The sequence below is a fragment of the Caecibacter sp. AF58-12pH5A genome, assembly GCF_027681725.1.
GTDB lineage: Bacteria > Bacillota > Negativicutes > Veillonellales > Megasphaeraceae > Megasphaera > Megasphaera hominis.
Genome location: NZ_JAQDBC010000007.1, coordinates 58,083 through 103,323, shown reverse-complemented (window position 1 = coordinate 103,323; position 45,241 = coordinate 58,083). Strand labels below are relative to the sequence as shown.

47 protein-coding genes and 3 tRNA genes (1 of these 50 running past the window's edge) are annotated in these 45,241 nt (G+C 52.1%); 6 read left to right on the top strand and 44 right to left on the bottom strand.

From position 1 onward, the window contains the following. Positions 1 to 186: 186 nt before the first annotated feature. From PGX44_RS05470 to PGX44_RS05455, 4 genes are all read right to left on the bottom strand, one after another. The gene (locus PGX44_RS05470; protein WP_498854548.1) at positions 187 to 387 is read right to left on the bottom strand and encodes a helix-turn-helix domain-containing protein; all 201 of its coding nucleotides are present in this window, start codon (positions 385 to 387) and stop codon (positions 187 to 189) included. Between the two features lie 13 nt (positions 388 to 400). Beyond that, positions 401 to 1,201: a phage antirepressor KilAC domain-containing protein gene (locus tag PGX44_RS05465; protein WP_498854547.1), complete on the bottom strand. Its 801-nt coding sequence runs from the start codon at positions 1,199 to 1,201 to the stop codon at positions 401 to 403. A 226-nt stretch (positions 1,202 to 1,427) separates the two neighbouring features. Continuing rightward, positions 1,428 to 1,751: a hypothetical protein gene (locus PGX44_RS05460; protein ID WP_498854546.1), complete on the bottom strand. Its 324-nt coding sequence runs from the start codon at positions 1,749 to 1,751 to the stop codon at positions 1,428 to 1,430. 19 nt (positions 1,752 to 1,770) lie between these two features. After that, on the bottom strand, positions 1,771 to 2,037 hold the full coding sequence (locus tag PGX44_RS05455; RefSeq protein ID WP_498854545.1) for a hypothetical protein: 267 nt from the start codon (positions 2,035 to 2,037) through the stop codon (positions 1,771 to 1,773). A gap of 61 nt (positions 2,038 to 2,098) precedes the next feature. Between PGX44_RS05455 and PGX44_RS05450 the strand changes: the two genes are divergently transcribed. After that, positions 2,099 to 2,308: a hypothetical protein gene (locus PGX44_RS05450; RefSeq protein WP_498854544.1), complete on the top strand. Its 210-nt coding sequence runs from the start codon at positions 2,099 to 2,101 to the stop codon at positions 2,306 to 2,308. Here the strand turns inward: PGX44_RS05450 and PGX44_RS05445 are convergent. Further along, the gene (locus PGX44_RS05445; protein WP_498854543.1) at positions 2,298 to 2,522 is read right to left on the bottom strand and encodes a hypothetical protein; all 225 of its coding nucleotides are present in this window, start codon (positions 2,520 to 2,522) and stop codon (positions 2,298 to 2,300) included. The two genes, PGX44_RS05450 and PGX44_RS05445, sit on opposite strands and share 11 nt — an antisense overlap. Further along, entirely contained in the window at positions 2,519 to 2,761 is a 243-nt protein-coding gene (locus PGX44_RS05440) for a helix-turn-helix transcriptional regulator (RefSeq protein WP_498854542.1), read from the bottom strand. Before PGX44_RS05440 ends, PGX44_RS05445 begins: the two co-directional genes overlap by 4 nt. 188 nt (positions 2,762 to 2,949) lie before the next feature. Here PGX44_RS05440 and PGX44_RS05435 point away from each other — a divergent pair, with 188 nt between their 5' ends. The 4 genes from PGX44_RS05435 (at position 2,950) to PGX44_RS05420 (ending at position 5,927) form a co-directional block, all read left to right on the top strand. Continuing rightward, the gene (locus tag PGX44_RS05435; protein ID WP_498854541.1) at positions 2,950 to 3,318 is read left to right on the top strand and encodes a helix-turn-helix domain-containing protein; all 369 of its coding nucleotides are present in this window, start codon (positions 2,950 to 2,952) and stop codon (positions 3,316 to 3,318) included. A 1-nt stretch (position 3,319) separates the two neighbouring features. Next, positions 3,320 to 3,580, top strand: coding sequence for a hypothetical protein (locus tag PGX44_RS05430; protein WP_498854540.1), 261 nt, complete (start codon positions 3,320 to 3,322; stop codon positions 3,578 to 3,580). Between the two features lie 16 nt (positions 3,581 to 3,596). Then, positions 3,597 to 4,754, top strand: a complete 1,158-nt coding sequence (locus PGX44_RS05425) for a site-specific integrase (protein WP_498854539.1) — start codon at positions 3,597 to 3,599, stop codon at positions 4,752 to 4,754. Between the two features lie 417 nt (positions 4,755 to 5,171). Continuing rightward, positions 5,172 to 5,927, top strand: coding sequence for a type I 3-dehydroquinate dehydratase (locus tag PGX44_RS05420; RefSeq protein ID WP_498854538.1), 756 nt, complete (start codon positions 5,172 to 5,174; stop codon positions 5,925 to 5,927). Between the two features lie 67 nt (positions 5,928 to 5,994). Here PGX44_RS05420 and htpX read toward each other — a convergent pair whose 3' ends face one another. From htpX to mfd, 27 genes are all read right to left on the bottom strand, one after another. After that, positions 5,995 to 6,846 (bottom strand): zinc metalloprotease HtpX, encoded by an 852-nt coding sequence (gene htpX / locus PGX44_RS05415; RefSeq protein WP_498854537.1) that lies wholly within the window; start codon positions 6,844 to 6,846, stop codon positions 5,995 to 5,997. Positions 6,847 to 6,953: 107 nt separating this feature from the next. Then, entirely contained in the window at positions 6,954 to 7,502 is a 549-nt protein-coding gene (locus PGX44_RS05410; RefSeq protein WP_186502731.1) for a hypothetical protein, read from the bottom strand. 14 nt (positions 7,503 to 7,516) lie between these two features. Beyond that, complete coding sequence (locus tag PGX44_RS05405) at positions 7,517 to 8,143, bottom strand: site-2 protease family protein (RefSeq protein ID WP_186502732.1); 627 nt, start codon at positions 8,141 to 8,143, stop codon at positions 7,517 to 7,519. 167 nt (positions 8,144 to 8,310) lie between these two features. Further along, positions 8,311 to 9,723 (bottom strand): decarboxylating NADP(+)-dependent phosphogluconate dehydrogenase, encoded by a 1,413-nt coding sequence (gene gnd, locus PGX44_RS05400; protein WP_498854536.1) that lies wholly within the window; start codon positions 9,721 to 9,723, stop codon positions 8,311 to 8,313. A gap of 33 nt (positions 9,724 to 9,756) precedes the next feature. Next, on the bottom strand, positions 9,757 to 11,298 hold the full coding sequence (locus PGX44_RS05395) for a gluconokinase (RefSeq protein ID WP_498854535.1): 1,542 nt from the start codon (positions 11,296 to 11,298) through the stop codon (positions 9,757 to 9,759). 28 nt (positions 11,299 to 11,326) lie between these two features. Continuing rightward, positions 11,327 to 12,241, bottom strand: coding sequence for a dihydroorotate dehydrogenase (locus PGX44_RS05390; RefSeq protein WP_498854534.1), 915 nt, complete (start codon positions 12,239 to 12,241; stop codon positions 11,327 to 11,329). After that, positions 12,242 to 13,003, bottom strand: coding sequence for a dihydroorotate dehydrogenase electron transfer subunit (locus tag PGX44_RS05385; protein WP_498854533.1), 762 nt, complete (start codon positions 13,001 to 13,003; stop codon positions 12,242 to 12,244). Between the two features lie 164 nt (positions 13,004 to 13,167). Further along, on the bottom strand, positions 13,168 to 14,619 hold the full coding sequence (locus PGX44_RS05380) for an alanine/glycine:cation symporter family protein (RefSeq protein WP_222433581.1): 1,452 nt from the start codon (positions 14,617 to 14,619) through the stop codon (positions 13,168 to 13,170). A 491-nt stretch (positions 14,620 to 15,110) separates the two neighbouring features. Beyond that, positions 15,111 to 15,187 (bottom strand) — tRNA-Arg (locus tag PGX44_RS05375). 13 nt (positions 15,188 to 15,200) lie between these two features. Beyond that, a tRNA-Gly gene (locus tag PGX44_RS05370) sits at positions 15,201 to 15,274 on the bottom strand. Positions 15,275 to 15,281: 7 nt separating this feature from the next. After that, positions 15,282 to 15,358: transfer RNA gene (locus PGX44_RS05365), tRNA-Pro, on the bottom strand. Between the two features lie 94 nt (positions 15,359 to 15,452). Continuing rightward, complete coding sequence (locus PGX44_RS05360) at positions 15,453 to 15,947, bottom strand: metallophosphoesterase family protein (RefSeq protein WP_498854532.1); 495 nt, start codon at positions 15,945 to 15,947, stop codon at positions 15,453 to 15,455. Continuing rightward, entirely contained in the window at positions 15,940 to 16,536 is a 597-nt protein-coding gene (locus PGX44_RS05355) for an XTP/dITP diphosphatase (protein WP_498854531.1), read from the bottom strand. Before PGX44_RS05355 ends, PGX44_RS05360 begins: the two co-directional genes overlap by 8 nt. 10 nt (positions 16,537 to 16,546) lie before the next feature. Continuing rightward, positions 16,547 to 17,206: a coenzyme F420-0:L-glutamate ligase gene (locus PGX44_RS05350; protein WP_186502739.1), complete on the bottom strand. Its 660-nt coding sequence runs from the start codon at positions 17,204 to 17,206 to the stop codon at positions 16,547 to 16,549. Positions 17,207 to 17,223: 17 nt separating this feature from the next. After that, positions 17,224 to 17,766, bottom strand: coding sequence for a hypothetical protein (locus PGX44_RS05345; RefSeq protein WP_186502740.1), 543 nt, complete (start codon positions 17,764 to 17,766; stop codon positions 17,224 to 17,226). A 55-nt stretch (positions 17,767 to 17,821) separates the two neighbouring features. Further along, on the bottom strand, positions 17,822 to 18,244 hold the full coding sequence (locus tag PGX44_RS05340) for an acyl-CoA thioesterase (protein WP_498854530.1): 423 nt from the start codon (positions 18,242 to 18,244) through the stop codon (positions 17,822 to 17,824). Positions 18,245 to 18,374: 130 nt separating this feature from the next. Next, positions 18,375 to 18,719 (bottom strand): YkvA family protein, encoded by a 345-nt coding sequence (locus tag PGX44_RS05335; protein ID WP_186502742.1) that lies wholly within the window; start codon positions 18,717 to 18,719, stop codon positions 18,375 to 18,377. Positions 18,720 to 18,734: 15 nt separating this feature from the next. Then, complete coding sequence (locus PGX44_RS05330; protein WP_498854529.1) at positions 18,735 to 19,685, bottom strand: hypothetical protein; 951 nt, start codon at positions 19,683 to 19,685, stop codon at positions 18,735 to 18,737. 61 nt (positions 19,686 to 19,746) lie between these two features. Further along, the gene (locus tag PGX44_RS05325) at positions 19,747 to 20,499 is read right to left on the bottom strand and encodes an SDR family NAD(P)-dependent oxidoreductase (protein WP_498854550.1); all 753 of its coding nucleotides are present in this window, start codon (positions 20,497 to 20,499) and stop codon (positions 19,747 to 19,749) included. A gap of 19 nt (positions 20,500 to 20,518) precedes the next feature. Next, positions 20,519 to 21,070, bottom strand: coding sequence for a TSUP family transporter (locus PGX44_RS05320; RefSeq protein WP_498854528.1), 552 nt, complete (start codon positions 21,068 to 21,070; stop codon positions 20,519 to 20,521). 16 nt (positions 21,071 to 21,086) lie between these two features. Next, entirely contained in the window at positions 21,087 to 21,287 is a 201-nt protein-coding gene (locus tag PGX44_RS05315; RefSeq protein WP_498854527.1) for a TSUP family transporter, read from the bottom strand. 78 nt (positions 21,288 to 21,365) lie between these two features. Next, positions 21,366 to 22,715 carry a divergent polysaccharide deacetylase family protein gene (locus PGX44_RS05310; protein ID WP_498854526.1) on the bottom strand — a complete coding sequence of 450 codons (1,350 nt, stop codon included), beginning with the start codon at positions 22,713 to 22,715 and terminating at the stop codon, positions 21,366 to 21,368. A gap of 92 nt (positions 22,716 to 22,807) precedes the next feature. Further along, the gene (locus PGX44_RS05305; protein WP_498854525.1) at positions 22,808 to 23,965 is read right to left on the bottom strand and encodes an MGDG synthase family glycosyltransferase; all 1,158 of its coding nucleotides are present in this window, start codon (positions 23,963 to 23,965) and stop codon (positions 22,808 to 22,810) included. Positions 23,966 to 24,141: 176 nt separating this feature from the next. Then, on the bottom strand, positions 24,142 to 24,420 hold the full coding sequence (locus PGX44_RS05300; RefSeq protein WP_186502746.1) for a non-specific DNA-binding protein Hbs: 279 nt from the start codon (positions 24,418 to 24,420) through the stop codon (positions 24,142 to 24,144). A 45-nt stretch (positions 24,421 to 24,465) separates the two neighbouring features. After that, on the bottom strand, positions 24,466 to 25,986 hold the full coding sequence (gene yabN / locus PGX44_RS05295) for a bifunctional methyltransferase/pyrophosphohydrolase YabN (protein WP_498854524.1): 1,521 nt from the start codon (positions 25,984 to 25,986) through the stop codon (positions 24,466 to 24,468). A gap of 34 nt (positions 25,987 to 26,020) precedes the next feature. Beyond that, the gene (locus PGX44_RS05290; RefSeq protein ID WP_498854523.1) at positions 26,021 to 27,604 is read right to left on the bottom strand and encodes a putative polysaccharide biosynthesis protein; all 1,584 of its coding nucleotides are present in this window, start codon (positions 27,602 to 27,604) and stop codon (positions 26,021 to 26,023) included. Further along, positions 27,597 to 30,887: a transcription-repair coupling factor gene (mfd, locus tag PGX44_RS05285; protein WP_498854522.1), complete on the bottom strand. Its 3,291-nt coding sequence runs from the start codon at positions 30,885 to 30,887 to the stop codon at positions 27,597 to 27,599. The genes PGX44_RS05290 and mfd overlap by 8 nt, the downstream gene beginning before the upstream one ends. Positions 30,888 to 31,096: 209 nt before the next feature. On the opposite strand from mfd, the gene PGX44_RS05280 reads away from it, so the two are divergent. Next, positions 31,097 to 32,710: a peptide chain release factor 3 gene (locus tag PGX44_RS05280; protein WP_498854521.1), complete on the top strand. Its 1,614-nt coding sequence runs from the start codon at positions 31,097 to 31,099 to the stop codon at positions 32,708 to 32,710. A gap of 44 nt (positions 32,711 to 32,754) precedes the next feature. Here the strand turns inward: PGX44_RS05280 and PGX44_RS05275 are convergent, their stop codons facing one another. The 11 genes from PGX44_RS05275 to PGX44_RS05225 form a co-directional block, all read right to left on the bottom strand. After that, positions 32,755 to 33,492 carry a TVP38/TMEM64 family protein gene (locus PGX44_RS05275; protein ID WP_498854520.1) on the bottom strand — a complete coding sequence of 246 codons (738 nt, stop codon included), beginning with the start codon at positions 33,490 to 33,492 and terminating at the stop codon, positions 32,755 to 32,757. After that, complete coding sequence (locus PGX44_RS05270) at positions 33,489 to 34,388, bottom strand: DMT family transporter (RefSeq protein ID WP_289002282.1); 900 nt, start codon at positions 34,386 to 34,388, stop codon at positions 33,489 to 33,491. Before PGX44_RS05270 ends, PGX44_RS05275 begins: the two co-directional genes overlap by 4 nt. Before the next feature lie 18 nt (positions 34,389 to 34,406). Continuing rightward, on the bottom strand, positions 34,407 to 35,912 hold the full coding sequence (gene thrC, locus PGX44_RS05265) for a threonine synthase (protein WP_498854519.1): 1,506 nt from the start codon (positions 35,910 to 35,912) through the stop codon (positions 34,407 to 34,409). A 66-nt stretch (positions 35,913 to 35,978) separates the two neighbouring features. Beyond that, a complete protein-coding gene (locus tag PGX44_RS05260) occupies positions 35,979 to 37,202 on the bottom strand; it encodes a class I SAM-dependent rRNA methyltransferase (protein ID WP_498854518.1) in 1,224 nt (407 codons plus the stop codon). A gap of 8 nt (positions 37,203 to 37,210) precedes the next feature. Next, positions 37,211 to 38,623, bottom strand: coding sequence for an ATP-dependent protease ATPase subunit HslU (gene hslU, locus PGX44_RS05255; RefSeq protein WP_186504255.1), 1,413 nt, complete (start codon positions 38,621 to 38,623; stop codon positions 37,211 to 37,213). A gap of 15 nt (positions 38,624 to 38,638) precedes the next feature. Further along, positions 38,639 to 39,178, bottom strand: a complete 540-nt coding sequence (gene hslV / locus PGX44_RS05250; protein ID WP_498854517.1) for an ATP-dependent protease subunit HslV — start codon at positions 39,176 to 39,178, stop codon at positions 38,639 to 38,641. A 2-nt stretch (positions 39,179 to 39,180) separates the two neighbouring features. Continuing rightward, entirely contained in the window at positions 39,181 to 40,491 is a 1,311-nt protein-coding gene (gene trmFO, locus PGX44_RS05245) for a methylenetetrahydrofolate--tRNA-(uracil(54)-C(5))-methyltransferase (FADH(2)-oxidizing) TrmFO (RefSeq protein ID WP_498854516.1), read from the bottom strand. Then, positions 40,481 to 42,751, bottom strand: a complete 2,271-nt coding sequence (topA, locus tag PGX44_RS05240) for a type I DNA topoisomerase (protein WP_498854515.1) — start codon at positions 42,749 to 42,751, stop codon at positions 40,481 to 40,483. Before topA ends, trmFO begins: the two co-directional genes overlap by 11 nt. 225 nt (positions 42,752 to 42,976) lie before the next feature. Beyond that, positions 42,977 to 44,341: a radical SAM protein gene (locus PGX44_RS05235; RefSeq protein WP_498854514.1), complete on the bottom strand. Its 1,365-nt coding sequence runs from the start codon at positions 44,339 to 44,341 to the stop codon at positions 42,977 to 42,979. 57 nt (positions 44,342 to 44,398) lie between these two features. Beyond that, positions 44,399 to 45,046, bottom strand: coding sequence for a hypothetical protein (locus PGX44_RS05230; protein ID WP_498854513.1), 648 nt, complete (start codon positions 45,044 to 45,046; stop codon positions 44,399 to 44,401). Between the two features lie 11 nt (positions 45,047 to 45,057). Beyond that, on the bottom strand, positions 45,058 to 45,241 hold the final stretch of the coding sequence (locus PGX44_RS05225; RefSeq protein ID WP_498854512.1) for a hypothetical protein. The gene runs 1,205 nt beyond the window's last position; only the last 184 of its 1,389 coding nucleotides appear in the window; the start codon falls outside the window, past its right edge; it ends in the stop codon at positions 45,058 to 45,060.

The window sequence follows — 45,241 nt, the reverse complement described above, 5'->3', positions numbered from 1 at the left end:
CCCGCCGAGGAACAAGCATCCGGCTATAGCGGTATCCGCTTCATCCTGCAGGGAAACGACTTCCTGCCAGGCCCGTTCACTGATGTCGGGCTCTATTGGCTTGTGTACGTCCGGCCGATGCCGGGAATTGATCCACGGCTCAGGCTGTGGTAAATCATTCTTATTCATACCGTTTCCTCCTTCTCCTTATTCCGGAATAGGTAATTCATTTTGCTCAGCTATCCATTGATCCATCGCTTTATCACTGAACAAAACACGGCGCCCGATTTTCATGGACGGGATTTCCTTCCGCCGTGCCATGCGGTACACCATGTACCGCGAGAACATCGGCTTACCATCCGGCCCCGTGAAGTATCTTTTGATGACATCATCTACACAGAGAATCATGGTATCCGCCTCCTTATACTGCCTCTTCGTCGTCCTGCTCAATCATCGGCAGGACTTTTTTGCCTTTCAGGAATTCATACAGGAAGAGCCGACCTTTTTGTGTCCATTCCGTTTGCATCTTGGTGTCGGGACGCCCGTCGGAATGGTAGAAGTCGAACGTCTTGCTGTGCGTGTAACCTTTCGCCTGATACTTGGCGTACAGGAACCACTGCTTACCGATGCGGTAAATGACCCCATAGCCATGCAAGAGGCGGTTAAATGCCGCCGCACTCATGCCGTAATCCTTGGCAATCGCGGTGATGGGGACCGTGCCTTTACTGGCAAGGATGCGGTCTGTGTAATCGGCTTTCGGTTTCAGTTCGCCGATAACCTGTTTTGCACTGGCCGCTTCCAGTTCGGCGTGTTTCCGTGCTTCTCGTTCGACTTTCAGCTCCGTCGCCAGTTTGATGAGCGTGTCTGGATTCAGCAGGGCTTCTTCTATCTTTTCCGGCGTCATGTATGCACCGTGCCGGCGGATAGCCGGAAGTACTTCATCTGCCAGCACAGCCTGGAACTTCTGGGCCACTTCATTGCTGGCCTTAAAGCCCAGCCGGTAAACCATGTTTTCAGGGAGATAATCATCTTTCCCAACATGTTGGGAAAATCCGAATCCGCGAAGGTATCCATTTACGGTTTCCCATCTGACGTATTCAACACCATTCTTTTCTTGTGTGAATCCAAATCCTCGTGCCACGTCTTCGGCATTCAGATAGGCCGTCCCCGTTTCCCTGTCCAGGTATCCGCGGACGTTGTTGATATTCAAAACTTCATTCATATTTAGTCCCTCCTTGTAGTAAAAGCTGACTTAATTACATTTCGTATCTCCCGCCATGCTATAATGGTCAGGGAGGGAGGTGATTATCATGCCAAATCGTGTAGATTCAATTTATTGTGGATATTGCCCACAAATCTCATCAATGCGAACAATAAAAATCCGTTTTGCTGAAATGTCTTTCATCGGAAAACCATCTACTGAATACAAGAAAATACTTTTTGACTGTTCAGATGCCGAGGTGTGTCAGCACCTCGACGAATACGTTCTTGAAGAAGTTCCTGAAGTATGCCTTGGTTTTCTCATTGGAATTCTTCAGGAATTTTTTATATGGGAACTCCATAGGCTTCAGCGAGCCATATACCCCCGGTGTCAAATCTACGCCTGTCTCATCCATAAGTACCTTCATGGCATGTTCGTAATGGGTTGGAATCCCGTTAGAATCCCGGCAGTCATATTTACAAAACAGGCACCCGATAAACGGATTATCATTAAAAATGCACCCCTGTAACAGTCTAGCAATGCAATGTGCCTCACGTTTATTTAGTTCCATTTATACGGCCTCCTTGTCTTTAATACGCCAAAGCCTCTTCTTCTCGTTCTTCCACTTCTTCAGTCCATTTGAGGACTGTTTTATAAGATTTTGATGCGCCTTCTGATAATGCGATAAGGTCATCAATCGCATACACGTAACCGAGAGCAAGTCCTAATGCATACTTAGCATCAAGTTGGTCATACTTGCTTTTGTGGTTATGCTTAGAAATTCGTTGCAGGGTAATTGCTTGTAACCAGCGCTTCTGCGGGTTAACTTTTGCCACTTCGAGTTCTTCGTTTGTCATTTTTCCTCCTTTTTTGTCTCTCCCATCCATGCTATACTTATGCTGAAGGGAGGTGATTATCATGAAACATATTTATGCTTGCCTTTGTGGTGAATGGCATGATTTGACCATAGAAGAGTCAGCTTCTATTGGTGGGAATTATGCCAATCCTAATACTTGGTGGGAAGAAGAAGGGAAAGATTTGTTTGATTACAACTACATAAACATTAACTATAAAGATCAAACATACCGAATCCATCCTTCGTTCATCCAGGTTGTTACTAAGGCATAAGTTCCAACTTTAATTCATTTTTCACGGATTCAAGGTCAGCAAGCTTTGTCTTGTTGGCCTTGCTTTCGTATAGCCTGTTAATCGTGTTGCAAATTTTAATCCAACGGTAACGAGGCATGCCGTCAACCAGTTTTAAGACCATGTCTATCTGGTCACTTATAGTACTATCGTTATGATTCGGAATTTCATTTCTTAAAATCTCATTCTTATTCATACGCCTGCTCCTTTCTTACTTTGCTCAGTATCTTCTAAAGATACTTCATTGGTAAAAAAAATGTCCTCAATACTTTTTCCCAAGATAGCAGAGACTTTTTTCGCATCATCAAGAGAAAATTTTGTGTTCCCGTTCTCCTTTTTGCTATATGCGCTTTTGGTCTCTAACCCCAGTGCCTCGGCCATCTCTTCACACGTTAAGCCTTGTTCTTTGCGAAGCGCTCTTAATTGTTCAAACATCAAATCACCACCTTTCTAATGTTTCCTTTCAGGATACCTATAGTATATCACTAGTTGAGTATCTTGTAAAGATACAAATAAAATAAAATTTCCAGTTAGGAAACTATTATTGAGTATCTAAAATGGAAACTATATAATTTATATAGAATCGTTTTCGGATACTTTTATAAAAGGCTGGTGAATGATTTATGAATAGAGTAAAAGAATTACGTAAGCAAAGAAATATGACGCAAGAAGAATTAGGCAAAGTATTGGATATACAAAAAGCAGCTATATCAAAATATGAAAATGGCCGTGCTGAGCCAAGCACGGATGTATTAAAGAAGATGTCTGCTTTATTCGGCGTCTCCATCGACTACCTGCTCGGAAACTCACCATACCCCTCCCCGGAATCCGGCGGCTACTACACCGACCCGGACGTCGCCCAGATTACCGAAGAGCTGCGGACCGACCCCGATAAGCGCATTCTCTTCGACGCCACCAAGGACCTCAGCAAGGACGATATAAATACCGTTTTGAAGATCATCGAAGGACTCAAGGCACGAGAAAAAGAATAACATGAATATCATACTTATCTATCAGAAACTGCCCTATCACGTCAGGGCACTGACACGCGAAAATGAGGACGGCAGTTATACCATCCTCATCAACAAGAACATCAGTCTGGAACTCCAGAAGGACGCGGTTCTCCATGAGCTGATTCATATACATGGTAACGATTTCAGTCGGGATATCCAGGCGGATTTGCTGGAAAAACTGCTCCATGCACAACAACTGGCGCCGGATCTGAACGACTTGGAATTCTTTGTAGCTGGATAAATCGAGGTGATTCTATATGGCTACTATCCGGAAGCACGGTAAAAACTGGGAGGCTACGGCGTATCTTGGCTACGATGATTTGGGCCGTCAACGGAAACGGACCAAAACACTGCCTGGCTCATTGAGCAAAACAGCTGCTTTACGGGAAGCCATGGCCTTTGAACGGAAACTTCTAAAATCAGGAGTCCTGGCCACGAATGAACAGACGGTTTCCGATGTTATCCAATATTGGTGGAACAATTACGGATGCCAGCAGTCACCCACGACACAGGAACGGAATAAACAGCTCATTGCCAGAATCAACGGTCTGATTGGCCATATCAGAGCCAATAAACTCAAGCCGAAACATATTCATCTTTTCATAAAAGCATTACAGGCCCCCAATGCCAGAGCGGATGGCAAAGGTCCCTATTCCAGCCGGACGATTGCGATGCATTTTAAATTGGTATCAACTATCCTGAATAAAGCGGTCCGCTGGGAACTCATCGATGAAAACCCATGCCAGCGTGTCGATGCCCCGAAGCAGCGGACAAAGCCTCAGCCAATCCTGCAGGAAAAAGATTTGTCCCACTTCCTGTATTTACTGCTGACGGAAGCTCCTTTGAAATACCAGGCCTTTTTTATGCTGGCATTTACAGACGGCCTGCGCCGGTCCGAGATATGCGGTCTGGATGAAGAAAACATTGATTTTGAAAAAGGTACGTTGCGTATCGCTGTAACCGGTGTTTTCGTGGATGGTAAGGTAATCTATCGGGATGAGACAAAAACGGCGTCAAGCGCGCAGATCATGTATATCGCTCCTATGACGCTGGACATTCTGAAGCGATATAATGCAGAGCGGATTCAAAAAGAGCAATATTTCGGGATGCCGCATTGTACGAAGCTCTTCACTAACGTGGACGGAGCCCCTATCCTGCCATCTACATTTACACACTGGCTCCATGCGTTTCTTGATAAGCACGGTCTACCAAAAGTCAATACGCAGGGATTCCGTAAGATGGCCGTGACCTATGCGATGCAAAAGGTCAACCTGAAGGAAGCGTCCCAGTTCGCCCGTCACTCCAATATCGATACGACGGCTAAATATTATGCTGAAGTGCTGCAGTCCCGTATCGCTACGCCGACCATGTATCTCAATTCTCTGGTCGAGGATGCTGTCAAAAATAAGTCATAATCTGCCGCTTATTTTGCCGCTTATCTGTGTAAAAATGGATGGAGCTGCCTGCTATCCAAAATAGCAGAAATCAGCAAAAAAGCGCACAGTATCAACGATGGTATAACTTGTGAATATTGGCATTCCGTGGGCTCCGGAACCGGGTGCGAAGGTTCGAATCCTTCTAGGCGCACCACATATACGCAGTGTCACCACAGGTGATGCTGCGTATTTTTTTATCCTTCCCGGCACTACGGCGACAGTATATATAATAGTATTATAAGAAAAGGAAATTTTCGCTTTTCTACTTTGTTCCCAGCCCGGCAAAAAAGAATGCACAGTCGTCCATCTTGTGATAGACTATAACTGATACGCAAGGCAGGCTGCATCGTTACGACCTGCCTCCTACGCAAGCATCTGATTGGAGGTACAGTTTTTATGTCTAATTTAGCCAATATCCGTCTCAATAGAAAAAAGCCCCTCGTCTGCGTCCCCTGCGAAGGTGAAACCGTAGGCGATATTTGTTACCGCTGCCAGCAGATCATGGAAGAACCACATGACCTGATCGAATTTAATGCCGGCAAATTCAACGGCATGCCCAATTTATCCCAGCTCTGGAATGCCCTGCTCATGATCGCCCAGGTCACAAAGGAAGAACCCTTTATCTTCACGTGCCATATAAAGGATTTGCCCGAATATTACCAGACCGAACGGGACTACCGCGACATTCTCACCTTCGGTATCCGCAGCGGCCTGGCAGACATCATCGAAATGGATGAACACACCGATCTGGACACCCTCGCTGACCTGGCCGAACAGTGCAACGACACCGGCCTTATTCCCCTCATTGCGATTCATTTCGCTACGGCCCCGACGGCAGCTGCCGTGACAGAACGGCTCACGTCCCTGAGTGATCTGGAAACCCTGAACTTCCGCATCACCTTCCCGGCAGCTACGGCAGACGATATCCATACGGTTCAAGAAGGCGTACGCGATTTTCTCAGCGATAACTACGAATACAAGGTCGTCATCAATCCGACCGGTCCTGTAGCCAAAGCAGAACTGCTAGCAGGCAACACCTTCGACTCGCCGATTCTCTACACGGAAATTCACGGCGGCACAGATGACCTGCCGTCGAGCCAGGAAATAACAGCGATCCTAAAAGAAAAAGGCATGGCCGTCAAAAAAGACTAAAGACAAAGAAAAGCACGTTCATCCCGGAAAATACTTCCATGATGAGCGTGCTTTTATGTTTGACCTGTTACCCGTGCAGTTCACGATCCAGTTCCTGTAACCGTTCGATCCGCTTTTCTGTAGGCGGGTGAGTGCTGAAGAGGTTCATGAGGCCGGAGCTGATTCCTGCAAAGGGATTGATGATGCACATGTGCGCGTTGGTCTTCGTCGCGCCCGGTAAGACACGGTAATGGGCGTAGTTGTCAATTTTGGCGAGAGCCCGGGCCAGTGCCAGGGGATCATCGATCATGCGGCCCCCTTCTTCATCGGCCATGTATTCCCGCGTACGGCTGACACCCATCTGGATAATCGTCGCCGCCAAAGGGGCTACGATGATCGTCACCAACAGGCCGATGATACCGCCGTTGTCGTCATCGTCACCGCGGCCAAAGATAGCCGACCACTGGGCGATATTGGCAATCCAGGCAATGACGCTGGCAAAGGTCGCCACGATGGTGCTGATGAGAATATCCCGGTGCAACACATGGGACATTTCATGTGCTAAGACACCGCGGATTTCATCTTCGTCGAGCATATCCAGGATCCCTTCTGTCGCACAAACGGCTGCATGGGACGGGCTGCGGCCTGTAGCAAAGGCGTTGGGCACTTCCGTCGGCATGATATAGACCCGCGGCATAGGCAGGTCGGCCCGTTTGGCCAAATCGGCTACGATATGATAGAGCCTGTGTTCAGGTCCTACAGGCTGGCAATGGTAGGCCCGCAAGACCATGGAGTCACTGAACCAGTACGAGAAGAAGTTCATGCCAATTGCTAAAATAAGCATCATGGTCATGCCACGCGTACCGCCAAAGGCCCGGCCGATAAGCATCATCAAGACTGCCAACAAGGTCATCAAGAAAACGGTTTTTAAACGATTCATACAACCTCTCCTCTATTCCAAAAACATAATCAAAAGTCAAAAGGTAAAATATTGACTATCTACATTATAGCAAAACCTGGCATAATGTCAACTGATAGGACAGTAACCTATGCTTTTAAGACATGATTATTATAGCGCCGCAAGGTAACGGTGTAGTATCCATCTGCATCTTTCCGGCCATTAAAGCTGGTAACGATAGTCACGTCGTTCTGGACCCATGTGATTTCGTCATCACTCTGGCTATAGGGGAAATCTTCCATATTGGAGTAAATCGTCGCAGCCAGGCGGTCGTACATTTTACGGGCTATTTTGCGGTCGTTGCTCTTGAAATAGTTTTCAAAGGCAATGGTCTTGCCCTGAGGCGTACCGTTAGCCGTCGTAATAGACAGGCCTTCGATGATCGTCGCCTTACCGTCTGTCGTCGTCCGTTCAGCCTTTTCTGACGTGCCATCGCTGGCGTAGAACGTCCAGTCCGGCAAGACAGCAAAGTTGCGGGCAAAATCAGCTTTCGGCATGGCCAGATAGACCGTATTATAGGCTGTCAGGGGATGCTCACTGACTTCATCAACAGACATATTGTAATCAAAGGCTCCGGCTGCAGCCGGCACTAAAGACAAGGCCAGCACAGCCGCAGCTGCATAGTGTTTCCATTGCATATAAAGGAACCTCCTTACAGAATGATGGCCTGGAGGATGACATAAAACAGGCCGTAGATAAAGCGTCCCAGCGGTACGAGGATGTAGCTGAATACAGGCGTAGCCATGAGGACGATGAGGATTAAAAAGGTATACCGTTCCAGCTGGGCCAGCTTGTACGACCATTCGTAAGGCAAAAAGACCGTAAGCAAATGGGAGCCGTCCAAGGGCGGCAGCGGGATGAGGTTGAAAATACCAAAGTTAATGTTGTAGAGAACGATGAGATTGAGGACCAGAATGAGTCCTTGTGTACCTACATTCAGGCGGTACAGGACCAGCTCCAGCGCCAAGGCCGCAAAGGCAAGGATAAAGTTGGCCAGCGGGCCAGCCAGGGAAACGCAAATTTCACCGGTACGCCAGTTGCGGAAATTCGAGCTGTTGATCATGACCGGTTTAGCCCAGCCAAAGCGGGCGATGAGGAGCATGATCAGACCGAGCGGGTCAATATGAGCTACCGGATTCAGGGTCAGCCGGCCCATCATCCGCGGCGTATTATCCCCCATCTTATCGGCAATGAGGGCGTGGGCATATTCGTGAATGACCAGGGCCATGAGGAGACCGGGAATACCGGCTACCATTTCAAGCAGGTTAAAACCAAACATATCATACCTCCTATGTATAGGCACTGCAATTTCTTTGAGTTTTTGGCATGTGTAAACAAAGTGCCTATTCTTATCATAACAGAAAGGCCCCGTGTGGTAAAGTGTCCTGTTCTCAGGAAAAACAAAACTGCCACCCAAAGGGGCAGCAGTTTTTAGAGCATCTATCCTTATTTTTCGTAGTGTTCGTGCCAGTTGTGATGGAACGTGCCATCTTCATCGACGCGCTTGAACGTGTGGGCGCCGAAGTAATCGCGCAGGGCCTGAATGAGATTGGCTCCGACGCATTCGCTGCGGTACGCATCGAGGTATGCCAGGGCGTTAGAAAAGGCCGGAATCGGCGTACCTACCTGGACGGCCAGGCTGATGATGCGGCGCAGGCTGGCCTGGTTCGCATTGATCTTTTCCAGGAAGAACGGCGCAAAGATGAGGTTTTCCAAAGCCGGATCGGCTTCATAGGCTTCGGTAATTTTGTTGAGGAATTCTGCCTGAATGATGCAGCCGGCCCGGAAGATGGAAGCGATCTTGCCATAATCCAAGTGCCAGTCGTATGTGTCGGACGCACTGCGATAAAGGGAGAAGCCCTGGGCGTACGCAACGATCTTGCCCAAATAGAGACTCTGCCGTACGGCTTCGACGAATTCAGGATTGTGCAAGTCCTGGCCGGCCGGAGCCGTAATAACTGCCTGTGCTTTTTTGCGGGCTGGCGCGTTCGACGAAACGCGGGCGTTGCAGGCTGCCGTAATGAGGGAAATGTCGACGCCCTGGCGCATAGCTTCGATGCTCGTCCAGCGGCCCGTCCCCTTCTGTCCGGCAGCGTCGACAATCTTATCGAGCACCTGGCCGCCAGCCGGGTCGTCTTCGGCAAAGATGTCCGCAGCAATACCGATGAGGTAGCTGTGCAGTTCGCCCTGATTCCATTCATGGAAGATTTGGGAAATTTCAGCATTCGTATAGCCGCCTGTATATTTAAGGAGCAAATACGTTTCGGCAATGAGCTGCATGTCAGCGTATTCAATGCCGTTGTGTACCATTTTTACGTAATGTCCTGCCCCATCGGAGCCGATATATGTGCAGCACGGTTTACCATCGCCGGCCTTAGCGGCAATGGCTTCGTAAATCGGCTGGATTTCGGCGTACGTAGCTGCATTGCCGCCAGGCATAATGGATGGGCCGCGGCGGGCACCGGTTTCGCCGCCGGAAATACCCATGCCGTAAAAATGAAGACCATGGTCTTTGCAATAGTCATAACGGCGGCGCGTATCGCCAAAGTACGAGTTGCCCCCGTCGATGATGATATCCCCTGCTTCGAGAATAGGAATAAGCTGGTCGATCATGCTGTCTACAGGCTTGCCGGCCATGATCATGAACATGATCTTGCGCGGCCGCTTGAGGGAGCTGACGAATTCCTTCAGATCGTAGTAGCCCGTAATATTTTCATGGGGCCGTTCTTGAACGAATTTTTCCGTCAGGTCCGGCGTATAGTTATATACGCTTACCTTAAATCCGTGGTCTGCCATGTTGAGAGCCAGGTTGCTTCCCATGACGGCCATGCCAACGACACCGATATCTTGAGTAGCCATAATAAATACTTCCCCCTTCAACCGTTTCCGGTCTTATATTTTCTTCTGGTATGCCGTAATTTCGGCAAATTCATCTTGCAGTTTATTATACAGGCGGGCAAAAATGCCAAAGAGCTGTTCGTACGTAGCCACATTTTCTTCAATCGGCGCATAGAGCTTCTTCGCTTTGACCAGGTTTGCCGTATCGGCAATGCTCTGCATCTTGCCTTGGGAAATAAAGCCCAGGACAGCGGCACCGTAGGCCGCACCTTCACTGTTATCCGGCAGGGTCAGGGTCTTATTGAAGACGTCTGCCAGAATCTGGAGCCACAAATGGGATTTCGTAAAGCTGCCGCTCACGCGGATATCCTTGATGTCGCCAAATTCCTGTAAGGCCAGGAGAACGCTGTTTAAGCTGTAGCAGACACCTTCCATGACGGCGCGGATAATATGGGAACGGCTGTGGTTGAGCGAGAGGCCAAAGAACATGCCCCGCAGTTCGGAATTCCAGTACGGTGCCCGTTCGCCTGTAAAGCAAGGCAAGCAAATGAGGCCGTCGGCGCCGGCATCGATGTGTTCGGCCTTCATGGTCATGAGATCGTACGGATCGATGTCCAGATCCTCCAGTTTGCTGCCGCCATAATGGCAAATCTTGTCACGAACCCAGCGCAGGATCATGCCTCCGTTGTTGATGGCCCCGCCGGCAACCCACATATCATCTGTCAGGTTATAGCACCACGTACGCATGTTGGGATCTGTCTTTGGCTGGCGCGTGAGCATGCGCAAAGCACCGCTCGTGCCGATAGTAGCGCTGAGCTGGCCCGGCTGGACAGCACCGATGCCGACGTTGACGAGGACGCCGTCGGTGGCGCCAATGACGATAGGCAGACCTGCAGGCAAGTGCATGGCAGCCGCAGCAGATGCCGATAAAGGATGGCTGTACGTCGTCGAAACGACAGGCGGCATATAGGAAATATCAATACCGGCATAGGCCAGAATATCTTCATCCCAGGCCAGGGTCTGTTCGTTGTACATGCCGCTCGTGCTGGCCGTCGATTTATCAATGACCCACTGATCGGTCATTTTGTAAAACATGTAGTCTTTGATAGAGCCGACAAATTTCATCTGTTTGAAAAGGTCCGGCTGGTGGCGGTGGAGCCAAATGATCTTTGTGAAGGGATAGCTGGCGTGGATCGGGCAGCCCGTCCGTTCGTAGAAGGAACGGCACAGGTCAGGATCCTTTTTCATTTCCTTGACAATATCCACGCTGCGGCTGTCAGCCCAGGTCTGCATGTCCATGAGCGGTTCCTTGTCGGCGTTGAGGCCGGCAAAGCTGTGCATGACCGTACTCAGGGCGACACCGCACAGTTCTTTATTTTTATAGCGCAGCTGATCTGCCGTCTGGCGGATAACCTGCTCTACCGATTCATAAATTTGCAAAGGGTTTTCTTCGGCCCAGTCCGGATGGGGCGTAAGGAGGGGGTAAAAGGCTTCGGCCGAGCAGACATTCGTGCCATCAGCCGTATAGGCAATAGCCCGCACGCCCGTAGTGCCTACGTCTACACCAATCCATACTTCCTGGTTTGCTGATTCCATACTCATAAGTAGCTCATCCTTTCTTCTCTTAGCAGCGCAGCTGGCCTACGAGGTCGCTGATCTGTTTGATTCCCTTTTCTTCGCAGTACTGATCCATGCCGCGGGCAATATCGACGACAGCTGCAGGGTTGACGAAGTTGTACGCCCCTACGGCAACGGCACTGGCACCGGCCAGCATGAATTCGATTGCATCCTGCCACGTTGCGATGCCACCGAGACCGAGGATAGGAATCTGTACAGCCTGGGCTGTCTGCCAGACCATGCGCAGCGCTACAGGTTTTACAGCCGGGCCGGAGAGGCCGCCTGTAATATTGCCCAAAAGGGGCTGCCACGTCTGGATATCGATGGCCATGCCCGTAATCGTATTGATCAGGGATACAGCATCGGCGCCAGCCGCTTCGACGGCTTTGGCCATGACCGTAATGTCCGTTACGTTGGGCGATAATTTCACGATAACCGGTTTATGCGTGTGCGTCTTTACCTGTTCTGTAACGGCAGCGGCCGCTTTGGGATCCGTACCGAAGACGATGCCACCTTCTTTGACGTTCGGGCAGGAAATGTTGACTTCCAGGGCCGCCACGCCATCTACGTCGAGACCTGCTGCCATAGCGCCGTATTCTTCTGCCGTACCAGCCGAAATATTGACGATCAGCGGTGCGCCACAAAAACCGGCCTTAGGCAGGATATCCCGTTTAAAAGCGTCCAAACCGGGATTTTCCAGGCCAATGCAGTTGAGCATGCCTGCCGGCGTTTCGGCAACGCGCACGCCCGGATTGCCCGGACGCGGTAAGGGCGTAATGCCCTTAGAAATAATGGCGCCTACGTGACGGAGGTCCAGGAAATCTTCGTATTCCAGGCCAAAGCCAAAAGTACCGGACGCACCCATGACGGGGGTCGCCATGGGAATACCGGCAAAGGTAATGGCCATACGTTCTTTATTCATTTAAAAAACCTCCTTGGCGGGAAATACGGGACCGTCGGCACAGACCTTGTAGCGTTTGCCGCTGAGCTTACTGGCAAAGGTACAGCCCAGGCAGACACCGATACCGCAGGCCATGCGCTTTTCCATGGATACTTCGCAGGCTATGCCGGCACTCTCGGCCGCTTGTGCTACGGTCTGCATCATAATTGTCGGTCCGCACACGGAAACGCGGTCGAGCCGGTGTGCAGCAGCAATCTGGGGAATGGCAGCGGCGGCATAGCCTTTAATGCCCCGGGAGCCATCATCTGTAGCAATATATACCTGTTCTGCATAGGGGGCAAAGAAATCTGCCCAGAAGGTTTCTTCTGCTGTTCTTCCGGCTACGAGGACGACCGGTTTTTCCGGCAGTGTCTTGGCCAGGAAAATGAGCGGTGCCAAGCCGATACCGCCACCGACGACAAGAACCTTGCCCGGCGTCGTCGTGAAGGTACCGTCACCGAGGGGCCCTTCGGCATTGATGCAGTCACCGGCACGGAGGCGTTGAAATTCTGCCGTACCGGCACCGACAATACGGTAAATAATCGTCACTGCGCCACTTGCCGCGTCGGCGTCGACAATGCCAAAGGGACGGCGCAAGAAGGTCGTGCCGCCGTCGTAATGGACGTTGACAAACTGGCCCGGTTTCGCCTGAGCCGCCATTTTCGGTGCCCGGAAAACCATCTTCCACACAGCAGGAATAATCGCTGTATTTTCGAGTATTTCTGCCTGTTCTACATATTTCATGGATATATTCCTCCCATTTATAAAAAGCGTACACGCTTTACTTCTAGTCTATTGTACCATATCAGAACGAGAATTTATATGAGAATCCCCGTCCGGGCCATCGTAAAAAAAGGGATTGCCAGGCGGCAATCCCTTTCTCATTATGCATGGTGTGGCAGGCCCTGTTATGCTTCTTCTTTCTTCACTGCATTCGGATCCGTCCAGATGCCCAAGCGGGATACGCAGGCAGCAGCCGAAGCGTCCCACTTACCATCCTTCAAATGCTGCTTGTAGTCGTCGACGAGGAGTTTTACCTTGCCGCTCAAGAGGAAGATGACGATGAGGTTACAAATGACGCATGTGCCATAGAAGAAGTCGAATGTCGACCACAGCGTCTTAGCAGCGCCGATAGCACCAACGATAGCCCAGGCACAGCCTACAGCGTAATAAATTTTAATCCAAATACCTTCAACGCCGAGAGCGTTCAAGCAGATGCCGCCGTAGTAAACGTTGACGACGCACGTCGTAAAGGCGAAGAAAGCGATGATGATCGAAACGAAGATAGCCGCTGCAGTTTCACTGCCAAAGGCAGCGGCAAAGCCGGCTGTCGTCAAAGCGGCACCGGAAGCACCGGAGTTCCAGAGGCCGGACGTCATGACGACCATAGCCGTCATGGTGCAGACGACGATCGTATCGAAGAATACTTCGAAAATGCCCCAGAGACCCTGTTTTACCGGGTGGTTTACAGATGAGGACGAATGAACCAGCGGTGCTGTACCTGTACCGGCTTCGTTCGAATAAATACCGCGGGCCAGGCCCCAGCGGACTGCCAGCATAACCGTGCCGCCGGCAAAGCCGCCTTCAGCAGCAGCGCCTGTAAAAGCATCCTTGAAGATCAAGGCAAAGGCATGGGGAATCATGTCGATGTTGACGATAATAACGAAGAGACCACCGATGATGTAGATAATAGCCATGAAAGGAACGACGAGATTCGCGAAATTCGATACGCTCTTCAAGCCGCCCAGGAGTACAGCTGCCATGAGGACGGCAACGGTAATACCGACAATGTACGGATTGACGGCAAAGGCCGTGTTGATAGCGTTGGAAATTTCTGCCGCCTGAATGGACGGGGCAAACATCATGCCGGCTGCCATCGTAACAGCCCAGATGACGGAGAGCCAGCGCCAGTTTTTACCCAGGCCGTGTTTGACATACCACGGGAAACCGCCGTGCCATACGCCGGTTACCGGGTCTTTTTCACGATAGGCCAGGCCGAGGGTTACTTCGGAGAACTTAACGATCAAACCGAGCATAGCAATGAACCACATCCAGAAGACAGCACCAGGACCGCCTGTAGCAATGGCGACAGAAACGCCGGCAATGTTGCCAACGCCCAGTGTCGAAGCCAAGGCCGTACAGGCCGCTTTGAACGGATTGATGTTGCCGTCACCAGACCCTTTGTCAAAGATTTTGCCAAAGGTGTTCTTCATGACGTGACCAAAATAGGCAAACTGGAAGAAACCGAGTCGGGCAGACAGGAATACGGCGACGAATGATGTACCGATTAATAAGGGCCAACCCCAAACGAAGTCGGCGTATGCCATCATACCCTTAGCAATTAAACCAAAAAACTCCATACTTACACACCCCCAAAAATAAATGTACTTCCATGATACTATATGAATACCATATACAGATACGGGTGTATGAAGTTAGTGCCACGTACAGCCGTATCCTTGAAGCCTGTGTGCATGTAGACAAGCATACCTCTTACTAGCTCGTCTTGCCTTACTATACGGTTCGTCTCTCCCCTTTGATTAATAATAAGAATGACTTAGACGAATGATAAACATACTATAGCACACTTTACCGTCACTTGTAAATATAGACCGTTATATTTTCTAAATTATTTATGGATTTCAATAAGTCGCTTAAATTTCTTAAAGATTATACGTTTTACTAAATGCGGAAAAATAGATTGTTTTTATGTAATTTCTTCGTTTTTCCTCCATTTTTAAACATATAGTTATGATTTTTATTTATAATTATTGTTTTTCCTTATAGACACAAAAAAAGAACTGCCGGCCCTGATATTCTATCAAGGTAAGCAGTTCGCATATAGTCATATTGGTGACCCAGTAGGGATTCGAACCCTAGACCCACAGCTTAGAAGGCTGTTGCTCTATCCAGCTGAGCTACTGAGTCACTACAAAAAAAATGGAGCGGGTGATGGGAATCGAACCCACGTAACCAGCTTGGAAGGCTGACGCTCTACCATTGAGCTACACCCGCATGTTGATGGTCGGAGCAGCAGGATTCGAACCTGCGACCCCCTGGTCCCAAGCCAGGTGCGCTACCAAACTGCGCTATGCCCCGTCAACATAGAGTATTATACCTGTTCCATAAGTGTTTGTCAAACACTTTGTGCTTCAATTCTTTTGTAAATTTACCAAAAATTAGCTGATTTTTTTCAAATTTCCTTAAAAATGATGTTACATACCGTGCCATTTGTAATTTCACAGACAGCATAGGTACCGCGCTTGTTATCCCGTGGCAAGGCAATGCTGCCGGGATTGACCAGGGTAATCCCCTGCTCCTCTTCCAGGAAGCGGCGATGGGAATGACCGAAGACGACGAGAGATGCGCCGGCCGTCCGGCCTAATTCCAACAGCTTTTTCATACGCCGTTCGCCATACCATTGGTGCCCGTGAATGACAGCAATGCGCACACCCTGCCAGGTGACGACGCGCCGTTCCGGTGCATCGGAGTCACTCCAGAGATCGTTATTGCCTAAGACGGAAAAGACGGGCACATCTGTATATAGTGCCAGGTCATCGCCATCGCGGCTGTAATCGCCGGCGTGAATCCAGGCGCCTACGTGCGGTTCGGCATCGGCCATTTTTTCCAAAGCACCAAAGCGGCCATGGCTGTCACTGACGAGACCCAAGTACTGCGTATCACTCATGGTCCATCAGCTCCAACAGTTTTTTTAGCGCCTGGCCGCGGTGGCTGATCTGGTTCTTTTCGTCCAGGCTGATTTCTGCCATGGTCTTGCCAAACTGAGGCAGGTAAAAGAGCGGATCGTAGCCAAAGCCGCCGTCACCGGCGTAGAAATCGCGGATCAGTCCGGGGCACGTGCCTTCAGCTGTCAGTTCCCGGCCATCTGGCCAGGCCAGGACGAGAACACACGCATAGTAAGCCGTACGCTGTTCCGGAGGAAAGGCGCTGAGCTCGGCGACGAGCTTTTGATTGTTCTTTTCGTCGTCACATTCCGGACCAGCATAGCGGGCCGAATAGACACCGGGCCGGCCCTTCAGGGCATCGGCAATGATGCCCGAGTCGTCAGCCAGGCAGGGTTTACCGGTGGCTTTCATATAATAGTGCGCTTTCAGGCGCGCATTTTCCGCAAAGGTCGTCCCCGTTTCTTCCGGTTCCGCAATATCCGGCAGGAGATCGTGTACGGACACGACATCATAGCCTAAAGGCGCCAAAGCGCTTTTGAATTCTCTGATTTTACCGGCATTGTGTGTCGCCAGCACGATCGTGTCTTTCATAATATGCTCCTTATTTCTTGTTTTCCCGGGCAACGGCAGCGTAATTCTTGATGACAACAATCGGCGTCTTCTGGGAGGCGTTGCCAAAGGGGTTGTCAATGAGGATACGGGCGATTTCTGACGGGTTGAGGCCACGGGAGTGACCGAGAACGGCAGACCGTTTGAGGTCGTTTACATCGGCTACGCAGGCGCCATAGCAGCCCATGCGCTTCTTGATGGCTTCGGCAACGCCATCGGGATCTTCCGGGCCATAGACAATGCACTTATCGAAGGGCGGCATCGTACCCGTAACGTCATCCGTGAGGGAGGCCTGGCGGCAGAGCTTGTACCAAACGCCGTTTTTACCGATCAATTTGGCCAAGAAACCGATGATAAAGCAAAAGAGCATCTTCCATTCGCCTTCGAGTTCCATGGCAGCCTGCATGCCATAGAGACTGGCCATACTGCCTTCACCGGGAACGAAGCGGCGCATGAGGCGGCACTGCCATGACGGTGTCAATTCTTCCGGGCGCGTGTAGCGGCGCTGCGTAATGGCAACGACACTTTCAGCAGAGCAGACGATATCGTCCGGGCCGACAATGTCCTTTGCATATTCTTCAATGACATCAACGATGTCATCTTTATCCGTGAGTATTCTCGTTTTTACAGGTACTAATTCTAATTCTGCCATATCTACTATCCTTCCTCCTATGCCTGTTCCAATGCGCGTTTGACTTCTGCCGCTTTAAGGGTAATGCGTGCTTTATGCAGATACCATTCACTGCGGGAAACGGCCTGATAAATCAAATCGATGGCCATATCGGGGAATGTCTTCAGGTCTTCGCGGATGTTGCCACTTTTGCTGACCAGTTCGATAGTCACGCGGATGCGGCCTGTTTCACCAGGATTGATGATAACCGATTCCCAGTAGCCGTCATCCCGTTCTGCTGCTTTGTTGGCCAGCTGCGAGCGGACGACGACCTTGTCGTACTGTTCCTGCGGCAGCAGTGTGCGGGGGAAGAAATCCATAATGGTGCCCAGCTGTTTGCCGGCATTCTTAAACGGTACTTCTGTTTCGAAAACGGCCTTATCCTGGCTCATCATTTTCAGCGTAAAGGGATCACGGCGACGGGCTTCAATGACGAAGCGGGCATCACCCTGGTGCCAGGCGAACAGCCGGAACAGGAGGTACAATACGGCAACGATGCCGATGACGGCAATAACTACATTCAGCAAGAGGTATAAAATCACGACTCAGGACTCCTTTATTGTATAAAATAGGCAATTTGACAGAAACAGTGCCTGCTTATTGCGCTGCTTGGTCTTTTTCGTACAGCGCCAGCAGTTTGGCATACGGTTCCGGTCCCAGACGGGCGACCTTTCCCGTAGCTTTGTGGGTAAAAACGTTTTGCGTTTCTCCTGTAGCCAGGAGATGGCCGTCAGACTGGCACACAATGCGGTAGCCATAGACCATTTGGGCCCGCGAGAGCTTCGTCAGGCGTGCCTGGATTTCTATGACGTCGTCAAAGTAAATATTATCGATGTATTCGCAGCTCACGTGCTTGATGGGGAACAGGATTCCTTCATCCATAAGCTCAAATAGATCAACGCCGGCTTCGCGCAGGTACGCACAGCGGGCACATTCAAACCAACGGATATGATTGGCATGATGGGCATTTCCCATCATATCCGTTTCACTAAAACGGACACGTTCCGTAACGGTAACCATATATGCATCTGCTCCTATCTGTACTTGACATACCCTGTTATTTTACGCTGTCAGGGCCAGTTTGTCAAAACGTTTATTTCCTGGCAATACGAAAAAAACCTCCCCGCAGCAAGGCGAAGAGGTCTCTTTCTTACCAATCACATTTGGCAAAGGGAATAACGTGGCGGACCTTTTCGAGATGCTCGGGCTTGATATAAGCACCGGCAAATTTCAAGGCAGCCGCAATGACAGCTGCGTCGTCGAGCCAGCCGACGGCAGGGAAAATATCCGGTACGATATCAAAGGGCAAAATAACATAGCCCAAGGCACCCATGAGGACCAGTTTGACCGCTTTGGGCGTATCTGTGTCGCGCAGGCAATAGTAAATGGCCAAGAGGCGCGGGACAAAGTGGATCTTGCCCTTCGTACGGCGCAAGAATTCCACAAAGCGGAAGGGAGTGTAAAAACGAGCGAAAAATGTAATCATCTTCCACATAGTAAACACCTTCAATTATTTGTTGTCCAAGGAATTCTTCGCATCTTCTACAGCAGCCTTAGCCGATTCGGCAATGGACGGTTCGCCTGCCGTTTCCGGTTCTTCTGTTGCAGGAGCTTCTGTTTCCGGTGTTGCCGTTACGTCAGCCGTGACGTCAGCTGTTGCTTCTTTGGCAGCCTTTTCAATCGCTGCATCGGCTTCTTCCGTTTCTTTGGCTACGGCGTCAGCAGCTGCCTGGGCTTCCTGTTCGGCTTCCAGATCATCGACTGTATTGCGGCGGCGTACTGTGTTGACGACAACCTTGCTTTTTTCTTTAACCGTATCAAACGTATCCTTTGCCGTATCCTTAGCCGTACTGCCCCAGCGTTTCATGAAATCAACCGTTTCATCGCCAAGGGGAACGTTCTTCAGAGGGTTTTCTTTCAACTTATCGACCTGATCGCGGGCTCTGTCTTTCCATTCGGCCATCATATCGATGTACGGACCCATGTCGGTCGGCATGCCGTCTTTCATCCAGCGCTGTGTCACGCGGCCTAAGCTGTACGTAATGGCTACGGCTACCGGTACCTGAACGGCGCTGAAGGGAATGAGCGTCGTCAGGATGTTGCCGGCCATGCGGCTGCCCATGGCGCCGAGGAAGGCAATGACGGCCCGTTCAGATAATTTGACATTGTAGACGCGGGCAATACGGCTGACGAGATATACTTCATTAGCCATGAGGGCAATCGTACCGACGAGGGGGGCAATGACGATTGCACCGGCACGGGCAGCAGCCCAGCGGCAATATGTTTCCACCTGTAAATCCTGGTCAGCCGTCGATTTTTCGATCGATTCAATGACTTCCAAGGACGCCGTCGGTTCTACCGGCGCATGTGCTGCTTTTTCTGCCTTCATAGCAGCCAATTCTTCGCGCAGGGCATTTACTTCTTCTTGCAGAGCCTGTACTCTATCCATTTCTTCTGTCATATAAACCACCCCATCTTATAATATAATAAAAACAAGTTGTTAATATTATTTTCCCATTTTTTTACCAGCTTGTCAAACCTCCATCGACAGGAATTGCCGTACCCGTCATATACGACGCGTCCGTACTAAGGAGAAAGGCAATTACCCGGGCCACTTCGTCGGCTTCAGCCAGGCGGTACATGGGATATTGGGCACGCAGGCTGTCTTCTGTCAGTTCCGGGTCGGCTGCCATTTGCTTAGCCAGGAGAGGCGTCTTCACGTCGCCGGGACAGACCGTATTGACACGCACGTTGTGCGGTGCCATTTCGAGGGCCAGGGAGCGGCCGAAGGAAACGACAGCCCCCTTGGTTGCCCCATAGACAGAGCAGGCAATGTTACCCTGCAGGCCTGCATCGCTGCTCACGAGGACCATGCTCCCGTGCGTACGCTTCAGCGCCGTCAGCGCAGCCTGGCATAAGTAAATCGTGCCGTAAACGTTGACGCGGAACATATCTTCCAGACTTTCGGGCGTCACATTTTCTAAGAGCTCCTCAGCATAATAACCGGCCGACGTGACGACGCCGTCGAGATGGCCGAAAATCGCCAGGGTCTGGTCGACCAGATTGGCACAGTCCCCGGGGTTGCTCACGTCACCACTAATAAAGCTGCACGGCCAGGCCGGGCCGCCTAAGGCTTCAAGAGCTGCTTCGCCGCGCTGGGCCGAACGGCCATTGATGACCACACTGGCACCTCGTTCCAGGAGCAGCTGTGCCGTAGCCAGGCCGATGCCGGACGTACCGCCGCTAATCAAATACACTTTATCTTCCCACGTCATAGGTTTCACTGTAATCACCTCAAATAACACCGATATATTCCAAGAGAAATTTGCCAATGAGGACCGTCGTGACGGCCATCATGACGAAACGTACAAACCCGCTGCCGTGGCGGATGGCCATGCGGGAGCCAAAGAAGGCACCCAGGAAAATACCCAGGGCCATGACCAGGCCGTACACGTATAAGACCTTGCCAGAAATGATAAAGAGAATAAAGGCCGTAATATTGCTCACCAAATTGAGGATTTTTGCATTGCCCGCGGCGACGACAAAATCAAAGCCCAGCATGGCAAAGGCAATGATCAGGAAGGTTCCCGTACCGGGACCGATGAAGCCGTCGTAAAGACCGATGACCAAGGCAAAGGCCGCGCCCTGACAAAAGGTCTTCTTCGTCATGCCGGTATAGCTGCTGTGCTGTCCCAGGCCGCGGCGCGTAAAGACAAATGCCGCAGCGGCAATAAGCGAAAGGATGACTAAGGGCTGCAGCGTTTCTGCTGACAAATGGAGCATGAAGAGGCAGCCTATAATAGCGCCGGCTAAGGTAAACGGCATGAGGCGGTATAACAGGTGCATATCCACCTTGCCGGCCTTAAAAAAACTGGTAGGAACTGACTGCTGCGCCAAAGGTAGCAGCAAACTTATTCGTACCGATGGCATAATGCGGCGGTATCTGCAGGGCCAGCAAAACGGGCAAGGCAATGAGGCCGCCACCGCCGGCAATAGAATCGATAAAACCGGACAAAAAACCACCGCCCAGAACGAGCAGCAAAATGTCCCAAGAAAAACTCAAAATATAGTCACGCCTTTCTTTTGTTTTTTAGCAAAAGCAAGGCCTCCGGCCCATACGGCGGAGGCTGCCTGCTCGCGTTTATTCCATAAGGCTCGTGGCAAAAACCAAATCGATGCCTTCGTTGTGGAGCTCATCTACCATTTCACTAATGGCCTGGGCCGTATTGGCCCGGCAATGACCGATGACGATGGCACTACCGTTAGACTGGGCAATGCGGGCTGCCTGGCGCAAACGGCTCTTAACCGCTTCTACGCTGGCATCGTTATCGATAAAGAGATTGTTGCGGCTCGTTTCCACTCCGTTAGAACGTGCCGTCTGTTCGCCTACAGACGAGCTGATGGTACGGCTGTCCAAGTAGGCCAGGCCACGGCTGCGCATGACCTGCATAATATCACTCATGACCCGCTGATCAGACGTAGCCAAAGACCCTTGATGGTTGTTCATACCAATCGCATGGGGCACCTGGTCGAGGATTTCATTGGCCGTGGCCTTGATTTTGCTGTCGCTCATATCCGTGCCGATGTATACCGCTTCGGACGAGGCAGTCCCCTGGGGCTGCATGGGCATGTGTACGAAGATCTGCCGGCCCGCGCCATAGCCGCTGTTGGCACTGTCTGCCGTATGGGATTTATAGGGCATGACGGCGTAGGTCAGGGGAACGGGAATATTGTTCAAATCCTGAAGGACGCTCATGTTGCTGCCACAGTCATCAATGACGATGGCCAAACGGCCTTTGACCTCAGCCGGTGCGGACGACGCATTGCCTTCCTTTTTCTCCTCTGAGGGCGGGCTCTGGCCGCTGACCTTGCCGACGGCTTTCTTAATCTTTTGGGCCAGACTGGGCGCTGCTCCTGGCGCCGTCACGTACAGGCGTACTGTGACCAGGTAGACCTGTTCCTTATCTAGCATATCGAAGAGAGCAATATCATATTCAGTAACGGCCTGGCCATCGAGGGTTTTACCTGTGACCTGATAGAGAACGGCCTTACCCTGGCTTTTCGCCAATTCCTTTTCCAGGCTTTCCCGGGAAAAAGCTTCCTTCGGTGTCACTTCGAGCTGTTTTGTCGTCCAGAGAATCTTGCCACCTGTACTGCGCCGCGGCTCTTCCCGTTTTTGCGTGTCGATTTCCGTTACGTCTGCATCCTGTGCCTCAAGCCACGCCGTCACAGCATCCTGTATTTCCGTAGCGGCATCCGTATAGTCTGCATCATTGCCCTTTTCCCGGACTGTATCGAGATGCTGCAGCTTCGTATCGTCTGGTGCCGTACTCGGCCGGCCTTGGAAATACCACCACGCACCGGCGGCAATACAAAGTAACAGGAGTGTCGCAAAAAAGGCTTTCAGCCAGGCCGGACGGCCACTACGGCCGGAACGCCGCGGTGAGCCGGTACTCCTGCGGGGCGTACGGGCTGGTCGTTTGCGTTGCATATGGATCTCCCCTTTCCAACAAAAAAGCCGGAGACAGCTTCATAAACAGCCGCTCCGGTTGGGTATCGTTCAGGCATAGCATAGGTTGGCAGCTATGTATTCGCATACTCGTTATTCGTTGTGACAGACGACGCTGGCGTCTGCACTCCCTGGAGGAGCTGCAAGACGTGCTGGCCTACAATCTGCGCACCATTACGGTGACAGGCCAGGCTGGCCGCTGCCATTTGTTGTAATTCTTCTGGTGCATCCATGAGCTCATGCACGACGGCAGCCAGATCTTCCTGGCTGCGTACCCAGCGGGCACAGCCCTTCTTTTGCATGTACTGGGCATTGGCTTCTTCTTGTCCCGGAATGGGACTGTAAAGAATGACCGGTACTTGCACCGTCGCCGCTTCCGTACAGGTCAGGGCACCGGGCTTGGTCACCAAGAGGGACGCCCGCACCATGAGTTCGGGAATATGGTTGGTATAGCCCAGTACTTCGACGGGATGGTGCAGTTCCTTGCGCATTTGGCAAATTTCGTCGTACAGGTCGGCATTATAGCCCGTGACGACAGTAAAGTCGTCAATATTATCAAGCTGATCGAGGACCGACAAGGATTGGCGGATCGAACCCATACCGAGGCCGCCGCCCATAATCAGGACATTGCGCCGTTTGGCATGGCCCTCGTCCCAGTGCCAGCGCTGCTGGCGGAAGGCATCCCGTACGGGAATACCCGAGACGATGACCTTGTGCGGTTCTACCTGCTGGGCAACGAGCTGGTCCTTGATTTGCGAGGCTGCGACAAAATATTGGTCAATTTGCGGATAGACCCACAGCTGATGGATCGTAAAATCCGTAATTACCCCTACCAAGGGAATTTGCAGTCTGTGCTGCCGCTTCAAGAGAGCCGCTGCACCGGCTGGAAACGGATGGGTGAAGACCAGCATATCCGGCTTCTTTTCTGCCAGAACGTGCAGCATGCGGCGTTTGAGGCCCCACGAAAAGAGGGTCTTTACGACCATGCCTTTCTTGTATCCCTGGGATGAGTAATACATGAGATCGTACAGCATCGGGAAAAGGTCAAGAATTTTCAGATACGTTTCTTTTACAATATTATCAATGGACAAGGCGTCATTACTGATAAAATCGAAATGCTCTACTTCACATTCTGCCGGTAAGGTTTTCAGATATTCTTCTATTGCATGAGCTGCCTGGGTATGGCCGCTTCCAATGGAAGCAGACATAATCAGCACTTTTTTCTTCGTCATCCAGATTCCCTCTTTTTCTTCCCAAGCTGACATAATGCCAGTGGAAGTATACCTTTGAGATTAACGTGAGATGTCGGATTCGGACGGACATTCTATGTCAATTATATATCCATGGTACGACAAAATGCAAGAAAAGAAAAGGACCGTTCAGATCACGGTCCTCTCCAAGGTCATCCTTATTTATTGTTGACCAAGTCTTTGAGCTGTTTGCCAGCTTTGAATGCCGGTGTATTGGAAGCTGCGATTTTGATAATATCTTTCGTCTGCGGATTCCGGCCTTCGCGTTCTTTGCGATGACGTACTTCAAAAGTACCAAAACCGATGATCTGGACTTTGTCATCTTCCTGGAGAGCTTCGCTGATAGCTTCGAATACAGCTTTTACTGCTTTTTCAGCGTCTTTCTTCGTGATATCGGATTTTTCAGATACTTTGTTAATTAATTCGCTTTTATTCATTACAAGATCCTCCTTTAATTGGTCACATCAAACAGTTTCGTCCCATCATTTCCCCGTCTGGCAAGAGCGTTCTTTTTCTTTGGCTTCTTTCCAGAACGAGTCCAGTTCGTCCAGCGTAAAAGCAGACCAGTCTTTTCCGGACGCATGAACGCAATCTTCAACGTAGGAAAAACGGCGGCGGAATTTGCTGTTAGCCCGATGTAACGCACACTCCGGTTCTATCTGATAGCGCCGGCATAAATTGGCCAGAACAAACAATACGTCTCCCGCTTCCTCTTCTTCGTGGGTAAAGTCACCTTCCCGGACAGCTTCCAGGAATTCGTTCCACTCTTCATGGACCTTGGCAATGACGTCCGCTGTGTCAGACCATTCGAATCCAACCTTAGCTGACTTCTCCTGTAATTTATAGGCTGCCAGCAAAGAAGGAAGGCCTGTCACTACCCCGTCGAGGAGGTGTGCGTGCTGCTGTCGCAGTTCGCCCTGTTTCAATCTATCCCAGTTTACCATACTACTACTAGTCTTTTCAAGTCTATCCGTTGTAAAAACATGGGGATGACGGCGAATCATCTTCTTACACACGTCAGAAACGATATCCTGTGCCGAAAAAAGGCCTTCCTCCTCGGCAATACGGGCATGAATGACCACCTGATAGAGCACATCGCCCAGTTCTTCACGGATGCCGTCCGTATCGCCCTGATCGATGGCATCGAGCATTTCGTATACTTCTTCAACGAGAAAACGGCGCAGGCTCTGGTGCGTCTGGGATTTATCCCACGGGCAGCCGCCTTCGCCACGCAGTCTGGCCATGACGTCCACCAAGGGCTGCAGGTCAAAGGGCATGGTGCCGGATGCTTCTGCGTCTGCTGCATCATCTCGCGGCGCCGTAGGCGCATCCACAGGCGGCACAGGCAGGAAAAGGCTCGTCAGGTGGTCGATTGTATCGATGCGGTCCAGCTCGTAGAGCTTAATAGTCCGTATATCTTCGTCAGGCAGACTGATATGGTAAATGAGCTGCGCTTCATATTCGTCGCCGTAGAGGTCCATGAGGGACAGCTTCACGTCTGAAGCGACGCGGCGGTCATAGACCTGGGTCACGATAAGAGGCGTCTGCAAATCCTTAGGCAGGCTATCCGCATCAGAGCTATCAATAATGGTCACGCCGCCGACAGGGTCAAAACGCAGGCGCGTATACATGACTTCGAGAAAGCTCATGCCTGGCAGGACGTCTACAGTAACGCCTGCATCTGCCCCCTTTTCTTCCAGGAGCTGCACCGTCCGTTCGGCCACGACAGGGCTGCCCGGCACGGCATAGACGACGTCCTCTTTTTGAGCTGCTGCCAGCACGTAGTCAACGATGTGGCCATACACCTCTTCAAAGGTCGCTTCCGTTTCATAGAACCGGTCCAGTGCTTCATAAGCCAAACGGGCTTCATCCAGACGGGCTACAGACGGATGAATGGCCGTACGCAAGATGAGCCGCTTGGTTTGGCTCATGAGCTGCCACGCGTCAAGGGTGATCAGGCCGGCATCGCCCGGCCCCAGTCCTACAATATGAATAGTTGCCATAATCGTGCCTCTTTCTGTGTAAACGTCAGTAAAATCAAAGTTCCAGTTTCTTTACCCACGGGTACAGGCGGCGGCCAATGAACGGCAGCTTGCGCACGTCTTCCGACGATAAGGCCCGGAAGGCAAAGAGACAAATGATATAAATCAGCCCGGCGGCAATCATAGCGGTAATGGTCGCCAAGGCATCCGGCATGAGGGCCCGCAGGCCTTCATGCGTCAGCCAGGCTGTACCGGCCATGGCTGCGCCGGCCAAAAAGAGCTTGCCAATATAAAACCACTGCATACGATACTGGCAGTAGCGGCGGGCAAAATACAGGTTCAGGGCAGCCGCCACGGCCAAGTCGGCATTCGTCGCCCAGGCCGCCCCAACCTCGCCCAGACCGGGGATCGCCGTCAGGTGCCAGCTGAGGAAAATTTTGACGACCGCTGCCAGGGCCATATTGTACAAAGGAATGGCCGTACGGCCCAAGCCCTGCAAGAGACCGCTCGTCACTTGCTGGACACCGATGAGAAAGACCGAAAGGCCGAGGACACAAATGGACGGACCGGCTGCCGGCGTCGCATACAAAAGGCGGGAAATAGGCACAGCCAGAACGGCCAGGCCCAGCGATGCCGGCACGGTAATGACGCAGGCAATGCGCATAGCCGTATGGGCCCGCGCCAGAACAATATCACTGCGGCCGCTCGTCCAGGCAGCCGAAACGGCCGGTACGAGGCTCGTCGCCAAGGCCATGGTCAGGATGGCCGGCAATTGAACCAGGCCGTTTGCCATGCCGGAGAGGTAGCCAAAGAAGGTCGTCGCCTCGTGACTTGTATAGCCAATATCCATGAGGCGCCGCGGTACGATGAAAAGATCGATGCTGGCGACAGCCGGAAGCAGCATATTCGCTGCCGCTACAGGCACAGCCAGGAGAATCAGCCGTTTTATTACAGGCCACGCAGGCAGCTTGGCAAAAACGCCACGGTCCGCTTCTGCGCCCTGCCGTACGTGACGAAGGTAGAGCCAGACAATGGCTGCCAGACCGGCTGCTGCCCCTGGAACAGCGCCAAAGGTACCGCCGGCAGCGGCAGCTACGAGGCCCCGTGGCAAGAGCAGCCACGCCAGGGTCAGCATAACACAGACCCGCACAAACTGGTCAATCATCTGGGACACAGCCGTCGGCGTCATGAGCTGGAGTCCCTGGAAATAGCCGCGGAAGCAGCAGGTCAGAATCGACAGGGATAAGGCCGGCGCCAGGACTGCCAAGGGCAGGTATGCCCGGGGATCACTGACGAGGCCGGTATCGACGAGGACGCGGGCACCGACGACCATGCCGATGCCGCAGAGTATAGCCACGACGAACATGACTGACAATGTCACGTGCAGAATGCGCCGCGTGCCACTGAAATTGCCACGGGCTGCCTGCTCTGCCACCATGATGGACACGGCAATAGGAATACCGGCGCCGACGATGCTCAGGAGCAGGATATAGACGGGATAGGCCATCTGGTAGAGGCCAATGCCTTCACCGCCAAGAAGTCGCGACAAGAGAATCCGGTTGATACCACCGAGAATCTTGACGACGATACCGGCAATGGTCAGGACCATAGCCCCCCGCAGGAAAGATACGTTAGCCAAGGGAACTCCCCTTTCTCAGTTGCTGGAAAGCCGTAAGAAGCTGGTCCAGGAACGGCAGAATTTCTGTCGTCCCGGCCAGGGATACGCGCATCATGAGAGGCGTACCCGGCACCATATGGAAACGCCGGCGCAGGGCTGGCGGCAAGTTGACCAAAGGCGGCATGTCTTTCATGGACTGCCAGCGAAGCTCCAAGGATTCCCGTTTCTGCGCAATCAGTGCCAGGCCCTGGTCACGGGCGCGCAGGCGCAGACGGGCTGCCTGCAGCAGCGTTGCCACAGGCTGGGTAGGCCGGCCGTAGCGGTCGACCAGTTCCTTTTCCAGATCGTCCAGCTCAGAGAGGGACGTGAGCACCGCCAGGCGCTGGTACATTTCGATTTTCTGGCCGCCGTTACTGATATAGTCATCATCGATAAAGGCATCGATGTGGACTTCCATGACCGTTTCCGGCGGCGGCAGGACATCGGCCTGGCCGGCCTGGGCCTTGGCAATGGCCTTTTCCAGCATGCTGCAATACATAGCAAAACCGACGCTGGCAATGTTGCCGTGCTGTTCCCGGCCCAAGAGATTGCCGGCACCGCGGATTTCCAGGTCACGCATGGCGATTTTAAAGCCCGAGCCCAGTTCCGTAAATTCCTTAATGGCCTGCAGTCTCTTTTCGGCCACTTCCGAAAGAACCTTATCACGGCGGTAAAGGAAATAAGCATAGGCCATGCGATGGCTCCGGCCTACGCGGCCGCGCATCTGATAGAGCTGGGGCAAGCCGAAGTGATCTGCATCATAAATGATGATCGTATTGGCGTTAGCTACGTCCAGGCCATTTTCGACGAGACTCGAGCAGACGAGCAAATCATAATGACCTTCGTAAAAGTCGAACATGACCTGTTCCAGCAAGGCGCCGGGCATCTGGCCGTGGGCAATACCGATGGAAATATCCGGCATGAGAGCCTGGAGCTGGTCTTTCATGCGTTCGATCGTCGCTACTGTATTGTAGACAAAGAACGCCTGGCCACCGCGCCGTTTTTCCCGCATGACAGCATCGCGGACGATCATGGCGTCGTATTCCGTGACGTACGTCTGTACAGGGAACCGGTCTGTCGGCGGCGTTTCAATGACGCACATTTGCCGCAGGTTGACCAGGGACATGTGGAGGGTACGCGGAATAGGCGTAGCACTCAAGGTAAGAACGTCAATGTGGGCCGCCCAGGCCTTCCACTTTTCTTTCTGGGCTACGCCAAAGCGTTGTTCTTCGTCGACGACGAGAAGGCCCAAGTCTTTGAATTTAACGTTTTTATTGAGGATGCTGTGCGTACCGATGAGGACATCGATTTCCCCCGTCAGGGTACGGCGCAGGATTTCTTTCTTTTCCTTTGGCGAACGGAAGCGGTTGAGGACGTCGACGACGACGCCAAAATTTTGGAACCGTTCCGTAAAGGTCTGGAAGTGCTGCTGGGCCAGGACCGTCGTCGGCACGAGGACGGCTACCTGTTTACCGCCCATGACGGCCTTAAAGATTGCCCGCATGGCCACTTCCGTCTTGCCGAAGCCCACGTCGCCACAGACGAGACAGTCCATAGGAAAGGGCTGTTCCATAGATTTTTTGATGTCTGCCACAGCCTTGAGCTGGTCCGCCGTTTCTTCGTATGGGAAGGCATCTTCAAATTCCTTCTGGAAGGGTGTGTCCGGCGGGAAGGCAAAGCCCGGTACGATTTCGCGTTTGGCATAGACAGCGACGAGCTTTTCCGCCAGGTCCGTAATGGACTTCTGCGCCTTAGCCCGCGTCTTCTGCCAGTCGCTGCCACCCATCTTGTGCAGCTTTGGCGTTTCCCCTTCATTGCCGATATACCGCTGCAGCAAATTGAGCTGCTCTGTCGGAACATACAGCGTATCCTTGCCGGCATAGTGGATTTCCAAATAATCCTTGTGGACGCCGTCGAGTTCAATAGTCTTGATGCCGATGTAGCGGCCAATACCGTGTACCTCGTGGACGACGTAATCGCCAGGCTTGAGGTCCGTAAAGACGTTGATTTCCTGGCCTTTAGCCGTGTGGTGGCGCAGACGGTGCTTTTGCATGCCGTAAATATCCCGTTCGGCCAGGACAACCAGCTTGGCGTAGGGCAGCTCAAAGCCGCTGCGGATTTCGCCATCGGCCAAATAGATCCGGCCTGGCGGCAATTCCTTCTGCAGGTCATAGTCCTGCCCTTCAAAGCCGTGCTGTTTGAGCCAGCCATTGAGGGACGACCGGCGCTGGCGGTCACCAATGACGAAAACGACCGTGTATTGGCTGTTTTGCCAATGAACCAATTCATCGCCTAAGAGATCGAACTGCTTTTGGAAGCTGGCCATGGTTTTGGCAGAAAAGCTGGCTGACGTGTCGATGTACATGTCCGGTACGGACTGGGCCATGAGGGACAAGACGACCTGTGTACCTGCCCGCTTTTCACCGGCCAAACTGCGCCACGTCTGGAGCCATTTCTTGTACTCTTCACTTTCGCGGCGCGATTTGTTCAGGTTTTCCCGGCAGCGGTTCGGTTCATCCCAAATAATGAGACCGCCTTCAAAGTACGACAGGAGTGTATACTCCATCTTGTCATCCTGAGCCAGGGCAAAGGGCAGAATGCGGATCGACGCTACGCTTTCCAGGGATTTCTGGCTGTCTGCCGAGAAATAGCGCAGGCTTTCCAGGGTATCGCCGAAAAATTCCAGGCGCAAGGGCTGTTCACTGTTCACGGCGTAAATATCGATAATATCGCCGCGCACGGAAAAATGACCACGCCGTTCGACGAGGTCTACCCGTTCGTAACCGCTTTCGGCAATATGCTTGAGAAGCCAGTCACGATCATATTCTTTTCCTGCAGCCAGGGCCAGGACGGCCTGATCGACAGCGGCAGGAGCTACAATGTACTGCGCCGCTTCTTCGATCGTCGCTACGACGATGCAGTTGCTGCCGCCCCGCAAGGCTGTGAGGACTTCCATTTGCCGGGCCGACCGGTCCAGGCTGCGCGCCGTCGTCGTAAAGAGTGCCCGGTCGACGAGGGGAAAATCAAAGAGCCGCGTGTCCGGCAGGAAAAAGGACAGGTCTGTCTGCCAGGCCGTCAGCTGTTCCCGCGAGGGTACTATAATGAGAGCCGCGTTACGGTGCTCACTCAGAGCCCGGCCGACCAAGGCGCCTTTGACAGAGCTGCCAACGCCATAGACGCTGTGACAGCCAGGCTCCTGGAAGACGTGGGCGCACGCCGTAAGATTCGCGTCTCCGTTCATCCATTTAAAAATTGTTTGTGTCATTAGTCATAACCTCATAGAAAAGGGGGCTTTAGAGGTATGCTGCTAAAGCCCGGCAAAGCCAATATCGTTTTGACGGTTTATTATACCACAGCCCCCCTTTTAAATAAAGGGATGGGCAGCAAATGGGATTTTCCTTTACTTCCGCCCTATTTCTTTGTATAATTGTATGTACTGTATTTTTTTGTATTTATCATTTCATGAGGTGGAACATGTCATTAGTTGATGAAGTAAACAGCCGCCGTACCTTCGCCATTATTTCCCATCCTGACGCAGGGAAGACGACGCTGACCGAAAAGCTGCTCCTCTACGGGGGTGCCATACATTTAGCCGGCTCTGTTAAGGCCAGAAAAACGACGAAGCACGCCGTTTCAGACTGGATGGAAATCGAAAAACAGCGTGGTATTTCCGTTACCAGCTCGGTTCTGCAGTTCGATTATGAAGGTCATCATATCAATATCCTCGATACGCCGGGCCATCAGGACTTCAGTGAAGATACGTACCGCACGCTCATGGCAGCCGACAGCGCCGTCATGCTGATTGACGTTGCAAAAGGCGTCGAAGCGCAGACGAAAAAGCTCTTCCGCGTTTGTAAAGAACGGGGCATCCCCATCTTTACGTTCGTCAACAAAATTGACCATTTCGGCCGTAACCCTTTTGACTTGATGGACGAAATTGAAAATACCCTCGGTATTCACGCCTATCCCATGAACTGGCCCATTGGCCTCAACGGCAATTATCAGGGCATTTACGACCGCGCAACGGCGTCGATCGAGCTCTTTGAAAAGGATACGTCCCACGGCCAGCGAAAGCTCGCTTCGACGAAGGGTTCTGCCGACGATCCGATCTTCAAGGAACTTCTCGACGAAGATGTCCACCAGGGCCTCATCGATGACATTGAACTCCTCGACATGGCCGGTGACGAATTCGACATGGAAAAGGTCAAAGCCGGCCAGCTCACACCCATGTTCTTCGGCTCGGCCATGACCAACTTCGGCGTCAAACCCTTTTTGGAAGAATTCCTGCGCCTGGCACCGCCACCGCAGCCCCGTAAGGCCAAAGAAGGCGTCATCGAACCGACAAACGATGTCTTCACGTCCTTTGTTTTCAAAATCCAGGCCAACATGAACCCTCAGCATCACGACCGCATCGTCTTCATGCGCATCTGCTCGGGCCAGTTCGAAAAAGGCATGACCGTTACGCACCGCCAGACCGGCAAGACGTTGCGCCTCATGCAGCCCCAGCAGTTCCTGGCGACAGAACGGACCATCGTAGACGAAGCCTACCCGGGCGACATTATCGGTGTCTTCGACGGCGGCACTATCGGCGTTGGCGATACTCTCTACGCCGGCAAAAAACAGGTCACCTTCCAGGATTTCCCGACCTTCCCGCCGGAACTCTTCGCCCGCATCCGCGCCAAGGATTCCATGAAGCGCAAGCAGTTCCTCAAAGGCATGACCCAGCTTGCCCAAGAAGGGGCCGTCCAGATTTATGAAAACCTTGGCTCCATGGAAAGCTACATCGTCGGTGCCGTCGGCCAGTTGCAGTTCGAAGTACTGGAATACCGCCTGAAGCACGAATACGGCGTAGATCTGGAAATCAACAACCTGCCCTACACGGTAGCCCGCTGGATCCAGACCAACGGCCACGACTATAAGGACCTGAAAAATATTGACAGCGCCATGATCGTCAAGGATCATAAGCAGCGCGTGGTCCTGCTCATTGCCAACGAATGGCAGACGAACTGGATCGTCGAACGCAATCCTGATTTCATCTTCTGCACGACACCGGATGAAATGGAATTGCCCGACGTCGAAGAAGAATAAGGAAACTAAAAAAGGCTGACCCCTAAGGGCCGGCCTTTTTTGTATTAGTCTTTTGTTTCTTCTGCTTTTAAATCTTCTTCAATCTTATGCAGCACTTTCTTTGCCTTTTGCCGGCGATGCCAGTACCACAGGCCACCGTAGACGATCGTAATGACGATGACTAAGATAGTCAGGCGCATCGTATGGTCTTCGAACATGACGATGTCATGGCCGACGAAGACCTCACAGGCAACAGATGGTAATTTGCCAATAAAACAGCCAATGATGTAATCACGGTAGCTGATATGACTCAATGCACCGAGAGCCGTTACCAGTCCATTCGGCGAATACGGTACAGCCCGGGCGACGGTCATCGCCTGCCACGTGCTGTAATGATCCAGCTTGCTCAGCATCTTGCTCTTTTCAATAGCCCTTTTGGCCTTATTACGAAAGAGAGTCCGCATGAAGAAAAAGCTGATAATAACGCCGATGGTTTCGGCAATCCACGAGACGAGGGTTCCCTGGAAGACACCGAAGACGACGCCGTTCGCCGTAGAAATGAAGATGGACGGCAGAAACCCGACGATGTTGATGACAATATCGATGATCATGCTCACGGCAACGGCCCAAATACCGAAGGAACGCAGGTACTGGATCGTGCCATGCATATTGCCACTCGTCGAAAGGTCCCACACAGTACGATAAAAGTCGGGGATTGCCAAGTGAATCCCTGCCAGTACGGCTATCAGGCCGACAAAGAAGGCTACCTTGATATGCGTTTCATTGATTTTTTCTTTTGTCATAGTGTATCTTTTTTGCTCCGTTCATGGACAGCGGCCATTTCGGCAATCTTGTCGTGCTTGAGTTTCGTCAGGTACATAGAACCGCCAATAATCAGGATGCCGCCGGCTACTGTCAGGAGTGTCAGCATTTCCTGGAAGATGACGAAGCCCCACAGGGCGTTAAAGAAGACCCCGATGTACGACACAAAGCTGACGACGACAGGATTCGCCGTCGCGTAGGCGTCGGTCATCCAAATCTGGGCGATAACCGTAATCACGCCCAAGGCAATATACCAGCCCCATTCGGCCAGGTTCGGCACGACGAAGGAGCCCGTAACGGCCATGAGGATGGCGCCGGAAAGGGCCGCACAGCCCAGGAAGTACAGGACGACCTCGTAGGGATGGTGCCGTCCCGAGTTGGTCAGCTTGCTTACCGTCGTATAGGCGCCGGCAGCAAAGACAGCCTGTGCCAGGGCAAAGAGGGAATAAATGTTGAAGGACGCGAAATTCCAGGGCCGGACGACGAGACAGCCGCCGACGAAAATGACGACCAAGGGCAGCTTCGAGCCCTTAGGCAGTACTTCATCCAGGAAAATCGCCGCAAAGAGCATGACGAAAAACGCCGAGAGCTGGGAAATAATCGACACGTCCGCCAAGGGCATGCCACGCAGGGCGTAGAAAATACAAATCATGCCCAGGCCGCCGAGAACGCCACGCATGACGAGGGTCGGACGGTCTTCATGGGACAGATGAATGTGCTGGGCCCGCATGAGGCCAATGATCAGCAGGGCACTGAGAAAACCGCGGAAAAAAGCGATTTCCCCGGTGCTCATCGTATAGGACAATTCTTTTACGATGACATTCTGGATACTAAATGCCAGGGCAGAAAGGATTGCGTAAATTACACCTTTACTCATTACGCAGAGCCCCTTTTCTTACGCCTTTTGCCGGTCACTGATGGTATCGACAAAGGAAAGGACGGCATCCTTCATGGCTTCCCGTTCGATCGTATCAGCAAAGCGCACCGGTTTCTGACGCAGGTCTGCCAAAGGCTGTGGCAAGGCGATGTTGGTGACTTCGCTCACCGTAGCTAGCATCGTAAAGGGATCATCCGAAGCGGGCAGGGCCAGAGCCTGGCAGAGGACCGGCGGGAATTTGTACGGATGCGCCGTCGACATGACTACCGTATGATGCGGCAGGCGGCCTTCCTTATGGAAGTTCATGTATACACCGCAGGCCACAGCTGTGTGGGGATCCATGAGGTAGCCAAAATCGTTGAAGACGTGGTTGATGACGGCCTTCGTTTCGTCGTCATCGATCCAGTCGCCGCTGAACTCAGCCTGCAGGGCCTCGAGCTCTTCCGGGCTGACCTGCATTTTGCCTGTTTCCTGGAGATCTTTTTCCCACTGGGCAACGCGGGCTGTGTTGCCGCCGGCTACATAAAAGAGGAAGCGTTCAAAGTTGCTCGAAAGGAGAATATCCATAGACGGGCTGTCTGTCGTATAGAAAGCGCGGTTCATATCGTAGACGCCGGTCTTGAAGAAATCGGCGAGGACTTTATTCTTATTCGAAGCGCAAATGAGGCGGCCAATGGGCGCACCCATCTTCTTGGCAAACCAGCCGGCCAGGATGTTGCCGAAGTTGCCTGTCGGCACGACGACGTCAAAGGTATCGTTCTGGCCAATAATGCCGTCGTCGACGAGGCGTACCCACGTCGCTACGTAGTAAGCTACCTGAGGGAAGAGACGGCCAATGTTGATGGAGTTGGCACTCGAGAAAAGGACGCCCTTTTCGTTGGCGTAGGCGTTGACCTCTTCGCTCGTAAAGACCCGTTTGAGGAAGCTCTGGGCATCGTCGAAGTTACCGTTAATGGCCGTGACGCGGACGTTCTTCCCTTCCTGCTTCTGCATTTGCTGCTTTTGCATAGGGCTCACGCCTTCGCTTGGGTAAAAGACCATGATATTCGTACCGTCTACGTCTTTAAAGCCTTCCAGGGCGGCTTTGCCGGTGTCACCGCTGGTAGCCGTGAGGATAAGGATTTCCCGTTCTTCTTTTTCCTGCTTCTTGGCAGCCGTCAGGAGATACGGGAAAAGGGACAGGGCCAAATCCTTAAAGGCCAGCGTGCGGCCATGAAACAGTTCGGCAATCGTCAGCTCCGTATCCAAGGAATGGAGAGGCACAATGCGTTCATCGTCAAAGGTGCTGTCGTTGTAGGCAGCGGCAATCATTTCCTTGCGTTCATCGGCACTAAAGTTGGTGAAAAAATAGGACAATACCGTTGCGGCAATTTCCTGATAGGATTTTTCTGCCAGGTCCTTATACGTCAGGACCTGTTCCGGGAACGTTTCCGGTACATACAAACCGCCGTCGCGAGCCAGGCCGTGTAAGAGGGCATACGAGGCGGATACAGTTTCATCAGAGCGGGTACTTCTGAAATTCATAGGAATCTCTCCTTTTTCCTTGAGGTTACATAGTCTATCTGAAGATTATAGCACACATTGGGCCTGTCAGACGACCTGGAAGAGGTAAAACTTGAGATAATTCGTTTCCGGCACGTTCCAGAGGATGGGATGATCCGGCGACTGCTGGCGCCCTTCGATCTGGCGCAGGTGTACGCCCGCATCAGAGGCGGCGTCGGCGAGCATGCGGCGGAACAGATCATCGCGCATGAAATGGGAGCACGAGCACGTAGCGAGATAACCGCCACGGGGCAGGAGCTTCATGGCCTTCAGGTTGATTTCCTTGTAGCCTCTAATGGCGTTGTGCACGGTGTGGCCCGATTTGGTAAAGGCCGGCGGGTCGAGGATGATGAAGTCGTAGTCGTGATTCTTCTCTTCTGCCATCTGCGTCAGAAGGTCGAAGACGTTGGCCTGCTTGGCCGTGACGATAGCTTCGAGGCCGTTACGGCGGATGTTTTCTTCCGTCATTTCTACGGCTTCGGCCGATACGTCGACGGCTGTGACGCTGGCAGCACCGCCCTTGGCTGCGTTCAGGGCAAAGGCCCCGGTATGAGTGAAGCAATCCAGGACGTGGCGGCCCTTGGCGAGCTTGGCCACGGCCAGACGGTTATATTTCTGGTCGAGGAAAAAGCCTGTCTTCTGGCCATTTTCCACGTCTACGTCATAGAGGATGCCGTTTTCATCGATCGTCGTGAGCGGCGCACCATGGTCCGGCAGATAAGAAGCTTCGTACCAGCCCTTGTACTGTTCCATGCCGTCGAGCTCGCGGACGTGGACGTCGTTTCGTTCATAAATGCCGCGGATAGTGACGCCCATGGCCTGGAGCTGGTCAAAGAGGGCCTTGAAAATAATCGGCTTTACCTGGTCCATGCCATAGCACAAGGTCTGGGCCACGAGGATATCGTTGTAGCGGTCCACCGTCAGGCCCGGCATTTCATCGGCATCGCCAAAGATGAGGCGGCAACAGGCAAAGTCCTTGTCACCCATGACCGTGCGGCGGTAATCCAGGGCGTACTGGACGCGGCGCTGCCAAAAGGCTTCGTCGAAGCGGTCGTTGGCATTGGTCGAGAGGATGCGCACACGGATTTTGGAAATGAGGTTGGCAAAGCCCGTACCGAGGTATTTCCCCTTGTCGCTAAGAACATCGACGATGTCCCCTGTTGCAAAGGTGCCGTCCACGCGGGTCACTTCTTCTCCGTAAACCCAGGGATGGCCGCTGCGGGCTGCTTTTTCCCCTTTTTTTGTGATGTATAATTTGGCGTAAGGTCTCATGGTGCTCCTTATAAGATGTAATGGCTGAGGTCGACGTTCTGGACGACATCATTGAGTTTCGAGGTGACAAAGGCCTTGTCGACGGCAATGTGTTTTTCCGGGATGTCCGGCGCTTCGTAGGATACGTCTTCGAGAATTTTTTCGAGGATCGTGTGGAGGCGGCGGGCACCGATGTTTTCCGTTTCCATATTGACGCGGTAGGCGTATTCGGCAATGGCGTCAATGCCTTCGTCTGTAAATTCCAGTTCGACGCCGTCTGTAGAAAGGAGGGCCGTATACTGCTTCACGAGAGACTGGTTCGGTTCGGTCAGGATGCGGCGGAAATCGTCGACCGTCAGGGAATTGAGGGACACGCGGATTGGGAAACGGCCCTGCAGTTCCGGAATGAGGTCGCTCGGCTTCGAGACGTGGAAGGCACCGGCAGCGATGAAGAGGATGTGGTCCGTCTTGACCGGGCCGTATTTCGTATTGACCGTTGCGCCTTCGACGATAGGCAGGATGTCGCGCTGTACGCCTTCACGGGAAACGTCCGGGCCCTGGGTGTGGCCTTTTTCGGCAATCTTATCGAATTCGTCGATAAAGACGATGCCCGATTCTTCTGTGGCTTCAATGGCTTTTTCCACGACGGAATCCATGTCGAGCATTTTTTCCAGTTCTTCGGCTTTGAAGATTTCCCGGGCTTTGGCGACGGTCATCTTCTTTTTCTTCTTCTTTTTCGGCATGATGCTGCCCAGCATCTGCTGGAAATTATTGGTCAGCTCTTCCGACGAGTTGCCCGTCAGGATGCCCTGAACTGGTGCAGCCTGTTCCGTGATTTCCACTTCGATTTCCCGTTCGTCCATCTTGTGGTTGCGGATGTCTTCGAGCATCTGCTGGCGCCGGCCAGAGCTGTGTTCTTCAATTTTCGGTACGTCGTGCTGTTCTTCTTTTTCTTCTTCGTCGTCAGAGCTGAAGAAGACGTCCATAGGGTTGCGGACGATTTTCTTCGCCGTATCGGTTTTCTTCGGCCAGAGGACCTGGAGGATGCGCTTGTTGGCTTCTTCTTCGGCCTGGCTTTCGTGGCGTTCGCTTTCCTGTTCCTGGACCATGCGGATGGCGTTGGTGACGAGGTCGCGGATGATCTGTTCGACGTCACGGCCGACGTAGCCTACTTCCGTATATTTCGTGGCTTCAACCTTGATGAAGGGCGCGCCGACGAGGCGGGCCAGGCGGCGGGCAATTTCCGTTTTGCCGACACCTGTTGGGCCGATGAGGAGGATGTTTTTCGGAATGATTTCCGTCTGCATGTCTTCGCTCAGGTTCTTGCGGCGCCAACGGTTACGCAGGGCAATAGCTACGGATTTTTTGGCTTCACTCTGGCCGACGATGTATTTATCGAGTTCGGCTACGATTTGTTTCGGCGTTAATTCCATTTCGTTCATATTGGTACCTCTTTCTTATATTTCTTCTACGATGACGTTGTGGTTCGTGTAGACGCAGATGTCGGCTGCGATGTGCAGGGATTTTTCGGCAATTTCCCGGGCGGAAAGGTCCGTGTTTTGTAGGAGGGCCCGCGCTGAGGCGAGGGCGTAGTTGCCGCCGGAGCCGATGGCCAGGACGCCGTCATCCGGTTCGATGACTTCGCCGTTGCCGGAAATGAGGAGGATGCGCTGGCTGTCCGCTACGAGGAGGAGGGCTTCCAGCTTGTGCAGGACCCGGTCAGAGCGCCAGTCCTTGGCCAGTTCGACAGCACTACGGACGAGGTTGCCGTTGTGTTCGTTGAGCTTAGCTTCAAAGCGGTCAAAGAGAGTAAAGGCATCGGCGACAGAGCCGGCAAAGCCGCTGATGATCTTGCCGTGATAGAGGCGGCGGACCTTCTGGGCTGTGCCCTTCATGATGACGGAGTTACCCATAGTCACCTGGCCGTCACCGGCAATGGCTGTTTTGCCGTCTTTTTGGACGGCGCAGATCGTAGTTGCATGAAATTCTGTGGTCATACTTATATACTTCCCTTCATAGTTTCAATTTCTTCGAGCGCCCGCTGGGCAATAAGACCATTCTTTTCCTTCTTCTTCATACGCTTTTTAATGCCCAGCGGTTCCATGATGCCAAAATTGACGTTCATGGGCTGGAAATTATCGTGAGGCGACGAAATATAGTGGCTCAGGCCGCCAATGGCCGTACGGCTCGAGAAGGTGATGCAGTCCTGGCCCTGAGCCAGGCGGGCAGCGTTGATGCCCGAAAGAAGACCCATAGAGGCCGATTCCAAATAGCCTTCGACGCCGGTCAGCTGGCCGGCAAAGAAGAGGTTCTTGTTGCGCCGGTACTGAAGCGTCGCGTCGAGGAGCTCCGGCGAGTTGATGTACGAGTTGCGGTGCATGACGCCGTAACGGACGAATTCAGCATGTTCCAGGCCGGGAATCATGGAAAAGACCCGTTTTTGTTCCGGGAACTTGAGGTGTGTCTGGAAACCTACAATGTTGTATAGCGTAGCGCTGCCGTTATCCTGACGCAGCTGCACGACGGCATAAGGGATCTGGTCCGTACCAGGCAGTTCCAGGCCGACGGGCTTCATAGGGCCAAAGCGGAGCGTATCGATGCCGCGGCCGGCCATAACTTCCACAGGCATGCAGCCTTCAAAGACGGCATCGTTCTTTTCAAAGTCGTGCAGTTCGGCACATTCGGCCGTCGTCAGGGCCTGCCAGAAGGCCTTGTATTCTTCTTCCGTAAAGGGGCAGTTCAAATAGTCGGCACCGCCCTTGCCATAGCGGGCTGCGCGGTAAACCTTGGTCATATCGAGGGAATCGACGCTGACGATGGGCGCTGCGGCATCGTGGAAATGGAAATAGTCCGCACCGGTCAGCTTTTGGATTGTATCGGCCATGGCCGGGCTCGTGAGCGGGCCTGTGGCGACGATGCAGATCTGGTCTTCCGGGAGTTCTGTCACTTCTTCGTGACGGATGGTGATGAGCGGGTGCGCTTCTATTTTCTTCGTAATGTATTCGCTGAAGGGAATACGGTCGACGGCGAGAGCACCGCCGGCCGGCACGCGCGTAGCGTCGGCGGCTTCCATGATGAGCGAGCCCAGACGGCGCATTTCTTCCTTCAAGAGGCCGACGGCGTTTTCGATATTGGCCGCGCGCAGGGAGTTGCTGCAGACGAGCTCCGCAAATAAGGATGTATGATGGGCCGGCGACGACTGGACGGGACGCATTTCCACGAGTTCGACAGGAATGCCGCGCTGGGCCAGCTGCCAAGCCGCTTCCGAGCCGGCCAGACCGGCGCCGATAACTAAGACACTATTCTTCATTGACTACCTCACCTTTTTTATGATTTTCACAGTCCGGATTGCTGCAAAAGAGTTTATCCGGGCCTTTTTTATAATGTTTTACGGTCATGATGCTGCCGCAGAGGTCACATTTCTTATCGACGGGCTGGTTCCAGAGAACGAAATCGCACTCCGGATATTCGCTGCAGCCGTAGAAGACGCGGCCCCGCTTGGACTTGCGCTTAATAAGCGAGCCCTTGCCGCATTTGGGACAGGTAATGCCCAGGTCTTCGACGATGGCCTTCGTATTGCGGCATTCCGGGAAATTGGAACAGGCCAGGAATTTGCCGAAGCGGCCGAATTTGTAGACCATAGGGGCACCGCAGACGCTGCAGATTTCGCCCGATTCCTGTCCGGCAATGGTGACCTTCTCCATGCCTTCTTCTGCCGCTTCCATTTCCGGCTCGAAGACATCGTAAAATTCCTGCAGGACGTGGACGTACGTGTCCTTGCCCTGTTCGATAGCATCGAGTTCTTCTTCCATGTGGGCCGTAAAGCTGACGTTGATGATCTGTTCAAAGAAACGCTTGAGCAGATCGACGATGATGACGCCCAGCTCGGTCGGCACGAACTGCTTATCCTTCTTTTCCACGTAGTTGCGGTTTTGGATCGTATCCATGATCGGTGCGTACGTACTCGGGCGGCCAATGCCCTTTTCTTCGAGGGTTTTGATCAGGCTGGCTTCGGTGTAGCGCGGTGGCGGCTGCGTGAAGTGCTGCTGCGGATCGATTTTTTTATTGTGAACGACCGTACCTGTTTTGATGTCCGGCAGGACGCTCAGGGTTTTATCCTTCTTGGCGTCTTCATAGAGCTCCGTAAAGCCCTTGAAAATAACCGTATAGCCTGCGGCGCGCAGTTCGTACTTGCCGCTGTGGATGATAATGGCCATGTGTTCCGTTTCGACGGCAGCCATCTGACTGGCCAGGAAGCGGTTCCAGACGAGCGTATAGAGGCGCAGCTGGTCCCGAGAAAGGAACGGCGCCACTACGTCCGGTGTCAGTTCAAGGGACGTAGGACGAATGGCTTCGTGGGCGTTCTGGCTCGACTGGCGGGCCTTGTAGACGTGGGGCTTTTCGGGGACGAAATCCGGGCCGTACTGGTTCTGAATGAATTCCCGGGCCTGTTTGATCATATCGTCGTTGATGCGGACCGAGTCTGTACGCATGTACGTAATGAGACCGACGTGGCCGTGTTCGCCAATGTCGAGGCCTTCATAAAGCTGCTGTGCCAGCATCATGGTCTTCTTGGCGCCGAAATTTAATTTACTGACGCATTCCTGCTGCATCGTCGACGTCGTGAAAGGCGGCTGGGGCTGCCGTTTGCGGCGCCGTTTTTCCACCTTGTCGATGACATCGGCAGGCTGGTCCTTTTTGGCCTTTTCCCATTGCAGATCGGCCGCAATGGCCTTAGCCTGTTCTTCGTCAGCAATGGCAGCTTTTTCGCCGTCGATTTTCGTGAGCTCCGTATGGAGCTCCAGGCCATCAGCTGTTGTATACAAGCCCTGAATCGTCCAGTACTCTTCTGGAACGAAGGCCTTGATTTCTTCTTCCCGTTCGCAAATGAGGCGCACGGCAACGGACTGGACACGGCCGGCACTGAGGCCCTTGCAAACCTTCTTCCAAAGGAGCGGACTCAGCTTGTAGCCTACAATACGGTCCAAAACGCGGCGGGCCTGCTGGGCATCGACCTTCTGCAGATCAATCGGCTCAGGCGATTCAATCCCTGCAAGGACAGCCTTTTTCGTGATTTCGTGGAACATGACGCGGCACGGTGTATGTGGGTCAATTTCCAGCAAATGTGCCAAATGCCAGGAAATAGCTTCCCCTTCACGGTCCGGGTCAGTTGCCAGATAGACATTCTTTGAACGGACAAACTCGTGCTGCAGCTCTTCGATGAGCTTGCGCTTGTCAAACATATTCGTATACACCGGCGCAAAACCGTTTTCAATATTGACGCCGAACTGATTACGCGGCAAATCCCGCAAATGACCACGACTCGCCATGACGCGGTAATCGCTGCCCAAGAACCGTTCAATCGTCTTGGCCTTAGCCGGTGATTCCACGATGACCAGATTCTTGGCATTCTTCGGCAAAGGATCCATTTTTTTCAATGGCTCCTTCTCGGGCAAATGAATGGTACCGTTAATGACAATCTTGTCATCCCCGTCTTTTTTCTTCTTCTTGCGCTCCTTCTTTTTCTTATCGTCGATGATAATCGTGCGTTTGATTGGAAACTCTAACATACGTGTATCCCAGCCTTTTATACAAAATGATATACAGGTAATTTCTCATATATATAGTATATAAAGTGATTCAATATATCATGATACACTATTATCAGTATCCGTTCAACCTTTTAGGGTGATGTGGGCGTAGAGAAAAGCCTCTGGACTGGCTTGTTCAGAGGCTTTTTCAGTGATTCTTTAAGTTTTTGAGAACAACCGCGACCTGGCCAGGAGGCGGTTGCGTTATTCCAGCAAATATTCCAAATACGCCGGCAAGGTATATTTTTCTACCATACAGGCAATGTCTCCTTCATCATAGTTTGCGTCACAGCCACCGCCGCATTTTGGCAGAAATACGCAGATTTGGCACTCAGGCCGTAGTTCCACCTTGTTGCCTCGTGTATCCGGCCCATACAGTCCTTGCCAGATGTCACCAATGCGCTGATCTGGTCGTCCCATGTAATGTTCACACGTGTAAACGTTGCCGTCTGCATCGATGGAAAAGGCATAGGCACTGTGTCGGTGACAGGATGTAGCTCTGGGCTGTTCATAAAATTTATTGGCAAAGGTCATCTTATTGGGATTTTTCAATACCTTTAAGAGCCGCTTAGCCGTGGCTATCCGTTCTTCTTCAGGAATAATATCCTCTATTCCCGTGACAAAGGCGGGATAGAAGGTTACACTTTCATAAGCTCCCAAGCGGTCTTCCAAGAGGGCCACCAGGTTCACCATGTCTGCCAAATTGCCTTGGGAAATGTTGAGCCGGATGCTAAGGCCAATGCCTTCCTCACCCAAAAGAGCCAGCTTATCTAAGAGCGGATAAAAGTGTCCTTTTTGCCCATCTACGTAATTTTTAATTTGCTCATATTTTTCTTCTGTCCCGTCCAGAGTGACCTGCATGTTATTGATATGCCAGGACCGTAGCTTATTTTTAATCAACTCTTCCGTCAGAAGACTACCATTCGTAATGATGTAAGACGAAAAATTGATCTCTGACGCTTCCAGCTGCTCTGACAGTGCATTAATTAAGGGCTGATTCAACAACGGCTCCCCGCCAAACCAAATAATTTGCAGGCCCCGTTCCAAATTCTGACCTTTTAAAAAGGCTACTAAATCATCCAGCTTATCCAGGGGAAAATCCTTATGCTCTACGCCGGCTTCATAACAATACACACAGCGGGCATTGCATTTCATAGTAGTACTCAAAACAATATTCACGTTGCTTTTAAAATAGCAGTGATACGTGTTCATGTATTGTAAGTACCGTTTCTGTTCGTCCAAATCTGCGGCTACCCAAAGGCCGGCATCGATAAACTCATTTTTTATCTCTTCCGTCACTGGCAACTCGCCCAAATACATGTGATATTCTTTTTCATTGAACCGGTACAGGGCACCTGTCACCGTATTAAATACAGCATACTGGCCGTTGTTTCCGGCAACATAATTGTACCGTGAGCATTTCGTTTCGATATCATAGTGAATGGTTGCTTCCCCGATTCCTTCCAGGAAGTGCTGTAACTCCTCTGTACTGCGAATCTCATTGCTATGTTCCCACATTTCTTGCATAACCTTCACCATGTTTTCCTTGGCTGATACCAAGCTGTACAAAAAAATCGCCCCCGTTGTATGTTAGATTTTATTTTTCTCAGCAGCAGAGTTCGCTAGCTACCACAGACGAAAAGGATGAAACCCCTCGTCTTTCTTGGCTTTCCTAGCCGTTCTATCTGTCTTGGCCGTTTTAGCAGTCCTAGCGGTCTTGGCCGTATTAGCCGTCCTAGTAGTCTTAGCGGTCTTGGCGGTCTTGGCAGTCTTGGCAGTCTTAACCGTTTTAGCGTTCCCAGCCACTTCGCCTTTCTTAGCTGTACTGCCCTGGTCTGATGCTTCGGAGATGACCGGCACTATTTCTGCTACGCTGTTTGCCTCATCCAGCTCACTCATGACAGCCCCCAGCAAAATAAGTTTAGCCGCATTATCTATAGCACAAATATCCTGATGAATAATAGCCAGTCTTTCCTGCTCTGTTCCAAGGATCTTATCGACCGTAGCGTCACGATTATCGTTGATTTTAGCATAGAGCTGCGTCTTTAGCTTCTCTAAGGCCTGGCCATTTTTCTCTTGCCCATCTGAAACCGAAGCTGATAAGGTATCCATTTTTTCTTGAAGAACGACGACTTCATGCTGTAACGTAGCCACATGGGTACTAATCGTTTCCACCTGCTCAGTCAAACCTTGCAAAGCCGTCAGCAAATTATCCATAGTATCTGTCAACACTTCTAATTGGGTAGTGTCTGCCGCCGTATTTTTTTCTGCCATGATTTCCGTCCTTATTCACTCTTTGAAGTAACGCTGTTAACGTCATCTAATTCGCTCATCACTGCGCCTAAGAGAATCAGCTTAGCTGCATTATCCATAGTACAAATTTCTTCGTGTATACGTTTTAGCTTTTCTTCATTCGTTGATGAAATGGTAATGCTTGAATCCATCTTACTACGCAGGGATGACATATAC

Coding starts and splice junctions, on each gene's coding strand:
- PGX44_RS05275 (WP_498854520.1), bottom strand. CDS start 33,492: ATGACAAAAGAAAAAATCAATGAAACGCATATCAAGGTAGCCTTCTTT.
- PGX44_RS05470 (WP_498854548.1), bottom strand. CDS start 387: ATGATTCTCTGTGTAGATGATGTCATCAAAAGATACTTCACGGGGCCG.
- PGX44_RS05430 (WP_498854540.1), top strand. CDS start 3,320: ATGAATATCATACTTATCTATCAGAAACTGCCCTATCACGTCAGGGCA.
- PGX44_RS05420 (WP_498854538.1), top strand. CDS start 5,172: ATGTCTAATTTAGCCAATATCCGTCTCAATAGAAAAAAGCCCCTCGTC.
- PGX44_RS05390 (WP_498854534.1), bottom strand. CDS start 12,241: ATGAATAAAGAACGTATGGCCATTACCTTTGCCGGTATTCCCATGGCG.
- PGX44_RS05260 (WP_498854518.1), bottom strand. CDS start 37,202: ATGAGACCTTACGCCAAATTATACATCACAAAAAAAGGGGAAAAAGCA.
- PGX44_RS05460 (WP_498854546.1), bottom strand. CDS start 1,751: ATGGAACTAAATAAACGTGAGGCACATTGCATTGCTAGACTGTTACAG.
- PGX44_RS05300 (WP_186502746.1), bottom strand. CDS start 24,420: ATGAATAAAAGCGAATTAATTAACAAAGTATCTGAAAAATCCGATATC.
- topA (WP_498854515.1), bottom strand. CDS start 42,751: ATGTTAGAGTTTCCAATCAAACGCACGATTATCATCGACGATAAGAAA.
- PGX44_RS05330 (WP_498854529.1), bottom strand. CDS start 19,685: ATGACAGAAGAAATGGATAGAGTACAGGCTCTGCAAGAAGAAGTAAAT.
- PGX44_RS05335 (WP_186502742.1), bottom strand. CDS start 18,719: ATGTGGAAGATGATTACATTTTTCGCTCGTTTTTACACTCCCTTCCGC.
- PGX44_RS05325 (WP_498854550.1), bottom strand. CDS start 20,499: ATGACGTGGGAAGATAAAGTGTATTTGATTAGCGGCGGTACGTCCGGC.
- yabN (WP_498854524.1), bottom strand. CDS start 25,986: ATGGCAACTATTCATATTGTAGGACTGGGGCCGGGCGATGCCGGCCTG.
- PGX44_RS05440 (WP_498854542.1), bottom strand. CDS start 2,761: ATGTTTGAACAATTAAGAGCGCTTCGCAAAGAACAAGGCTTAACGTGT.
- PGX44_RS05435 (WP_498854541.1), top strand. CDS start 2,950: ATGAATAGAGTAAAAGAATTACGTAAGCAAAGAAATATGACGCAAGAA.
- hslV (WP_498854517.1), bottom strand. CDS start 39,178: ATGACCACAGAATTTCATGCAACTACGATCTGCGCCGTCCAAAAAGAC.
- PGX44_RS05450 (WP_498854544.1), top strand. CDS start 2,099: ATGAAACATATTTATGCTTGCCTTTGTGGTGAATGGCATGATTTGACC.
- thrC (WP_498854519.1), bottom strand. CDS start 35,912: ATGAATTTCAGAAGTACCCGCTCTGATGAAACTGTATCCGCCTCGTAT.
- PGX44_RS05385 (WP_498854533.1), bottom strand. CDS start 13,003: ATGAAATATGTAGAACAGGCAGAAATACTCGAAAATACAGCGATTATT.
- PGX44_RS05445 (WP_498854543.1), bottom strand. CDS start 2,522: ATGAATAAGAATGAGATTTTAAGAAATGAAATTCCGAATCATAACGAT.
- hslU (WP_186504255.1), bottom strand. CDS start 38,623: ATGAACGAAATGGAATTAACGCCGAAACAAATCGTAGCCGAACTCGAT.
- PGX44_RS05280 (WP_498854521.1), top strand. CDS start 31,097: ATGTCATTAGTTGATGAAGTAAACAGCCGCCGTACCTTCGCCATTATT.
- PGX44_RS05270 (WP_289002282.1), bottom strand. CDS start 34,388: ATGAGTAAAGGTGTAATTTACGCAATCCTTTCTGCCCTGGCATTTAGT.
- PGX44_RS05395 (WP_498854535.1), bottom strand. CDS start 11,298: ATGGAATCAGCAAACCAGGAAGTATGGATTGGTGTAGACGTAGGCACT.
- PGX44_RS05230 (WP_498854513.1), bottom strand. CDS start 45,046: ATGGCAGAAAAAAATACGGCGGCAGACACTACCCAATTAGAAGTGTTG.
- PGX44_RS05320 (WP_498854528.1), bottom strand. CDS start 21,070: ATGCACCTGTTATACCGCCTCATGCCGTTTACCTTAGCCGGCGCTATT.
- gnd (WP_498854536.1), bottom strand. CDS start 9,723: ATGGCTACTCAAGATATCGGTGTCGTTGGCATGGCCGTCATGGGAAGC.
- PGX44_RS05410 (WP_186502731.1), bottom strand. CDS start 7,502: ATGCAATGGAAACACTATGCAGCTGCGGCTGTGCTGGCCTTGTCTTTA.
- PGX44_RS05360 (WP_498854532.1), bottom strand. CDS start 15,947: ATGAGTGATACGCAGTACTTGGGTCTCGTCAGTGACAGCCATGGCCGC.
- PGX44_RS05425 (WP_498854539.1), top strand. CDS start 3,597: ATGGCTACTATCCGGAAGCACGGTAAAAACTGGGAGGCTACGGCGTAT.
- PGX44_RS05455 (WP_498854545.1), bottom strand. CDS start 2,037: ATGACAAACGAAGAACTCGAAGTGGCAAAAGTTAACCCGCAGAAGCGC.
- trmFO (WP_498854516.1), bottom strand. CDS start 40,491: ATGAAGAATAGTGTCTTAGTTATCGGCGCCGGTCTGGCCGGCTCGGAA.
- PGX44_RS05465 (WP_498854547.1), bottom strand. CDS start 1,201: ATGAATGAAGTTTTGAATATCAACAACGTCCGCGGATACCTGGACAGG.
- PGX44_RS05310 (WP_498854526.1), bottom strand. CDS start 22,715: ATGCAACGCAAACGACCAGCCCGTACGCCCCGCAGGAGTACCGGCTCA.
- PGX44_RS05340 (WP_498854530.1), bottom strand. CDS start 18,244: ATGGTTACCGTTACGGAACGTGTCCGTTTTAGTGAAACGGATATGATG.
- PGX44_RS05355 (WP_498854531.1), bottom strand. CDS start 16,536: ATGAAAGACACGATCGTGCTGGCGACACACAATGCCGGTAAAATCAGA.
- PGX44_RS05380 (WP_222433581.1), bottom strand. CDS start 14,619: ATGGAGTTTTTTGGTTTAATTGCTAAGGGTATGATGGCATACGCCGAC.
- PGX44_RS05405 (WP_186502732.1), bottom strand. CDS start 8,143: ATGTTTGGTTTTAACCTGCTTGAAATGGTAGCCGGTATTCCCGGTCTC.
- PGX44_RS05305 (WP_498854525.1), bottom strand. CDS start 23,965: ATGACGAAGAAAAAAGTGCTGATTATGTCTGCTTCCATTGGAAGCGGC.
- mfd (WP_498854522.1), bottom strand. CDS start 30,887: ATGACACAAACAATTTTTAAATGGATGAACGGAGACGCGAATCTTACG.
- PGX44_RS05350 (WP_186502739.1), bottom strand. CDS start 17,206: ATGGCAGAATTAGAATTAGTACCTGTAAAAACGAGAATACTCACGGAT.
- htpX (WP_498854537.1), bottom strand. CDS start 6,846: ATGAATCGTTTAAAAACCGTTTTCTTGATGACCTTGTTGGCAGTCTTG.